The organism is Neobacillus cucumis (assembly GCF_016908975.1).
In the GTDB taxonomy this organism is placed as follows: Bacteria; Bacillota; Bacilli; order Bacillales; family Cytobacillaceae; genus Neobacillus; species Neobacillus cucumis.
Genome location: NZ_JAFBEX010000019.1, coordinates 57,672 through 111,881 on the forward strand (window position 1 = coordinate 57,672; position 54,210 = coordinate 111,881).

58 protein-coding genes and 2 other annotated features (1 of these 60 cut by a window edge) are annotated in these 54,210 nt (G+C 36.0%); of the genes, 22 read left to right on the forward strand and 36 right to left on the reverse strand.

What is annotated here, in order from left to right:
• The 4 genes from JOC76_RS21905 to JOC76_RS30570 all read right to left on the reverse strand — a co-directional run.
• Positions 1-73, reverse strand: the 5' portion of a protein-coding gene (locus tag JOC76_RS21905) for an ABC transporter ATP-binding protein (RefSeq protein WP_205180895.1). Its footprint begins 722 nt before the window's first position; the window shows 73 of its 795 coding nt (coding positions 1-73); the start codon lies at positions 71-73; its stop codon lies off the left edge, out of view.
• Positions 48-1,067 carry an ABC transporter permease gene (locus JOC76_RS21910; RefSeq protein ID WP_205180896.1) on the reverse strand — a complete coding sequence of 340 codons (1,020 nt, stop codon included), beginning with the start codon at positions 1,065-1,067 and terminating at the stop codon, positions 48-50. The genes JOC76_RS21905 and JOC76_RS21910 overlap by 26 nt, the downstream gene beginning before the upstream one ends.
• 125 nt (positions 1,068-1,192) lie before the next feature.
• Positions 1,193-2,191, reverse strand: coding sequence for an ABC transporter substrate-binding protein (locus JOC76_RS21915; RefSeq protein ID WP_205180897.1), 999 nt, complete (start codon positions 2,189-2,191; stop codon positions 1,193-1,195).
• 211 nt (positions 2,192-2,402) lie between these two features.
• Positions 2,403-2,531: a hypothetical protein gene (locus JOC76_RS30570; RefSeq protein WP_275591396.1), complete on the reverse strand. Its 129-nt coding sequence runs from the start codon at positions 2,529-2,531 to the stop codon at positions 2,403-2,405.
• A gap of 261 nt (positions 2,532-2,792) precedes the next feature.
• Between JOC76_RS30570 and JOC76_RS21920 the strand changes: the two genes are divergently transcribed.
• Entirely contained in the window at positions 2,793-3,269 is a 477-nt protein-coding gene (locus JOC76_RS21920) for a hypothetical protein (protein WP_205180898.1), read from the forward strand.
• 34 nt (positions 3,270-3,303) lie between these two features.
• Here JOC76_RS21920 and JOC76_RS21925 read toward each other — a convergent pair whose 3' ends face one another.
• The gene (locus JOC76_RS21925) at positions 3,304-3,822 is read right to left on the reverse strand and encodes an HD domain-containing protein (protein ID WP_205180899.1); all 519 of its coding nucleotides are present in this window, start codon (positions 3,820-3,822) and stop codon (positions 3,304-3,306) included.
• 120 nt (positions 3,823-3,942) lie between these two features.
• Positions 3,943-5,919, reverse strand: coding sequence for a lipoteichoic acid synthase (gene ltaS / locus JOC76_RS21930; RefSeq protein ID WP_205180900.1), 1,977 nt, complete (start codon positions 5,917-5,919; stop codon positions 3,943-3,945).
• A 520-nt stretch (positions 5,920-6,439) separates the two neighbouring features.
• Here ltaS and JOC76_RS21935 point away from each other — a divergent pair.
• Together JOC76_RS21935 and JOC76_RS21940 are read left to right on the forward strand one after the other, a co-directional pair.
• Entirely contained in the window at positions 6,440-6,628 is a 189-nt protein-coding gene (locus tag JOC76_RS21935) for a hypothetical protein (RefSeq protein ID WP_205180901.1), read from the forward strand.
• A 78-nt stretch (positions 6,629-6,706) separates the two neighbouring features.
• Positions 6,707-6,886, forward strand: coding sequence for an H-type small acid-soluble spore protein (locus tag JOC76_RS21940; RefSeq protein WP_205180902.1), 180 nt, complete (start codon positions 6,707-6,709; stop codon positions 6,884-6,886).
• Positions 6,887-6,938: 52 nt separating this feature from the next.
• On the opposite strand, the gene JOC76_RS21945 is transcribed toward JOC76_RS21940, so the two are convergent.
• The gene (locus tag JOC76_RS21945; RefSeq protein ID WP_205180903.1) at positions 6,939-7,100 is read right to left on the reverse strand and encodes a hypothetical protein; all 162 of its coding nucleotides are present in this window, start codon (positions 7,098-7,100) and stop codon (positions 6,939-6,941) included.
• A 93-nt stretch (positions 7,101-7,193) separates the two neighbouring features.
• Positions 7,194-8,351, reverse strand: a complete 1,158-nt coding sequence (locus JOC76_RS21950) for an acyl-CoA dehydrogenase family protein (RefSeq protein ID WP_205180954.1) — start codon at positions 8,349-8,351, stop codon at positions 7,194-7,196.
• A gap of 280 nt (positions 8,352-8,631) precedes the next feature.
• Here JOC76_RS21950 and JOC76_RS21955 point away from each other — a divergent pair, with 280 nt between their 5' ends.
• Together JOC76_RS21955 and JOC76_RS21960 are read left to right on the forward strand one after the other, a co-directional pair.
• Complete coding sequence (locus JOC76_RS21955; protein ID WP_205180904.1) at positions 8,632-10,164, forward strand: nitrate/nitrite transporter; 1,533 nt, start codon at positions 8,632-8,634, stop codon at positions 10,162-10,164.
• Between the two features lie 164 nt (positions 10,165-10,328).
• On the forward strand, positions 10,329-11,630 hold the full coding sequence (locus JOC76_RS21960) for a NarK family nitrate/nitrite MFS transporter (RefSeq protein ID WP_205180905.1): 1,302 nt from the start codon (positions 10,329-10,331) through the stop codon (positions 11,628-11,630).
• 48 nt (positions 11,631-11,678) lie between these two features.
• Here the strand turns inward: JOC76_RS21960 and JOC76_RS21965 are convergent, their stop codons facing one another.
• Together JOC76_RS21965 and JOC76_RS21970 are read right to left on the reverse strand one after the other, a co-directional pair.
• On the reverse strand, positions 11,679-12,554 hold the full coding sequence (locus JOC76_RS21965) for a LysM peptidoglycan-binding and 3D domain-containing protein (protein WP_205180906.1): 876 nt from the start codon (positions 12,552-12,554) through the stop codon (positions 11,679-11,681).
• Positions 12,555-12,828: 274 nt separating this feature from the next.
• The gene (locus JOC76_RS21970) at positions 12,829-14,979 is read right to left on the reverse strand and encodes a PAS domain S-box protein (protein WP_205180907.1); all 2,151 of its coding nucleotides are present in this window, start codon (positions 14,977-14,979) and stop codon (positions 12,829-12,831) included.
• Positions 14,980-15,260: 281 nt separating this feature from the next.
• Between JOC76_RS21970 and yhfH the strand changes: the two genes are divergently transcribed.
• The 3 genes from yhfH (at position 15,261) to JOC76_RS21985 (ending at position 15,972) form a co-directional block, all read left to right on the forward strand.
• Positions 15,261-15,395 (forward strand): protein YhfH, encoded by a 135-nt coding sequence (gene yhfH, locus JOC76_RS21975; RefSeq protein WP_205180908.1) that lies wholly within the window; start codon positions 15,261-15,263, stop codon positions 15,393-15,395.
• A 127-nt stretch (positions 15,396-15,522) separates the two neighbouring features.
• The gene (locus JOC76_RS21980; protein ID WP_205180957.1) at positions 15,523-15,705 is read left to right on the forward strand and encodes a hypothetical protein; all 183 of its coding nucleotides are present in this window, start codon (positions 15,523-15,525) and stop codon (positions 15,703-15,705) included.
• Positions 15,706-15,720: 15 nt separating this feature from the next.
• Positions 15,721-15,972 carry a transcriptional regulator SplA domain-containing protein gene (locus JOC76_RS21985; RefSeq protein ID WP_205180909.1) on the forward strand — a complete coding sequence of 84 codons (252 nt, stop codon included), beginning with the start codon at positions 15,721-15,723 and terminating at the stop codon, positions 15,970-15,972.
• 45 nt (positions 15,973-16,017) lie between these two features.
• Here JOC76_RS21985 and JOC76_RS21990 read toward each other — a convergent pair whose 3' ends face one another.
• Entirely contained in the window at positions 16,018-16,236 is a 219-nt protein-coding gene (locus JOC76_RS21990) for a cold-inducible protein YdjO-related protein (RefSeq protein WP_239557887.1), read from the reverse strand.
• A 56-nt stretch (positions 16,237-16,292) separates the two neighbouring features.
• Between JOC76_RS21990 and JOC76_RS21995 the strand changes: the two genes are divergently transcribed.
• Positions 16,293-16,430, forward strand: a complete 138-nt coding sequence (locus JOC76_RS21995; RefSeq protein ID WP_205180910.1) for a hypothetical protein — start codon at positions 16,293-16,295, stop codon at positions 16,428-16,430.
• A 152-nt stretch (positions 16,431-16,582) separates the two neighbouring features.
• Here the strand turns inward: JOC76_RS21995 and JOC76_RS22000 are convergent, their stop codons facing one another.
• A complete protein-coding gene (locus tag JOC76_RS22000) occupies positions 16,583-17,260 on the reverse strand; it encodes an LrgB family protein (RefSeq protein WP_205180911.1) in 678 nt (225 codons plus the stop codon).
• Positions 17,244-17,636: a CidA/LrgA family protein gene (locus JOC76_RS22005; RefSeq protein WP_205180912.1), complete on the reverse strand. Its 393-nt coding sequence runs from the start codon at positions 17,634-17,636 to the stop codon at positions 17,244-17,246. The genes JOC76_RS22000 and JOC76_RS22005 overlap by 17 nt, the downstream gene beginning before the upstream one ends.
• A gap of 157 nt (positions 17,637-17,793) precedes the next feature.
• On the opposite strand from JOC76_RS22005, the gene JOC76_RS22010 reads away from it, so the two are divergent.
• Entirely contained in the window at positions 17,794-18,396 is a 603-nt protein-coding gene (locus JOC76_RS22010; RefSeq protein ID WP_205180913.1) for an SCO family protein, read from the forward strand.
• A gap of 365 nt (positions 18,397-18,761) precedes the next feature.
• Complete coding sequence (locus tag JOC76_RS22015; RefSeq protein WP_205180914.1) at positions 18,762-20,381, forward strand: ABC-F family ATP-binding cassette domain-containing protein; 1,620 nt, start codon at positions 18,762-18,764, stop codon at positions 20,379-20,381.
• A 319-nt stretch (positions 20,382-20,700) separates the two neighbouring features.
• Here JOC76_RS22015 and JOC76_RS22020 read toward each other — a convergent pair whose 3' ends face one another.
• Positions 20,701-20,841, reverse strand: a complete 141-nt coding sequence (locus tag JOC76_RS22020; protein WP_205180915.1) for a YuzL family protein — start codon at positions 20,839-20,841, stop codon at positions 20,701-20,703.
• A gap of 101 nt (positions 20,842-20,942) precedes the next feature.
• Between JOC76_RS22020 and JOC76_RS22025 the strand changes: the two genes are divergently transcribed.
• On the forward strand, positions 20,943-21,185 hold the full coding sequence (locus tag JOC76_RS22025) for a YkuS family protein (protein ID WP_205180916.1): 243 nt from the start codon (positions 20,943-20,945) through the stop codon (positions 21,183-21,185).
• Between the two features lie 31 nt (positions 21,186-21,216).
• Here the strand turns inward: JOC76_RS22025 and JOC76_RS22030 are convergent, their stop codons facing one another.
• Together JOC76_RS22030 and JOC76_RS22035 are read right to left on the reverse strand one after the other, a co-directional pair.
• A complete protein-coding gene (locus JOC76_RS22030) occupies positions 21,217-21,624 on the reverse strand; it encodes a hypothetical protein (RefSeq protein WP_205180917.1) in 408 nt (135 codons plus the stop codon).
• A 117-nt stretch (positions 21,625-21,741) separates the two neighbouring features.
• Positions 21,742-22,221 carry an Hsp20/alpha crystallin family protein gene (locus JOC76_RS22035; protein WP_205180918.1) on the reverse strand — a complete coding sequence of 160 codons (480 nt, stop codon included), beginning with the start codon at positions 22,219-22,221 and terminating at the stop codon, positions 21,742-21,744.
• Positions 22,222-22,389: 168 nt separating this feature from the next.
• On the opposite strand from JOC76_RS22035, the gene JOC76_RS22040 reads away from it, so the two are divergent.
• Complete coding sequence (locus JOC76_RS22040) at positions 22,390-22,647, forward strand: hypothetical protein (RefSeq protein ID WP_205180919.1); 258 nt, start codon at positions 22,390-22,392, stop codon at positions 22,645-22,647.
• A gap of 211 nt (positions 22,648-22,858) precedes the next feature.
• On the opposite strand, the gene JOC76_RS22045 is transcribed toward JOC76_RS22040, so the two are convergent.
• Both JOC76_RS22045 and mprF read right to left on the reverse strand, forming a co-directional pair.
• The gene (locus JOC76_RS22045; RefSeq protein ID WP_205180920.1) at positions 22,859-24,013 is read right to left on the reverse strand and encodes a D-alanyl-D-alanine carboxypeptidase family protein; all 1,155 of its coding nucleotides are present in this window, start codon (positions 24,011-24,013) and stop codon (positions 22,859-22,861) included.
• A 145-nt stretch (positions 24,014-24,158) separates the two neighbouring features.
• Complete coding sequence (gene mprF / locus JOC76_RS22050) at positions 24,159-26,684, reverse strand: bifunctional lysylphosphatidylglycerol flippase/synthetase MprF (protein WP_239557888.1); 2,526 nt, start codon at positions 26,682-26,684, stop codon at positions 24,159-24,161.
• Positions 26,685-26,934: 250 nt separating this feature from the next.
• Between mprF and JOC76_RS22055 the strand changes: the two genes are divergently transcribed.
• From JOC76_RS22055 to yidC, 5 genes are all read left to right on the forward strand, one after another.
• Positions 26,935-27,381, forward strand: coding sequence for a cupredoxin domain-containing protein (locus JOC76_RS22055; RefSeq protein WP_205180921.1), 447 nt, complete (start codon positions 26,935-26,937; stop codon positions 27,379-27,381).
• Between the two features lie 600 nt (positions 27,382-27,981).
• A complete protein-coding gene (gene pflB / locus JOC76_RS22060; protein ID WP_205180922.1) occupies positions 27,982-30,207 on the forward strand; it encodes a formate C-acetyltransferase in 2,226 nt (741 codons plus the stop codon).
• Between the two features lie 63 nt (positions 30,208-30,270).
• Positions 30,271-31,023 (forward strand): pyruvate formate-lyase-activating protein, encoded by a 753-nt coding sequence (pflA, locus tag JOC76_RS22065; protein ID WP_205180956.1) that lies wholly within the window; start codon positions 30,271-30,273, stop codon positions 31,021-31,023.
• Positions 31,024-31,182: 159 nt separating this feature from the next.
• Positions 31,183-31,500 carry a hypothetical protein gene (locus JOC76_RS22070; RefSeq protein ID WP_205180923.1) on the forward strand — a complete coding sequence of 106 codons (318 nt, stop codon included), beginning with the start codon at positions 31,183-31,185 and terminating at the stop codon, positions 31,498-31,500.
• Between the two features lie 8 nt (positions 31,501-31,508).
• On the forward strand, positions 31,509-32,306 hold the full coding sequence (yidC, locus tag JOC76_RS22075; RefSeq protein ID WP_205180924.1) for a membrane protein insertase YidC: 798 nt from the start codon (positions 31,509-31,511) through the stop codon (positions 32,304-32,306).
• A 45-nt stretch (positions 32,307-32,351) separates the two neighbouring features.
• Here the strand turns inward: yidC and JOC76_RS22080 are convergent, their stop codons facing one another.
• Positions 32,352-32,555, reverse strand: coding sequence for a DUF6501 family protein (locus tag JOC76_RS22080; RefSeq protein WP_205180925.1), 204 nt, complete (start codon positions 32,553-32,555; stop codon positions 32,352-32,354).
• A 245-nt stretch (positions 32,556-32,800) separates the two neighbouring features.
• Here JOC76_RS22080 and sda point away from each other — a divergent pair, with 245 nt between their 5' ends.
• Positions 32,801-32,932 (forward strand): sporulation histidine kinase inhibitor Sda, encoded by a 132-nt coding sequence (sda, locus tag JOC76_RS22085; protein ID WP_372441993.1) that lies wholly within the window; start codon positions 32,801-32,803, stop codon positions 32,930-32,932.
• Between the two features lie 115 nt (positions 32,933-33,047).
• Here the strand turns inward: sda and JOC76_RS22090 are convergent, their stop codons facing one another.
• The 11 genes from JOC76_RS22090 to trpE form a co-directional block, all read right to left on the reverse strand.
• The gene (locus JOC76_RS22090) at positions 33,048-34,451 is read right to left on the reverse strand and encodes a HAMP domain-containing sensor histidine kinase (protein WP_205180927.1); all 1,404 of its coding nucleotides are present in this window, start codon (positions 34,449-34,451) and stop codon (positions 33,048-33,050) included.
• On the reverse strand, positions 34,448-35,125 hold the full coding sequence (locus tag JOC76_RS22095; protein ID WP_205180928.1) for a response regulator transcription factor: 678 nt from the start codon (positions 35,123-35,125) through the stop codon (positions 34,448-34,450). The genes JOC76_RS22090 and JOC76_RS22095 overlap by 4 nt, the downstream gene beginning before the upstream one ends.
• A 28-nt stretch (positions 35,126-35,153) precedes the next feature.
• Complete coding sequence (locus tag JOC76_RS30575; protein ID WP_275591397.1) at positions 35,154-35,282, reverse strand: hypothetical protein; 129 nt, start codon at positions 35,280-35,282, stop codon at positions 35,154-35,156.
• A gap of 200 nt (positions 35,283-35,482) precedes the next feature.
• Entirely contained in the window at positions 35,483-36,550 is a 1,068-nt protein-coding gene (gene mnmH / locus JOC76_RS22100) for a tRNA 2-selenouridine(34) synthase MnmH (RefSeq protein ID WP_205180929.1), read from the reverse strand.
• Between the two features lie 248 nt (positions 36,551-36,798).
• Positions 36,799-37,581, reverse strand: coding sequence for a tryptophan synthase subunit alpha (gene trpA, locus JOC76_RS22105; RefSeq protein ID WP_205180930.1), 783 nt, complete (start codon positions 37,579-37,581; stop codon positions 36,799-36,801).
• A 1-nt stretch (position 37,582) separates the two neighbouring features.
• Complete coding sequence (gene trpB / locus JOC76_RS22110) at positions 37,583-38,782, reverse strand: tryptophan synthase subunit beta (protein ID WP_205180931.1); 1,200 nt, start codon at positions 38,780-38,782, stop codon at positions 37,583-37,585.
• The gene (locus tag JOC76_RS22115) at positions 38,782-39,411 is read right to left on the reverse strand and encodes a phosphoribosylanthranilate isomerase (RefSeq protein ID WP_205180932.1); all 630 of its coding nucleotides are present in this window, start codon (positions 39,409-39,411) and stop codon (positions 38,782-38,784) included. The genes trpB and JOC76_RS22115 overlap by 1 nt, the downstream gene beginning before the upstream one ends.
• Entirely contained in the window at positions 39,408-40,199 is a 792-nt protein-coding gene (gene trpC, locus JOC76_RS22120) for an indole-3-glycerol phosphate synthase TrpC (RefSeq protein WP_205180933.1), read from the reverse strand. Before trpC ends, JOC76_RS22115 begins: the two co-directional genes overlap by 4 nt.
• A complete protein-coding gene (gene trpD, locus JOC76_RS22125; RefSeq protein WP_205180934.1) occupies positions 40,200-41,225 on the reverse strand; it encodes an anthranilate phosphoribosyltransferase in 1,026 nt (341 codons plus the stop codon).
• Complete coding sequence (locus JOC76_RS22130) at positions 41,197-41,808, reverse strand: anthranilate synthase component II (protein WP_205180935.1); 612 nt, start codon at positions 41,806-41,808, stop codon at positions 41,197-41,199. Before JOC76_RS22130 ends, trpD begins: the two co-directional genes overlap by 29 nt.
• On the reverse strand, positions 41,805-43,196 hold the full coding sequence (gene trpE, locus JOC76_RS22135) for an anthranilate synthase component I (protein WP_205180936.1): 1,392 nt from the start codon (positions 43,194-43,196) through the stop codon (positions 41,805-41,807). Before trpE ends, JOC76_RS22130 begins: the two co-directional genes overlap by 4 nt.
• A gap of 59 nt (positions 43,197-43,255) precedes the next feature.
• Positions 43,256-43,502 (reverse strand) — a binding site (T-box leader).
• Positions 43,503-43,538: 36 nt separating this feature from the next.
• Positions 43,539-43,785: a binding site (T-box leader), on the reverse strand.
• A gap of 256 nt (positions 43,786-44,041) precedes the next feature.
• On the opposite strand from trpE, the gene bcbE reads away from it, so the two are divergent.
• Positions 44,042-45,319: a bacillibactin exporter BcbE gene (gene bcbE / locus JOC76_RS22140; protein ID WP_205180937.1), complete on the forward strand. Its 1,278-nt coding sequence runs from the start codon at positions 44,042-44,044 to the stop codon at positions 45,317-45,319.
• A gap of 42 nt (positions 45,320-45,361) precedes the next feature.
• Here the strand turns inward: bcbE and JOC76_RS22145 are convergent, their stop codons facing one another.
• The 4 genes from JOC76_RS22145 to JOC76_RS22160 form a co-directional block, all read right to left on the reverse strand.
• Positions 45,362-46,114 (reverse strand): 4Fe-4S binding protein, encoded by a 753-nt coding sequence (locus tag JOC76_RS22145; RefSeq protein ID WP_205180938.1) that lies wholly within the window; start codon positions 46,112-46,114, stop codon positions 45,362-45,364.
• Positions 46,115-46,290: 176 nt separating this feature from the next.
• Entirely contained in the window at positions 46,291-46,878 is a 588-nt protein-coding gene (locus JOC76_RS22150; protein WP_205180939.1) for a DMSO/selenate family reductase complex B subunit, read from the reverse strand.
• A gap of 13 nt (positions 46,879-46,891) precedes the next feature.
• A complete protein-coding gene (locus tag JOC76_RS22155) occupies positions 46,892-49,291 on the reverse strand; it encodes a DMSO/selenate family reductase complex A subunit (protein ID WP_205180940.1) in 2,400 nt (799 codons plus the stop codon).
• Entirely contained in the window at positions 49,284-49,955 is a 672-nt protein-coding gene (locus JOC76_RS22160) for a TorD/DmsD family molecular chaperone (RefSeq protein WP_205180941.1), read from the reverse strand. Before JOC76_RS22160 ends, JOC76_RS22155 begins: the two co-directional genes overlap by 8 nt.
• A 210-nt stretch (positions 49,956-50,165) precedes the next feature.
• Here JOC76_RS22160 and JOC76_RS22165 point away from each other — a divergent pair, with 210 nt between their 5' ends.
• Entirely contained in the window at positions 50,166-50,480 is a 315-nt protein-coding gene (locus JOC76_RS22165) for a DUF6509 family protein (protein ID WP_205180942.1), read from the forward strand.
• A 35-nt stretch (positions 50,481-50,515) separates the two neighbouring features.
• Here the strand turns inward: JOC76_RS22165 and JOC76_RS22170 are convergent, their stop codons facing one another.
• Positions 50,516-50,719, reverse strand: coding sequence for a cold-shock protein (locus tag JOC76_RS22170; protein ID WP_205180943.1), 204 nt, complete (start codon positions 50,717-50,719; stop codon positions 50,516-50,518).
• Between the two features lie 361 nt (positions 50,720-51,080).
• Positions 51,081-51,971, reverse strand: a complete 891-nt coding sequence (ku, locus tag JOC76_RS22175; protein WP_205180944.1) for a non-homologous end joining protein Ku — start codon at positions 51,969-51,971, stop codon at positions 51,081-51,083.
• 126 nt (positions 51,972-52,097) lie between these two features.
• Between ku and JOC76_RS22180 the strand changes: the two genes are divergently transcribed.
• On the forward strand, positions 52,098-53,939 hold the full coding sequence (locus tag JOC76_RS22180) for a DNA ligase D (RefSeq protein WP_205180945.1): 1,842 nt from the start codon (positions 52,098-52,100) through the stop codon (positions 53,937-53,939).
• The last annotated feature ends 271 nt before the right edge of the window (positions 53,940-54,210 follow it).

Genomic DNA, 54,210 nt, shown 5'->3' on the forward strand with positions numbered 1-54,210 from the left:
CATGGTCAATGGCTATCTTCTCATCAGGTGTACCCTCATTAAAAATCTTATGAATTTGATTTAAGTGCAGCATGATTGTCCCCCTTCCCTTGAGCAAGGTTCATTCGCTCTGCCTTCCTTCGAGCTTTACGTTTTTTCTCTTTTGATGCATCAATGATCTTAGGTGCCGTTAAGGCAATAATTACAATAATAGCGGTAATTAATTTCATATCTCCCGGACTCATAAATTCGGCCCGTAATGCTAACGTGACGACGATTCGGTAGATAATCGATCCCCCAATAACCGCCAGAGTTGTCCTGGCAATCGTTTTGGTTCCAAAGAGTGCCTCACCAATAATAACAGAGGCTAGGCCAATTACGATCATGCCAATTCCCATTCCAACATCTGCGAAACCACCCTGTTGGGCAATAAGTGCCCCTGAAAATGCAACTAAGGCATTGGAAAGACCAAGTCCTAGGACAACCAGAATGTTGGTATTAGCAGAAAGGCTACGAATCATTCTTCTATTGTCACCGGTAGCTCTAATAGCTAGACCAATTTCCGTTTGTAAGAACAGGTCTGTAAGAAACTTAATGACGAAAGTTACAATGATCATAAAAATTAAGATTCCCCATGTTTCCGGAAGGCTGTCACCTAAACCAAGCACTGTTAAAATGTGATTCAGAAAAGAATCAATTCCCCATTTTTCAAATACATCACCTATTTTTGTAAAAGATGTATCTGTATTTAATAAAGGGATATTTGAACGACCCATAATTCGTAAATTAATTGAATATAGCGCTATCATCATTAAAATACCAGATAGTAAATTATTAATTTTTCCAAACGTATGAAGAAGCCCAGTCATACAGCCAGCAGCAAATCCTGCGAATAAGGCGGCAATTGTAGCTGCAAATGGGTTTACTCCATTTGCTATCAGCACTGCCGAAATAGCAGCGCCAGTAACAAAACTCCCATCCACCGTTAAATCTGGGAAATCGAGAATACGAAAGGAAAGATAGACGCCCAGTGCCATAATCGCATAAATGATTCCTGCTTCAAAAGATCCAAAAATGGCTGTAAACATTGAGACCATCCTTTCTTTAAATCCTATTTCGAAAATGATTATTTATTAAGCGATTGTTTATGCTTATGCATGAATCAAGGAGATAACCTCAAAAAGGTTCCCTCCTTGAAAAAAGTAGCTATAGATTATTTTCCGTCGTAAAATTCGCCGAGTTTACTCCACTCATCTTTCACTTTTAAGCCTTGAGCTTCAGCTGCCTTCTTATTAATGACTAATTTTAAGCCTTTTGGAAGCTCTACTGGAATTTCGGATGGTTTCTTTTTGCCTGTTAAAATGTCTGTAGCCATTAATCCTGATTGATAACCTAGGTCAAAGTAACTAAAACCACTAGCGGCTACTGCGCCTTTTTTCATTGAATCAAGTTCACCCACGAAAAGAGGAATTTTCTTGTTATTTGCCACAGCAATAACGGCATCAAGTGCTGTAACAACCGTATTATCAGTAGGAATATAAATCGCATCCACACGTCCTGCTAAAGATTCCGCAGCCTGTTTAACTTCTGATGTATTCGCAACTGAAACATCAACTAGTTTAGCACCTTTTTCTTCTAGTAATTTTTTCACTTGTTTTACTTGGACCTCTGAATTTTGCTCACCGGAATTATAAATAACACCTACTTTTTTAGCCTTCACTTCATCTGTAATAAAACTAATCGTTTTCTTCGTAGCATCCGGATGATTATCGGTTGTCCCTGTAATGTTTTGACCAGGTTTATCAAACGATTTTACTAAACCTGCACCCACTGGGTCTGTTACAGATGTAAAAACAATTGGAATGTCTTTGGTAGCATTTAGAGCAGCCGTTGCACTTGGAGTAGCATTAGCAAAAATCAAATCTACTTTATCCCCGACGAAATTGTTTGCAATTGTTTGTGTATTATTCATATCTGCCTGAGCATTTTGCTCATCATAACTTACTTTTAGTCCTTTATCCTCTAAAGCCTTTTTAAAACCATTAGTTGCAGCATCTAATGATGGATGCGGGGCAAACTGACTAATGCCGACCTTATATTCCTTTTCAGTTCCTGTCTTTTCTGTACTTCCTGAAGACTCCTTACTGCCGCATCCAGCTAACAATAACATTCCCGCTAAGGCGACAGAAACTGCTTTTACCTTTCTTTTCATGAGCAAGCTCCCCCAATTTTCAAATAATTTTTTATATATTAAAAATTATTATTATTCTAGTATCTTTTTTACTTTTATGCAATAGAAAATCCAAAAATATTTTTATATAAAAATATTTTTGAATTTGGTGGTATAAAAAGAAAATGCCTCCTAAATTAATAGGAGGCATTCGCTCATGAATAATAATTTAAATGTTTTCACCGTGTATGAATTACCAATTACGTGTATTTTCAAGTAGTTGATCAATCTCGACTTTTTTCACTTTATTATTATTTTTCTCAGATGTTAGATCTGAAGTAGCTTCTAGCAGTTTATCAATATCTATTAATTTGGTTCCCATCTCTAACCTCCATAGAAGTTTTTTCAATGAATTTCTACTAAACTATTCGAGTACTCTATGGAATTCATGGGGGTTCTTTTCAAAATATTTATTAATTAAATTTCATCCTTTCACAGCATTCTATCTCTCATTTTACCGAAAAAATATTTCAACATATCACCCTTTTTTCACATACTTTCTCTTTTCAACTATATTCAGATTTACCTTTGGGAAAAATATCTGTATGATAGAAGAATATTTGTTTATACAAAGGAGTATTGTATGCTTACATTTAACGAAAAACTAGCCATTATTGAATCTTTTCCGGAATTAGAGAGAAAAGATGTTTCACTAAAACGTGTCAATTTTCAACTGCCAAACAGTATCTCTGATAAAAAAAATATTGTTTATCACCTTCATCCCAATGGGAATGGCTTTGTTTATGCCGGTGATTTAGCTCATTATGACACAGATGAAAAAGGGATGGTAAATATCCGTGACTTTTCAGCCGAACAACTTCAGACAATCCTTACTGAATCAATTAGTGAATTATTGCCAAAAGAGCATACAACAAATGATCAAGCAATTATTGGAGATTTAGACGAAGAGCGCTGGGTTGACGATGAAGGCAATGTTCTCATTTTAATCAATGAAAATGAATCTTGGAATATTTATTTCGGCTTAAATCTAGATGCAACCTTTGATACATACGAGGAAGCCCAAGATTTCTTGCGTGAAGAAAGCTTTAAACAAAAATAATCAGCAAAAGCTGTGCACATGTGCACAGCTTTTACTATTGGTTCATGTATTCTTTGTCAATTAAACTGTCTAAGCGAATAACACTTTCTTTCGCACGGTCATATTCAATCGTGCGATAATGGTGCATCCCACCTTCTTCTTCATCCTTTTCATCAGCCCATTTGACGACCTGCTGTAAGGGAGTCCTTACAATATCATTCGAAGGCAAAAAAGAGTCGGTATGAAAAAGAATGGCAAGCGCTATGGTCTTGGCTTTTATTGGATTTTCCCCGAGGCGGATTAAAAGCTTATGTGCCCGTTCAGCCCCTTTTATCGGATGTATATCATTTTGCTTGTATAGATCATAATCCCATTTACCGTTCTTATACCATGTATAGTGTCCCATATCATGTAGCAGCCCTGCCTTCGCAGCAATATCCACATCAAGCTGGTGTTCTTTACTTAAATGAAAAGCATGATATGCTACCGCAATCGCATGGGCAAGTCCTGAACGGTTTAAGTACTTTTGGGCAATCCGATGTTCAAATATATCCAATAAGCTTACGTCTCTCATGCGATTCCACTCCTAACGTGTTGATAAATGTATTTCAATTATTATATGCTAACATGTCCTAAATGGCTAATAATTTATTTAAAGCCGGAACATAAAAAGAGGAGGACTAGTCCCCCTCTTTTAATTACTTTCAGTTGTTGTGGTTGTGGTTGTTTTTGTTGTGGTTGTTTTTCCCTTAGGTCCTAAGTATTCATAGTCATTAGGATTAATCGCCTTAAACCCTTCTGGCTTATAGAATCTTAATAAGTCTTTATACACAATTTCATCGGACATCTGTAATTCCGCTTTAACCTTTTCATCTATGTTCTTACAAGCAGTATTATCCGTTAATAATTCTGTTGTATCATAAGAGTAGCATTTATCATTAAGCTGAATGCCATCGGTTGAAACAAAGTCACCATTTCTGAATGCCGCCCAATTACGGTGATCTTTAGACAATAAGTCTGAACCAAATTCCATATAATCCTTCGTATCAATACCTAATAGATGTAGTACAGTTGGACGAACATCGACTTCCCCGCCAATTTGATGCTGAACTCCACCTTTTACACCCGGTACATGGATAAATAAAGGTACCCGCTGTAATTTCGCGTTAATAGCCGGCGTGATTTCATCTACACCCAATACTTTTGCCATTGCTTCATTATGGTTTTCTGAAATACCATAATGGTCACCATACATTACAATTACCGTTTTATCATACAATCCATCTGCTTTTAAATCATTAATGAACTGTTCAAGTGCTTGGTCCATATAGTGTGCAGATTGGAAGTATTGGTTAACGACTGAATCACCGTAATCACCAGCAGGAAAATCAGTATCCTGTGGATCCATTTCAAATGGAAAGTGATTTGATAGGGAAATAAATTTTGTATAGAATGGCTGTTTTAAACTTTCAAGCATTGGAATTGATTCTTTAAAAAATGGCTTATCCTTCATTCCATAGTTTTTGGTATTTTCGTCTGACATGTTATAGTATTCTGCATCGTAGAACTGATCATATCCAAAAGCTTTATAGATCACGTTTCTATTCCAGAAAGTTTTATAATTTCCGTGGAAGACTGCTGAACTATATCCTTGTCCTTTTAGGATAGCAGGCATAGCTTGATAAGTATTTTGTGCCTTATTAACAAAAACAGCTCCTTGTGCCATTGGATATAGAGAATTTTCCATTAGGAATTCAGCATCAGATGTTTTCCCCTGCCCTGTTTGGTGGTAGAAATTATTAAAATAGAAAGTATTACCATCATGTGCCAGTGAGTTTAAGAATGGAGTGACCTCTTGTCCGTTGGGCATCTTATAATCAATCATAAAGCTTTGGAATGATTCCATTGAGATATAAAGCACATTCATTCCTTTTGCCTTAGCAAAATAAATTGGATTTGGAGCAGCATAGTTTGCTTTCCGATAGTTCTCTACATCAGTAATATCACTACTGTCTGCAAGTGCCCGCTGACTAGAAGATTTAATATTTTGAATTACATCATAAATAGTAAAATTATAAGCACCAAGGTATTTAACTAAATAATTGCGGTCAAATGAACGTGTTAATAATTGGGGACGGTCCTTTTCTGCTAATCCAAGGTTAAAAAGAAAAGTAGTAATGGCAAACAATAGAACAATTTTAAATGATTTTCTATTCGTTACCGTCACTTTTTTAAACACCGTCAGTGCCAATACAATAAGAATCAACGTATCAAGAAAATAAAAAATGTCCAATGGAGAAATTAAAGAAAGTGCACTATCCCCCAATTGTCCACCATTTGTTTTTGTCTGCATTATTACTGGTACAGTGATAAAGTCATTAAAGAAACGGTAATACGCAATATTCGCATACAATAAAAATGATAAAATGAAATTGATAATAATCATGACAAGCTTTGACCGCTTTTTAAAGAGAAGTGCTAAACCAAGAAAGAATAGCGCTGAACTCAAAGGGTTTATCAACAGCAAAAACTTCTGAAGATTATTATCGATTCCTAAATTAAATTCAATTTGGTAGGCAGCATATGTTTTGATCCAGAATAATAAAACAGCAGTTACAAAGAATGAAATATGGCTATTTTTTATTTTTTTAGGTAGTCTAATTTTTGTCATTACATAATTCTCCTCTCACTTACCATTAAGCACCGGTAAACGAACCTCAATTACTATAACACACTTTCTTAAAAAGAAAAACATAATATATGGCAATTTATGTATGATAATACAAAAACCATATGACATTTTACTTAATTATTACACAAAATTCGACAACACCTATACACAGTCAAATGGTTCTTTTCTTGTCTTATATTTATGTCACTTATTTGTAGGACATGACTGTTTCATTCCTCAAATATATATGACGATAGAAGTGATTGGTTGGTTTCATCCATTTTATTTATTTTATATAAATACATATTCTTTTTTAAGGGCACTATATTTATTTCAACAATCATAAACCTGAACGAACAAGGTTTGCAATATGAATATAGACTTATCTTTAACGAATTGAATGCTGAATAATTATATAATAATTGGTAAGCATAAGTACGATTTAAGGAACAAACCTTTACTTAAGTCGTAACTATTATTAATAGGTGATAACTTTTCAACCAAAAAAAGGAGTGTTCTTATGCCCCGAATAAGGCCGGAGTTTACAAAAAGTCCGTATTTTGTTGATGAACCAGGAAATTGGCATCTAAAAGATGGAGCTCCGAGGCAAATGCAAATAGAGCTGGAAAATTACCTTCAAAGCCTAGAAGATTTAAATGAAGAGGGAACAATTAACGGTAATCAGATTGATATTTATTCAACGCACTAATATATAACGGAGGAAAACGGTTACAATATCTTTGTAAACCTTTCTTAAAACCTAATATTTGAACAGGAGTGAAAAAAAATGGATGTTAACAGAGTTAAGCAAATTTTGTCTTCTTCTGCGGATATTGAAGTTAAATATAATGGTACATCTGTATGGATTGATCAGTTAAATGAGGATGGAAGAACAGCTACTGTTCATCTACGTGGACCCCTTGAGGAACATTCTATAGTAGAAATCAATGAATTAAATGAAGAGTAAAATAAATACCATCTTTTCAATGAAAAGATGGTATTTATTTTTATTAGAAACTTTAAACCATATCTTCGTTTTCTTTTTCAATCTCACCTGGCTGGGGCTGTTCTTTTTGAACAATTCCACCAAGTACTTCCCTATTATATTTACTAGCATCTTTACCAGCTCCAGGTGCAATATTAGCCATTGGCAGCTGCTCTAATTCTTTACCTCTTGGCATACTTCCTCACTCCTTTTCCTTAACATACCCATTAAGTTCTATAATTAACGCGGGTCTTTTCAAGTATTGAGGTTTAACCTTGTGAAAGAGGTATTATTCATTATGGTAGTTAAAAATACTTTCCTTTGCCAAAAGCTCCATCGTCATATCATCCATTGGTGGATTGTGCAATCCTGCCCTTACATCACGATAATATCGTTGAAGTGGATTCTGGATCGATAAGCTTTTTGCTCCTACAATTCTCATTGCCAAGTCTACAATTTCGATAGCAGCATTTGTAATGGTTAATTTAACGGCCCCTAAAGCTGGTAACATTTTTTCCCGCTCCTGTTCCCCAGCCGCATCCCATTGTTTTGCAACAGAATATAAGAAAGACTCCGCTTGCATCAATTTTAATTCCATTTCACCGATTTTTTGCCTTACGTTTGGCAGATCAATAATAGTGCCATTTATACTGTTTGGTGAATAATTCATCGCAAATTTTATCGCATATCTTTGTGCTGCCTTAGAAATTCCCAAATAGCAAGCAGGGATATGAAGGAGCCAGCCATTAGCCTTTCTATTTTTAGCATTAGGTCGTTCAACAAGATATGCTTCAGGAACAATAACATTTTGAAGTATTAAATCATGACTACCTGTTCCTCTTAATGCGATACTATCCCACGTTTCTTCTATTATTATCCCCTTTGTTTCTCTTGGGATCAAAAAATTAGCTATTTCATTGGTTTCATTAATAGTTGCATTGACAATAAAAAAATCCAATACAGGAGCCATCGTTGTAAAGGTTTTCCTTCCATTAATCACCCAGCCTTGACCTTCTTTGAATGCAGTGGTTTCGGGTCTTCCTCCTCGTGTTGGGCTCCCAGTTTTAGGCTCTGTCTGCGCACTATTTATCAAACTACCATTGTTTACCTTTTCACACAAAAACTTAAATATAGAATCATTCCATAAATTTTTCTCATGGAGATTCATGATGATCCCCATATGCCAGCCAATCGAAAGCGCTGTAGCACCGTCACCTTCCGCAATCATTTCTTGAAGGCGGACTAATTCATATAAGGAAATCCCCTGTCCTCCATATTTGGCAGGTATAGTTAATGTAGTATAACCTGTCGTTTTCAAATCATTAATATTTGCAAAAGGAAAGGATCCTTCTATATCGACTTGATGGGCCCTTAATGAAAATGTACGTGAAAGGGATTTCATCAATTTTAGTCTTTCTTCAATCGAATCGATTTGTGAGAAGTTCATTATATTCACTCCAGTCAATTTACCCTATTGTTGATTCTAATTTTATCACATCCTTCCAATAGGAGACGATAAATCAAGCTTATACTACCTTTTTAATATGGAAATGGTAAAAGGTATCTTAAAGGAAAATGTACTATTAAATTTAAAGTATATAATTATATTTCTTTGAAGTGTCGAACCTCACAGTATTCTTTATCATTGTGTTTTATAATCAAAAAGTAATCCAAGGCAGTTCTGACTAATGAAATACGATGACGGAACTCTCAACAGGGGGATGAAAATGAAACTAGCTACAAAACAATTATATATCCAAACTGGAAGTCTGGTCGTAGGGTTTATGATTTGGGTAATTATTTCTTCACTAATGCCATTTATTAAGGAAGATTTTCATTTAACTTCAACTGAAATTGCATGGGCAACAGCTGTTCCTGTTATTCTTGGCTCCATTTTAAGGGTTCCCATAGGTTATTGGACCAACAAATATGGAGCAAGAGTCTTATTTAGTTTAAGTCTTATCATTCTATTCTTACCTATTATGATTATTAGTTACGCTAATACTTTTTCAATGCTGATTATAGGTGGGTTTTTGCTTGGTTTAGGAGGTGCCATTTTTTCAGTGGGTGTTACTTCTTTACCAAAATATTATGATAAAACCAAGCACGGTTTAATTAACGGAATTTATGGAGCCGGAAATATCGGTACAGCCATTACGTCTTTTTTGGCCCCTGTAATCGCTAATACAGTTGGTTGGAGAAATACAGTAAGGGGCTATTTACTATTGGTAATACTATTTGTTATCATAAATCTTTTATTGGGTGACAAAAAAGAAACTAAAATAAATCATACCTTACCAGAGCAAATAAAAGGCGTTTATAAAAAACCTAAACTTTGGATTTTAAGCCTTTTTTATTTTATTACCTTTGGATCATTTGTGGCTTTTACAATTTATTTGCCTTCCTTCTTAGTTACCCAATTTGAATTAGATAAAATTGATGCAGGAATAAGAACAGCTGGATTTATTGCTCTTGCAACCTTTTTTCGACCAGTTGGCGGCTGGTTAAGCGATAAAATGAATCCATTTTTAATTCTTATGGCTGTTTTTTTCAGCTTAACTTTTGCAGGATTTTTATTATCATTTACACCTTCATTACCTATTTACTCGTTTGGATGTTTATTAGTTGCCTTTTTTGCAGGACTGGGTAATGGTACGATTTTCAAGTTAGTACCATTATATTTTTCAAAGCAAGCAGGAATTGTTAATGGGATTGTTTCAGCGATAGGTGGCCTTGGTGGTTTTTTTCCTCCACTTATTCTAACCATCCTCTTTAATTGGACTGGACACTATGCAATTGGCTTTATGTCTTTATCCGAATTTTCTTTAGTAAGTTTTGTAATTGTAATTTGGTTATTTTACCAAGAAAAACTGGAAATTTCTCGAAAAATTGTTAACCATACGATTGATGGTATTTGTATTACAGATGTTAATGGAAGCATACAAAATGTTAACCCTGCCTTTTCAAGAATTACTGGTTATGAATTGCAAGAGGTGATTGGTAAAACCCCTAGTGTTCTTCAATATGGCGAACATGACAACAATTTTTATAAAAATATGTGGGCTAGTTTGCTAAACAATGGGTATTGGGAAGGATTCATTTGGAATAAGCGCAAAAACAATGAAATTTATAAAGAATGGTTAACAATTACCGCCATTAAAGATGATGCCGGAGAAGTTAAAAATTATGTTGGAATCTTTTACGAAGTGAATGAAAAGGACAAAAAAAATAATATATTTACCGGAAATCCTCAAAATTGAGGATTTTTTTATTTAATTTTTACAACTTTTTGTCTAACAGAATGTGTTCACATTTCCTTCACTATTTTTGTGACGTACGTCACAAAAATGAGATTAGCATCTAGCTTATATTTATAACAACAAGAAGCACAAAGCTATTGAAAAACTATTAGGGGGAAAAACACATGGCCCGAATTAATTATTGGAACCCAGAAGACGAAAAATTTTGGAAAGCTGAGGGAAAAAAACACGCCCGTAGGAATTTATGGATCTCCGTCCCATCACTTATGTTGGCCTTTATTGTTTGGCAAATTTGGTCAGTCGTAGCCGTAAGACTCAACGATGTTGGCTTCCATTTTTCAGAGGAACAATTACTAACACTTGCAGCTATTCCTGGACTTGTAGGTGCCACACTTCGTTTTATTTATACTTTTGCAGTAGGATTTTTTGGAGGTAAGAACTGGACAGCTATCTCTACTGCTATCCTTGCCATCCCAGCTGTAGGAATTGGGTTTGCTGTTCAAAACCCAGATACACCGTATTCTGCCATGTTATTACTTGCGGCTCTTTGCGGTCTTGGCGGGGGGAACTTTTCATCATCATCAGCTAATATAAGCTTCTTTTTTCCGAAAAAAGAAAAAGGTACGGCTCTTGGTATTAATGGTGGTTTAGGTAATATGGGGGTATCAGTAGTACAATTTGTTACTCCATTAATAATAACTTCAGGAACTTTTGCTTTAGTTGGCGGTAAACAAGTTTTAGCATCTGGTCAAACATTGTGGTTACAAAATGCAGCCTTTATTTGGGTAATTCCCATTGTCGTTATGACTCTTCTTGCCATCTTTAAAATGGATAACGTTCCAGGGGCAAAGCAATCCCTCGCAGATCAATTTGTTATTGTAAAGCGTAAGCATACTTGGATTATGACTGTTCTATATGTAGCAACATTTGGATCATTTATTGGATACTCTGCGGCATTCCCGCTTCTTTTGAGGTCACAATTCCCAGAGCATCTTTCACTTGCTTTCCTTGGTGCTTTAGTTGCAGCAGCAGCTAGACCTGTTGGAGGCTGGATGGCAGATAAATTAGGTGGAGCAAAAGTGACTGCCTATGTATTGATTGTAATGGGTATTGGAGCAGCTGGAGTTATTTACTTCTTAAATGGAAAACAATTTTATGGCTTCTTATTCTCATTCTTAATTTTGTTCCTAGCATCAGGCATTGGTTCTGGGTCAACATTCCAAATGATTCCTAACATCTTTATTCCAAAAGAAGCTGCACCCGTTATTGGATTCTCAGCTGCCTTCGCAGCATATGGTTCATTCTTTATTCCAAAACTTTTTGGCTGGTCTATTAACGCAACAGGAACATATGTTACGGCTTTCTACTTCTTTATAGGTTTTTATGTCATCTCTTTCGTTCTAAACTGGTTCTTTTATCAAAGAAAAACTTCTGTCGCAAAAACAATGGTCAAACAAGCAAGTTAATATCAAGATTCACCAAAAAAACTGCCTATACTTTAGGCAGTTTTTTTGTTAATCAAGAATTTTTACACTTATCTCTTTTTTGCCAAATTTAAGTGCCTCTTGCTCTGAAGAAATAAATACATCAATTCGGTTGCCTTTTATTGCACCGCCTGTATCTGCGGCAGTTGCCACTCCATATCCTTCAACATATACTTTACTGCCCAGTGGAATAACAGATGGGTCTACAGCAATTACTTTGGCATTTGGATTCGCATTTAAGTCTACACCTGTTGCGGTTGTACCGGAACAGCCTTCACAAGAAGCAGTATAAGCTGTGGCCTTAACAGTAATCTCTTTCGAATTATTATCAGCTGGTTCAGTTGGTTTCGCTGTTGAAACAGGTTTCACAGGCTGAGCAACCGGTGCTGGTTTAGCAGGTTGTACAGTTGGCGCAGGCTTAGGTGACTGGGTTGTCGAATTTGTTTCCGGAGAAGTTACAACCGATTTTACGACAGGCTCTTCTAAATTACTTGCCTCCGTATTTTCCTCGTTGTTTTCTGTTGCCTGAGCATTTTTTACTTGATTCGTTAATTCATCGTATATAATTAGATTTAAGCCTGGATGAATCTGATCTGTATTTAATTTATTCCATTCTTTAATTTGTTTTACACTTACTTGAAACTTTAAAGCAATATCTCCAAGTGTATCATCCTGTTGAACTGTATATTGCTTTTCAGTTGCTATCGTTAATACATCTCCCGGATGAATAAGGTCAGTAGAAAGGTGATTCCAGTTTTGAATATTTTCTACAGATGTATTATGTACTTGTGATAAATCCCAAAGGGTATCCCCGTTTTGAACCGTTATTTCTGCGGCTTGTACATTAGCGCCAACAGTCCCTGAGAGTGCAGCGACTGCTAGAAATGCTTTTATTTTTTTCATCATTCTATTTACCTCCCATGTTCTCACGTTGCTAACTTGTTCTCATCATAACATGATTTTTTCCGAGAAAAAGAACAGTGGGATGTTAATTCATTTACAAGAATGGCAATTATATTACAATAGCATTTCTTTGAAAATAGAATTTTCAGCTAATTACCCTTGAAAAATAGTGCAGTATATTCATCATAGTCGATTTCAATCATTTATAGATTCTCAATTGTTAAAATTTTTAAAAGTAAATTTTTGGAAATAAAAAAAAACGAGAGTTTCCCCTCGTTTAAGCAATTTTAGCTGGTAATAGTATATTAAAGGTAGTCCCCTTATTGGGTTCACTCTCAACAAAGACTTTTCCATTATGACTTTCAATAATTTTAAAACTTACCATTAAACCTAAGCCATTACCATTTTTCTTTGTAGTAAAAAATGGTTCGCCCAGTTTCTTTAATTTTTCTTTCGGGATTCCAACACCTGAATCCTGAATGGAAATTTGAACATTATTATCATGAATGACAATTTTAACCTGCAAATCCCCACCATTTGGCATGGCCTCGATTCCATTTTTAATAAAGTTTAAAAACACTTGCTTTAACCGGTTTTCATCGCATTCAATTTGAATAATCTCTTTATCACAATCGAATAATAATCGAACATTCTTTTTTCTTGCTTCAAATTCAAGCAGAGAAACAACATTTCGAATAACTGGAACCACATTCTTTTCCTCTAATTCAACCGCTTTTGGTTTTGCTAATACCATAAAGTCCTCGACAATTGTATTGACCCGCTCAATCTCATCCAATATGATATTTAAAAATTCCATCCGCTCTGGATCTTTTTCATCTAACTGTAAGAATTCCGCATAACCTTTCATTGAAGTAAGCGGATTTCGTATTTCATGAGCAACTCCTGCTGCCAGTTGTCCTACCGCGGCAAGTTTATCTTGGCGATGTAGAACTTCCTCTGTTTTCTTTCGTTCTGTAATATCGTTTCGGATGGCTAAATATTGATATGGCCTTCCGTGTTCATTTAAAAATGGAACAATTGTAGTATCTACCCAATAATAAGTTCCGTCCTTCGCTTTATTCCTTAACTCGCCCTTCCAAACATGACCAGATCCTATTGTTTTCCATAAGTTCTTGAAGAATTCCTTAGAATGATAGCCAGAATTAAGTATCCGATGATCCTTACCAATTATTTCATCACGATCATATTTAGAAATTTCACAGAACTTATCATTTACACTAGTGATTTTCCCCTGGGCATCGGTAAAAGCAACTATAGAAGATTGGTCTAAGGCAAATTTTATATCCACATTTTCTTTAATTGTTTCTTTAAGATGCTCTTCTGCCTTCTTACGGTTAGAAATATCAGAACGAATTGCGATATATTGGAGAGGTTTTCCCTTTCTATCTAAAAATGGAACAATGGTCGTGTCAACCCAATAAAACGATCCATCCTTCGCTCTATTCCGAATCTCCCCGCGCCAAATTTTACCTTTCTGTATCGTTTTCCATAAATCACGAAAAAACTCTTTTGAATGATATCCGGAATTGAGGATTCGGTGGTTCTTGCCAATAATTTCTTCTTTTCTATATTTTGAAATTTCCTCAAATTTATCATTAACAAATGTGATAATCCCCTTTGGATCTGTAATGGCAACAATCGTTGAGGCATCCAGGGCTGCTGTAATATCCTTTAAGTTTGTATCCGTTGCGGCTAATTGTTTACTTATTAACATACTCGAAATAATCAGTCCGCCAATGATTAACACTGACACAAACAATACCAAAAATATAAAGAAGGCGTTGTCAGTCTGATTTTCTGTTACAGCCCCACTTGTGGTAATGGCTGCTCTTTTTAGTAGAAAATGTCCTTCTGCTATTGCTCCTGTTATAATTAAGGCACTTATTGGCTTTAACCATACTTGATTCCCTTGCGAATAACTTGAAGAAAAAAGAATCCATAATGAAAATAAAAAGGAGCCGAAAATTAATAATCCTGAAAAGATTAAGAGACCTATACGGTAATTAATGATTACATTCATGGCATATAAACCAATTACCTGTATGGCAATAACAGCAAGAGTTAAGAATAGGCTGCCAATTAGCAAATGATAAATTTTTATGGTTTTGCCAAAGAACCAGAGAAAAGCCATTCCTGTAAAAGCAATCCCAATAAACATAGACAAAATCGTTAAAGGAATATGATAGTTGGCAAACCGGTTAGTATTCGTCGAAATTAGAGCCATAAAATTCATTACCCATATTCCAACCCCCATGGATAATGTTCCACCTAAAAACAGCATTCTTTTACCCTGATTGGCAGTCCTAATTAAAGTAAACATATCCAAAGCTGTATATGATGACATAATCGTTAAACCGATGGCGATTATAATAAAATATGGATGAAAGGTTCCTAATATTGAACTCATTAACCCACATCCCCCCAATATCTACAATATATTTCTACTATGATTGTAAAGTAAATTAAAACGTTATGGAAGTACTAATTTCAGGCATAGTTTTATTTTAACCCCATTCCTTATCCTCAGTAAAAAGAATTACATAGATGGAAAATCCGTGATATTTGGCTTATTTTATTTTAAATATAAAAAATTTTCAAAAAAGTCTACACAAAAGGATATTTTTTGTTTATACTGTACTATAACAAGTAAATAAAACATAAACTGTATTAATAAAGGAGGAGTTTTAAATGTTAATGAGTCCAGTTGAATTTTTCCGCAGTCTACCAAAGAAAGAGTGCCCAGAATGTGGCCAACATATGGAGGAACAAGCAGAAAGCTACTTAATGGAATGTGATCGCTGTTTAGCAAAAAGAGAAGAATAATTACAGGGAACTCTCCAAGAAATTGGAGAGTTTTTTTATTCCTAAGTAAAATATTCCGTTTTGGTGAGAATTAGGTAGGCATAAACCATTTTCTTCAGGTAAAACTTTAAGACAAGGAGATGATGATTTGGCTGAGAAAAAGGATTATTTAACACCTGCTGATGAACAACAAATGACAATTAATAATGGAGCTGTTTTTCCTAATAAAAAAAACGTACCCGGAGATTCAGTCAATAAACATAAAATGATTGAAGAAGCAAACACCATTATTACTGGAGACGAAATCCGCCAACAAAATGAGAATCTATAAGGAATGGTAAACAAAATGAGTTATTTTAATTTAGAGAATGCAAAACCTGGTGATGAGGTTTATGTTATTTACCGCAACCCACATGTTCCTTCTGTTGCAAATGTAAAAGCAGCTGAAATTGTACAACATCCTAAGGACCCAAATTCATTAGCATTATTTCTCAATGACACCTTTCATGTAATTGAGGATGATGATGCTTTGTTTACATCTTCGGAATCTGCACATATGGCATATGAGGAACATTTCTTTGATTTTGGTGAAGAATAAAAGACTGTCCACTTTTTAGTGACAGTCTTTCTATAGAAAATTGATTTAGATTTTTGGGAGCTCTCTTATTTCTTGCAACATCTGATTGCCACACATTGGACAAAGCAGGTCATCAGCGACAAAATCCTTTCTCATCCATCCAATACATGCATCGTCCGAGCATGAGTAAACCTCAGTGTCAACGAGTATGGTTTCAATTTCTTCTTCTTTAGCCCTTTTACCGTAAAAAATGGGAACCGCCTCCTTTTTTACTAGTATGTACAAAAATGTCAGTTTTCATTGCTTTAAAATAATTCTTCTAAATAGGAGTGTTAAATAGAATGTCTTCTTCCCAGAAACGGTTTACCAAAGTCGGAACCGATATTGAAGAAGTAAAGCGATTAAATAGTCAATCTGGCTTAAGTTATAATGAAATTAAAATTCTTCTAGCTCAACAATATTTAAAACAAAAAAAATAAAGTTAGGGCTTCTTTGAGGCATTTAAAGTATCAGCAGCTGTACGAATAAAAATAACCAGATGTTTCAAAAAGTGTTAGTCTTTTGAGACAATCTGGTTTATATTCTTCACTTTAAAAATCATCATTGAAGACATTAGTTTGACCTTTACCGTTCAGATAATGAAATTAATTATATAAGGAATAATAAATGAGGTTAAAACTGCTGCAATACCCATCGCTGCCCCGGAAACGGCACCTTGAATCTCTCCCTCTTTCACAGCCTCTGAGGTCCCAATTCCATGGGAAATAGTACCCATAGCCAGACCTTGAGCAAAAGGATGATCAATCTTAAACCATTTACAAAGTTTGGCTCCAAACATGGCCCCCACCATTCCTGTAATGATTACATATGCCGCAATTAATGAAATATTTCCATGAATAATCCCACCTATCTCGATTGCAACCGGTACAGTAACAGACTTTACACTAAAGCCAAGAAGATAAAATTTTGATAGATGCAGAGATTTTGCCATAATAAGTGCTGCCGTAATGGTTGAAACACTGCCAATGAATATACCTGAAATTGCAGCTATGAAGTTTTTTAGGAATAATTCTCGATTTTTATAAATTGGCACTGCCAAAGAAACGGTAGCGGGACCGAGCAAATAGGTCATGATTGTTTTGGCCGGTGTATAGTCCTGATAAGATACCTTCGAAACACCCAGAATCATGATAATGATGACCGTACTTAAGAAAACTGGACTTGTTAAGGGAGTAGGATATTTTTTAGTGAGAAAACGTGAAAAACAATAGACTGAAACAGTAAGAACGATACTATAAAACGTGATCATGATATTTCACTTTTTCCTTTTCACTTTTCACAATGACAATTTGGGTTATCTTACCTGCTGCTATGATTCCAATAAACGCGCTGACAAAAAGGATGCTAAGTAAAATCCAGCCATTTACTTTAACGATATTTCCTAATGTCATCAAGCCAACAGAAATCGGAATAAAAAAGAAGCCAAGATGCCTTAATAGCCATCCTGCCGCCCACTCAATTTGTTCTACCTTAATTACTCCAGACCAGAGCAAGAACAATAACATCACAATCCCAAGAACATTCCCTGGAATTTGTAGGTGCAAGTATTTTACTGTAAAACTTCCTATCAGAAAGATGACTATTAGTATGGACAGTTGGAACAAAAATTTAGCTGATTTTTTCATAATAATCTATCATCTCCACCATTAATATTCAGATTTTTCCAACCATTCACAATACAGTATATAGGATTAGTCGCAATTCCGCATCCACTTTATTTCACAAAATATCCATATCTTTTTTAAAAAAACTTAATTATCTTAAATGTAGGAGGGGATCGTTTTGAAAAGGATTTACATTATTTGTAGTCTGGCTGTATTTTTGGGAATTGCTGGGGGAATCTCTTTTTTCCTTATTCGTGACGCCAATGCAGCAGTTCCAGCAAGCACTACTTTCATTACTCAGAGTGGGGACAGCTATCAGTTCGGGAAGGATCATACAAAGTTAAAACTAATTGAATTCATTTATACCCATTGTCCTGATGTCTGTCCAACTACTACTCAAAAAATGGTTGAATTAAAACAAGATCTATTGAAAAAAGGAGTCTATGGTAAAACAATAGAATTTGTTACGATTACAATCGATCCTTTTCGCGATACACCTGAGATTTTAAACGAATATAAACAAGGTTTTGGAATAAAAAATGATGATAACTGGATTTTTTTAACCGGGGAAAAACAAGAAATAAAGAACAACCAAAAACAGCTTCTTAAAATTGCAAATGCCTTACAATTTCAATTCAAAGATCCTGGGAATGGCCAATTCATTCATTCCACCTTTACCTATCTAATAAGTGAAGACAATAAATTTATTGCCAAGTTCCCTATGGGTAAAGAGTTTAATAAACAGGATGTATACGATAAAATAATGGAAAAAATAGAGTAATAAAAAAAGCGGTTAGTCCACTTGGATTAATCGCTTTTGCTGTTTAAACTTCAATGAAAGGTGAAGGAAATTATTTAATTTGCTGCAATATCAGTAGATAATTAGACTTTGGTTTGGTTAGACTCGCTTTAATACCAGCTTTTTTTAGTTTGTTCACGAGTTCAGTAAGCTGTTTTTTTGCCATACTTCTCACCCTCTTTAAAACTTCTTAATCCAATTCTACAACAAATTTATGAATAAAGTGTGAAATTGGAAAAATTTTTTTAGAAAATTTTTCTTTTAACTAAAATCGATTTGAAAGAATTCGCTCTTCTTCTAGAATAATGATATAATTAGTAGATATTTTTGTTTGGAGGATTACTACTATGATTACTGTAAGTAACGTAAGTTTAAGATATGGTGACCGAAAATTATTTGAAGATGTAAATATTAAATTTACACCTGGAAATTGTTACGGATTAATCGGGGCAAATGGGGCCGGTAAATCAACATTCCTAAAAATTTTATCAGGTGAAATTGAAGCACAAACAGGTACTGTTCAATTAGGACCAAATGAGCGTATGGCAGTGTTAAAACAGAACCACTTTGAATATGAAGAATATGAGGTTCTGAAAACCGTTATAATGGGTCATGCAAGACTCTATGAGGTTATGCAGGAGAAAGACGCGATTTATATGAAGGAAAATTTCACTGATGAAGATGGCATGAAAGCTGCCGAACTAGAAGGTGAATTTGCTGAACTAAACGGCTGGGAAGCTGAGCCTGAAGCAGCTATTCTTTTAAAAGGCCTTGGTATCGGTGAGGATCTTCATTATAAGAAAATGGCTGAATTAACCGGTTCTGAGAAGGTTAAGGTATTGCTAGCACAGGCATTGTTTGGCAGACCAGATGTCCTCCTTTTGGATGAGCCGACAAACCACTTGGATATCAAAGCCATTCAATGGCTAGAAGATTTCCTCATTAATTTTGAAAATACCGTAATTGTCGTATCCCATGACCGTCACTTCTTAAATAAGGTTTGTACACATATTGCGGACTTGGATTTTAGTAAAATCCAAATTTATGTTGGAAACTATGATTTCTGGTATGAATCTAGTCAATTAGCCTCAAGAATGGCTTCAGATGCAAACAAGAAAAAAGAAGAAAAAATTAAAGAACTTCAAAACTTTATCGCACGTTTTAGTGCAAATGCTTCTAAATCAAAGCAAGCAACATCTCGTAAAAAGTTATTAGATAAGATTACTCTCGACGATATTAAGCCATCTTCTCGCCGTTATCCATTTGTTGGATTTACACCTGAACGTGAAATTGGAAATGATTTACTAAGGGTTGAAGGGTTAACCAAAACCATCGATGGTGTTAAAGTTTTAGATAATGTAAGCTTCTTTATGAACAAAGGAGATAAAATCGCGCTGGTTGGGACAAATGAAGTCGCTAAAACTACATTCTTCAAAATATTAATGGGTGAAATGGAAGCAGACAGCGGTACATTTAAGTGGGGAATCACTACTTCTCAGGCTTATTTTCCAAAGGATAACTCCGAGTATTTTGAAAACAGCGATTTAACCCTTGTGGATTGGCTTCGTCAATTCTCACCAAAAGACGATAGTGAAAGCTTCTTAAGGGGATTTTTAGGAAGAATGTTATTTTCTGGTGAAGAAGTGTTGAAAAAAGCAAGTGTCCTGTCTGGTGGAGAAAAGGTTCGCTGTATGCTCTCTAAAATGATGCTCAATGGAGCCAATGTTCTTCTCTTAGATGAACCAACAAACCATTTAGACTTAGAATCCATCACGGCATTAAATAATGGATTAATTAATTTCAAAGGTTCTATGCTGTTTTCATCACATGACCATCAGTTTATTCAAACGATCGCTAATCGAATCTTTGAATTTACTCCAAAAGGCCTTGTTGATAAACAAATGACCTATGATGAGTATCTAGAAAATGATGAAATTCAAAAGCAAGTAGCGGAAATGTATCAATAAGCTGAGAGAGGATGTCAAACAATGACATCCTCTTTTTTTAAAAAATAAGAAAGAATAAATTTCGACTTTGAGAATTGTCCAGCTCCAGGCGCCATCGGCTCGAGGTCATAAGCATATTCAGTTGCGGCTCCTTGGGACTCAAGTCATAAGCCACCCCCTGAAGAAGGCAAAAAACGCCTTCTTGCAGGGTCCGTCTTATGCCTTCGTCCCAGAACAGTCGCCTCCACATTTAGATTAATCCGTCCAAAAGGTTAAAGAACAACCTTTCGGCCGGCTCGTCTTGTGCTTGTCGCCGAAATCTAAGCGCCTTGCGCTTTTCTTAATATCGTTTTTGTTTTTTTCTAGATGACGGTACTTCGATTGAACCCGTTTCTGTTTTGGTCGTACCTTGACCTTCAACTTGCGGGGAACTAAGGCCGATGGTGGACGGATCGGCTTTACCTTTTCTGCCTCTCGACATATCATACACCTCCCCTATTATCCTTTGGACAAAGAAGTCTGCTTATACGGAATATTTTCCAAAGCATAAGGCAAAATAATGTTGAGGAGGAGGTGTTTTGTATGGCAAAAGTTGGAGTAGAACAATCTCTTACAAATATTCAACAAGTTTTAAGGGAAAAAGGATATGACGTGGTTGAATTAAAGCAGGAGTCAGATGCACAAAACTGTGATTGCTGTGTGGTTACAGGTCTGGATTCAAACGTGATGGGAATGTCTGATACTATTACAAAGGGCTCTGTAATTGATGCAAATGGAATGTCTGCTGATGAAGTATGTCGTCAAGTAGAGAGCAGACTACAATAATTTTTCTAAAAGACTAAAGTAGTTTTACACTTTAGTCTTTTTTTGCTTTAATATTAACCTTAGGCTTTTGATTTGGTTCTTTATTTTTACGAGCGTTATGGTTCAGGTCCTTTTTTTCTTCTTGATCTATATTCGGTATAAATTCACTTCCGTAAGTTGCCCCAATATTTAATTTTCCTTTTAGCTCTTTGATTCCAAGCTGTCCAAAATTATTATTTAATTCATATTTATCTAAAATAATTTTTTCAATATTAATTTTTTCTATTATAATTGGCGGATCTTTAGTTTTTACTTCACTTTCTTTTAACCAATTTTGTTGGGAGGTTTGGAGTGATTTCTTCAACTCCTCTATATTCATTTCTAATGAAATCAATTTATTCTTTAATTCCTTTTCATAATCATTTTTCTTGAATATAAGGAATAAATCTTTAAATGACATATTTACAAACTCCCTCTATGTTTACCCTTTCTTCTATTTATATGGGATAAATCGAATAACATGTCCAAGAATATTTAGCGTAGCATAAAAATGAATCTTGTATTTATTTCTTTCATCCTACTCAATCGGAATAATTTCACCCTTTTCTACTTTTCTCTGATAACTGACAAACAATAAGCCATTCCAAAATTTTGCACTTAATTGATTAGGACTGACAGTATCAGGTAAAGGGATTTGCCGCTGAAAATCACCATTAAACCTTTCAGAATGACGTATGGTTAATTGTGGATTAACGGGGTTCACTTTGCCTTTGATGGTTAAAATGTTTCCACTTAGCCCTAATTCCATATTCTCTTTGGTTACCCCAGGGAGTTCAATCACCACAACCACTTCTTCTTCCCCTTCTAAAATATCAATTAAAGGAAATGACTTAGGTTTTTCCGCACGTCCTATTTGTCCATCTCCTGTAGATGAATGAATAGGTTGTTCATTCATAAATTGTTTGGCAAATTCCTGGTCAAAAATATTATTCCAAAAGTCACCGCCATGCATATTTTTTGCAATATCCATCCATTGTTTTAATTTTTCCATATCCATCCTGAACACCCCCTTTTCAAAAGAATTTGTTATTTTACTTTATTTATATTTTTATAATCCTACTTTCATCATACAAATCATATTCAATAATCAAATCAACTATTACGGCTTGCTTCATAAACCTCTTTAAAGAGCATATAATGATTAACAGGTGAAGGAGGAGATCAAATGACTGTGCCAGTTCCTTTTATTAATATAAATATATTCATGATTAAAATTAATTCCTTTGAAAATGCTTCAGCAGTAAATATAGGTCAAAATCTGTTAGCAGAGTGGCATAACTCTGATAAGAAAAATCAAGGATTTGGTCAAAATTTTGGTGATCAAAGCGATTTTGTTGCGACAAGAAGTTTTGTAGATGATAAAGACCAAATAGACTCCCCTGCCACATTCGAATCTCATCCATATACAATCAATGATCTATAAACTGATAATAAGAAAAGCGCAAGCGCCTTGGTCAGCCCCGACAAGCATAAGACACTCCCAAAAAGAAGGCGCTTTTTGCCTTCATTTTGGGAGTGGCTGTAGACCATCGAGGGGCTAGGCGCTGAAGCTAGACAATTCTCAAAGTCGAAATTTCTTATCATTAAAAATAAGCCATGGGAGGTTTTTACTCCTCCCATGACCTTCTCTATAGTTAATATTCTCTTGACCGCTTCTTCCTGACTGCAATGGTGGCACCAATAAGAATAACCAATAAACCTAATACTATATTAATTTGAAACACCAACTGCTGAGGATTGTCCTTTTTAGTTATTTTAACACTTTTGACCTTTGTCTTTGGCGGTTCTTTATATTTTAATTGCACAGTCTGAACTAATTGTCCCTTATTATCTTGGACTGAAAGAAGACCATTGCTTGCCACATTTTTTATACAGCCATCATTCCGTTCAGTAATCAGCGTATCTTTCTCTGGGTAAAACTCTTTATGAGCAGTTTTAAAAATTTCTCCCTGCTTGATTGTTACATGTTGAAAATTTTTAAAACCATAGTTAAATAATTGAGCAGTGTCATTATATTTATCAATTTGCAAGTTCGATTTCAAAACAACAGCAGTCAGCCTAATCTTACCGTTGTCCGCCGTTGTCGATAAGGTTTGTTTCGTTTCACTTGTATAACCCGTTTTACCCCCCGTGATCCCCGGATATGGAATTTCTCCTTTAAGCATTTTATGATGGGTTACAAGATTCGTTTGCCATGCCTGTCCTTTCCAGGGAAGTACCTTAGTGCCAAAGATTTTAGCAAAAATAGGATTCTTAATCGCATAATTTGTTATTAGGGCCATATCCATTGCAGTAGTATAATGATTTGGATCAAACAAACCGTTTGGATTGGTAAAATGAGTATGTGTAACGCCAACTTTTGTTCTCAAATAGATATTTAGGTTTTCAGCAAACTTTTGAACCGATCCATCCGTATATTCTGCAATCGCAACAGCCGCATCGTTCCCTGAATTTATAAGCATTCCTTGAATCAGCTGGATTAAAGGCATTTTCTCCCCTTCATTTAAATAAACACGAGTTCCATCTTGCCTGACAGCGTTGCCACTAACCGTTACCATACTATTCAAATTGCCTTTTTCGATTGCATAGATGGCCGTAGCAATTTTGGTTATACTTGCTGGATACATTTTTTCATTTGGATTTTTGACGTAAAGTACAGCTCCTGTATCAGAATCTAAAAGTGCTGCACCTTCACTTTTAAGAGGTAAGGCTTCTGATTGAGCATTAACATGTAATTGATTAGTAATAAGAAATAAAATACTTATGATAACTGGTAGAATCTTTTTCAATAGAAAACACCCTTACTATTTAACATAGAGTCCTCCTTGATTTTACCAGATTATTAGTGAAAATAAAGTATTATTTGAAAATAATTCCCCAAAAAGCAGTAAGTTAGACCTAAAAAAAACGGCGAGGACCCTCAGCCGTTTCACATTATGCTCTTTTTTTGGAAATTAATAAGGTAATCTGGGCCATAACGAATGGCAACGATGATTTTCTTCTGTATGCCAAGTATTTAGGTTCCCATAGATATGTATATTTTTCGTTAAATTTACGAATGTCAGGAAAATAATCAATAAAGTGACCATGTAAAAAGATTTGAGCTGCAATTTTTTCACTCAAAAATGAAAATCGGGATAGACCCACGTTTGATAAGGGTGCCATGCCCATATTAAATCGTTGATAGCCTTTTTCAATTGCCCAATCAAAGCTGGTTAAGAAGAGGAAATCTATTACACTGTTCTGTACTGACGGTTTTACCCTTATTAGGTCAACTGAGACCGTTTTAAAGTTATCATATACATACATGATACTCATAAACCCGATTATTGAGCCCTTTTCATCTCTGACAATGGCAATGGGAGCTTTATTTAAATAATTTTCATCAAAGAACCCGAGTGAAAAACCTTTTTCATTTCGCCCCTGTAGCCAGTCATCTGAAATCAGCCGAATCTCTTCTATTAATTCATTAGAATAGGGTGGATAAAGGATTTCAGAACTATAGTGTTGAGTTACAAATTGACTTTTCCATTCAGTGAAATCGCTCTTCTTTTCTTCAATTTGAAAGACCCTAAGGTCAATAAATGCTTCCTCACCCAATTTAAAAAAAGCAAATCCATGTCCGTGTAAGTATGGTAGCAACCGGTCACTGACCTGATAGAAAACAGGTGTAAATCCATGTAAATCAGCAATTTCTTGGAATTCTTCAATAGCACTGGAGAACCCCTGATTGTCACCAATAGGATCTCCCAACACAATTAGTTTATCTGCATATTTTTGGAATGAAATAAGAACATTTTTCTTTTTATTCCAAAAAATATATTTATCATGTAGAAAAATCAAATGGGATGATACATTGCCTTCATAAACAGATAAATGCTTCATGATATCTTGTTCGTGGTCAATTGATCTCTCTAGTTTCCATTTTTTCGGTCGGCTAATCAAATAACCGATAAAAAGAATACTAAAAGCAATAATTAATCCAATAATTGCACTTGAAAATAAATCTCGATAATCGACAATAACATATGGTAAAAGCCTTTTCGGAATGGTAATTCTAGCATGTGGCAAATTAAAGTAACCGATTATTATATACATTAAGGTAACAATTAGAATGATAGTTACATCAAAGATTGTTTTTCCCCAAGTCAGCACATAGCTCTCTCGATAAAATTGACCTTTTGCTGTTCTTAACAGAAGGGCAACAATAATCAGAAAGGATGCCTCTTCATAATCAATACCCTTAAATATGGAAAATAATGCAGCAAGAATCAATGCAAGCATAGTTAAATCATAGGTTCTTTTTACACTGTACTCAATTCCCCTAGAAAGACCTAATAATAAAAACCCTGCTGCAACTGAGAGCTGATGTGAGACATTAATAATTGGAAATGACAATAGTTCTTGGGCTATTCTTAACCTTGACATGATGCCTGGGACACTAGCAGATAACAACAGGATTAATCCTGAAAGAAATACGAGTACCGTTAAAATAATGTGACTTATCCCTTGAACAATGGCCTTAGGAAGATTATTCCATAATTGATTCCATCTTTGCCAATATAATCGTACGAAAAAAACTAAGCTAACTAAAAAGGGAATAAAATAATAACCAATTCTGTAGAACAGAAGTAGGACCAACACTTTTTCTTCAGGATAATGTAAATCCTGCATCCCCCAGAGAAACACTAAATCGAAAGAGCCTAAACCCCCCGGAATCATACTGATAATTCCTGCACAGGCAGCCCCAATATAAACAGGAAATAAATCAAAGAATGAGATATGAAACCCTAGAATTATCGTTAAAATAAATATGCTTGCAAACACCGCAAACCATTCAATCACCGAAACCATAACTAACTGAATCATCGTTTTTAACATTCCGATGTGATTTTTATCTTTACTTGTCTGAAATACATGTATAGTTAAAAAAATGGGTAAATACAGTCCAACCCCCAAAACTGCAAAATAAAGCCATCTAGTATGTAAATACAGAGGGTAATTACTGTAATGAATAGTTACTATCCAGCTAAGGAATGAAATCCCCGTTAAGTAAAATAATGAAACCGTAGCTATAACCCCAAGTAATTTCCTTTTATCTTGTTCAAACTTATGGAAGAAATAAGTCCTTAGCATGGCTCCAACAAGCCCGCCAAAACCTATTAAATTGGAAAATGAATTAGCAATAAATGATTGTTCAGTCAACTCTCGCCTTGAAACCTTAATCTTTAAAATCTTAGCAAGTATGACGTCATAAAATACCATCGGCAATACTGCCGCAAAAGTTATACCAAAGATTATTAATATTTGCAAAAAATGGAGTTGGCCGATTTCATTTTTTAATAAACCCACATTTATATTACCCGTGAATTTTTTCATCTCGGTAATAGCAAAAATCAACAAACACACTGGAAAAATAAATTTCATTACTTTGAGCACTTTTTCTTTCGTAATCCCCAACCAAATTACCACCCATTTTTTAATTCCTGATATAAATATAAACTCTTCACATTGAAAAACAAAGAATTATCTTTTATTTTAAGAATACTTATTTTTATCTTAGTCAGATATTTTAAGGTTCAATCTCTTTATATACTAGACAAATGGTTAATATTGAGTTATTTCTTCAAAAAAATAATAAAATCAGACAAGTTTTCTAGCCTTCATAGCATAAATATTTTAGTAGGACAAATTATTTGGGGGTATTAGAATGAAATTTTTAGTTTTTAAAAAAGAAACCCTTCTTTTTTTCATGGCAGTTGCCATTATTTTAGCCAGTGTTTCTGCATGGTTTATGTTAAAAGCTGGAGATATTACTGTTTTTAATCAACAAGATAAAATACGTCAAATTCACATGGTTACAGGTGAATTTAAATCCACAATGAAAGATGGAAAAGAAATTGAGGCATATCGCTGGGACCCAGGGACTATCATCCTGAAAAAGGGAGAAAAAGTAAATTTAATTATTAGTGGAATAAATGGTGCTGAACATCCATTTTACATTGAAGGTACCTCAATTAAAGGAACAGTAAAAAAAGGAGAAGATACTTTTGTTCCACTTCAATTTCAAAAAGAAGGAACATATCGATTAATTTGTGAAATGCATCCTGATCGAGCTCACAATGGTCCAATGATTGCCTATATTGTTGTTAATTAAAAGCAAAAAATTTCTTTTTCTTCTCAGGCTGTCGAAACCTCGACAGCCTCTTATTTTATTCAATTACTATTATAATTCATCGCTTTAATTCGTTATATATTAATAGTGTATATTGGCTTTTCAACAAGGCTGTTGATTGGCGCTCCAGGCACGAGCGGTTCGCGGGAGTGCCGGGGAGCCTCCCTCGTCGCTTCGCTCCTGCGCGGTCTCCCCTGCCCCTTACTCCCGCAGGAGTCTACGTGCCTTCCGTGCCAATCAACAGAGTGTTTTCAATAAGGTAAACTAATTTAAAAGACGTTATTTTCAATTATTAAAGTGAGCTGTTTCATGGGTTTTCACTATTAAGATGTTGATTTTGCTGTTTACTTTCTATATAACAGTTATAAAATTTTATCCATTATTTATAATACAGTTTTAAGATTTCAATTATCAATGTTCATAGAAAATTCATAAACACTACCTTCAAAACCATTATTTTCAACGGTTCACAATATCTTAACAATTCCCATGATATTTATTGTTTTTCACCTGTTATACTTATCTCATGAATCAAATAACTTTCTGTTATATATTCTTTACTAATATACGAGGTGAAAAACAATGGAACAATGGCAAGGATTTATTAAAGGTACTTGGTCCAAAGAAGTAAACGTTCGTGACTTTATTTTAAGAAACTACAAACAATATGAAGGAGATGACTCCTTTCTAGCTGGTGGAACAGATGCTACCAACAAACTTTGGGAACAAGTAATGCTATTGACAAAGCAAGAACGTGAAAATGGCGGTGTCCTTGATATGGACACTGAAACAGTATCTACCATTACATCACATGGTCCTGGCTATTTAGACGAAGAACTCGAAAAAGTCGTTGGTGTTCAAACTGATAAGCCTTTTAATCGTTCACTTCAGCCTTTCGGCGGTATTCGGATGGCAAAACAAGCTTGTGCTTCTTATGGCTATGAATTAAATCCAGAAATCGAAAAGATCTTTACTGAATTCCGCAAAACTCATAACCAAGGCGTTTTTGATGCTTATACAGATGAAATGGCGCTTGCTCGTAAAGCTGCTATTATCACAGGTCTTCCTGACGCATATGGCCGTGGACGTATTATTGGTGACTATCGTCGTCTTGCATTATATGGTGTGGATTTCCTAATTAAACAAAAACAAGTAGATAAAAAGAATACTAGCAGCGTGATGACTGCAGAAAATATCCAACTTCGTGAAGAACTTGCAGAACAAATCCGTGCATTAAATGAATTAAAAGAACTAGGAAAAAGTTATGGATTTGACTTATCTCGCCCTGCTCAAAATGCGCAAGAAGCATTCCAATGGTTATACCTTGGCTACTTAGCTGCAATTAAAGAGCAAAACGGTGCTGCAATGAGCCTTGGCCGTACTTCAACATTCTTAGATATTTATATTGAAAGAGATTTAGAAAATGGTACATTAACTGAGACTGAAGCTCAAGAAATCGTTGATCATTTTATTATGAAGCTTCGTTTAGTAAAATTTGCACGCACACCTGATTATAATGAATTATTTAGTGGTGACCCTACATGGGTAACAGAATCTATCGGAGGAATGGCACAAGATGGACGTTCACTTGTAACGAAAAACTCATTCCGTTTCCTTCATTCATTAGATAATTTAGGACCTGCTCCTGAACCAAACTTAACTGTATTATGGTCTTCACAGCTACCTGAAAACTTCAAAAGATATTGTGCGAACATGTCAATCAAAACAAGTTCTATCCAATATGAAAATGATGACATTATGCGCCCTGAATACGGTGATGATTATGGTATTGCTTGTTGTGTATCTGCAATGGAAATCGGCAAGCAAATGCAATTCTTTGGTGCTCGTGCGAACCTTGCAAAAGCTCTTCTCTACTCCATTAACGGCGGAGTTGATGAAAAGTTAAAAATCCAAGTAGGACCAAAATATCGTCCAATTACTTCTGATGTTCTTGATTACAATGAGGTTATGGAACGTTTTGACCAAATGATGGAATGGCTTGCTGGTCTTTACATTAATACCTTGAATGTTATTCATTACATGCATGATAAATATAGCTACGAAAGAATCGAAATGGCTCTACATGATACTAAGATTCTTCGTACAATGGCAACAGGGATCGCTGGTCTAAGTGTTGTAGCGGATTCATTAAGCGCTATTAAATATGGTGAAGTAAAAGTTATTCGTGATGAAAACGGCTTAGCTGTTGACTTTAAAACTTCTGGGGAATTCCCTAAATACGGCAATAACGATGACCGCGTTGACAGCATTGCTGTATCAGTAGTTGAAACATTTATGAAAAAATTACGTAAGCATGTAACATATCGTGATTCACTTCATACTTTATCTGTTTTAACAATTACTTCAAACGTAGTTTACGGTAAGAAAACAGGTAACACACCAGATGGTCGTCGTGCTGGAGAACCATTTGCACCAGGTGCAAACCCGATGCACGGTCGTGATACAAAAGGAACATTAGCTTCCCTGTCATCAGTAGCGAAAATTCCATATGCATATGCAATGGATGGAATTTCAAACACATTCTCAATCGTACCTAAGGCATTAGGAAAAGAAGAAGAAAACCGAGTTACTAACCTTGTATCGATTTTAGATGGTTACTCCATTAAAAACGGACACCACCTAAACGTTAACGTCTTTAATCGTGAAACATTAATCGATGCAATGGAACATCCAGAATTATATCCACAATTAACCATTCGTGTTTCTGGATATGCTGTAAACTTTATTAAGTTAACTAAAGAACAACAGCTCGATGTTATTAACCGTACATTCCACGAGTCATTATAAGTTCAATAAATCTGGAGCTCCCTCCTTTCTAGGGGCTCCTGCTTAAAAATAAGGGGGATCATCATCATGATGGGAAATATTCATTCTATAGAAACATTAGGAACAGTAGACGGACCAGGGATTCGTTATGTAATTTTCACCCAAGGATGTTTATTGCGCTGCCAGTTTTGCCATAACGCAGACACTTGGGAAATCGGCTCCGGTAAACAAATGACTGTTTCTGAAATCATGGATGATCTCTTCAGTTATCTTCCTTTCATACAAGCTTCAGGAGGCGGTATTACGGTTAGTGGTGGTGAACCATTATTACAAATTCCCTTTCTGACAGAATTATTTAAAGAGTGTAAAAAGAAAGGGATTCACACTACTATTGACTCCTCCGGAGGTTGTTTTTCCCACTCTAAGCTCTTTATTGAACAATTAGGAGATCTATTAAAATATACAGATTTAGTGTTACTTGATTTAAAACATATTAATCGAAAAAAACATATTCAACTCACAGGTATGGCTAATGACCACATTTTGGAATTTGCTAAGTTTTTATCCGATCGTAAGCTGCCTATTTGGGTACGCCACGTACTTGTTCCATCCATTACTGACGATCCAGAGGACTTACAGAAACTAGGAGAGTTCATTGGAACACTTGAAAATGTCCAAAAGATCGAGATTCTTCCCTACCACAAACTTGGAGTTTACAAATGGGAAGCACTTGGACATGAATACCCTTTAAAACACGTTGAACCGCCAACTGAAGAAAAAGTGGAATTTGCTTATCAGATGTTGACGGCACATTGGGAAACACCATTAAAACACTGATTCATAAAGATCAGTGTTTTTCTTACTATATTTTGACTTGTTTTACTTTTAAACTATTAACAATGTCTTCATATTATTGGATTTTGACATGTATTAAATTGATTCTTTTCGATTTCTCCTATATACTCATATCATTGGTATTAAGTGAGGTGATAATTTTTGTTTCAATTGCTGATTGACCTTTCAGATATAAATGCCCTAAATGCACTTTATGTTAGTATTTTTCTTGGGATCACATTAAAGTTCTTATGGGCTTGGGGTGTAGAATATTCATTTTTCGGTTCCCTTGCTGAAACGGCAAATACAAAAATTATTCACCCGTTAGTATTTTACCGTAAACAAAATGGTATGAATGGCAGCTTTATTCTGAAAAGAATTGTTAAATATATTCGTAGAAAAGATTGCTCTCAAGAAGATTCGGACGAACCCAATTCCTCTCCTCAACTACTAACACTTAAATTCAAAGACATTTTTTAGGAGGAAGTATGAAAAAGAAACACTCTTCACTTATACTTGCAGCAATTTTCATTTTGACATCATTATTATTATCGGCTTGTTCATCACAAGCATCACAAACTCAAACTACTAATAAAACAGGGTTTTTTCAAACATATTTTGTTCACCCGTTTTCAACGATTATCCATTCAACCGCTGATTTTTTTAATGGCAACTATGGAATAGCGATAATTGTTGTTACATTAGTAATCAGACTTGTATTAATGCCATTAATGTTAAGACAATATAAAAATCAAATGGTTATGAAAGAAAAAATGGATGTTTTAAAACCTGAAATGGATGCCATCCAGAAGAAAATGAAGACCGAAAAGGATGCAAAGAAGAAGCAGGAGCTTCAAGCTGAAATGATGGGTTTGTATAAAAAGCATGGTGTTAATCCTATGAATATGGGTTGTTTACCAATTCTCATTCAAATGCCTATTTTAACTGCCTTCTATTATGCCATTCGTGGATCATCAGAAATTGCTACACATCAATTTTTATGGTTCAGTTTAGGCAAGCCAGATATTGTCATTACCATTATTGCTGGTGTTGTATATTACTTCCAATTCAAAGTTTCACAATCAAGTATGCCAACCGCGCAGCAGCAACAAATGAAAATGATGGGCTTGATGTCACCACTCATGATTGTTATGTTTTCCTTCAATGCCCCAGCAGCCCTCCCACTTTACTGGGTTGTCGGTGGAGCATTTTTAACACTTCAAACATTTATAGGCAGAAAACTTTATCAAACTAAACAACCTGCGGCTCCAGCTCATCAAAAATAACAGAAAAAAAAGAAGCATTGTACAAATGCTTCTTTTTTTACCTCCTTAGGCATCTTGAAAATATTCTTTATAAAATCCGCCCACTTTACCAGTATTATCAATAATGTAATAAAACTCTTCTGTTTCATTTTTTACATCATAAACTTTCCCAGTTGTTAAAGCATTATGAACAAGATATTTCTTTGCATCGGTATGAACACACTTTACTTTTTTTATGGTTTCCCGATTCTTCCATGTTAAATGAATCATTGTTGCACCGTCCTTTAATCATTGTCCAAGTTCTAGTATAATTATTTCGCTTCATGTGTGCAACACACATTACTTCCTATAAGGAATAAATATCATACTTGATTTTTCCCAGTCTTTAATTTTATTGTGAACCTTTTTCTACATTTAATAAATTTTAGTTCTCAAAATACCGATAAACTATTACAATAGTAAAAACTGAATATTCAATCCGTTTTCAGGAGGAGGGCATTCAAAAATTGAAAATAATGAGTAACGAGCAGTTAATTGTTTCGTATCGGAATGCATTAAAGTCTGGAGAAAAGGAATGGATTAAACTCTTAAAAGATGAAATCAAGCGCAGAGGACTTAGACCGCTAAAAAATGCAATTGAGAAATAAATTTAAATATAAAACCGCTGAACATATTCAGCGGTTTTAATCGTCTTTAAACAAAACTCAAGATATTCCTATTCTGGTTGGATACAGTTCAAACACACATCCAATAACTTAGTTTTTATAAGCTAGTTAATGGCAAAACAATTCGAACTTTAGTTCCGACTCCTTCTTGACTCTCAATCGAGATCGTTCCATTATATTTTCCTATCAGCCTTTGGGCAATCGACAAACCTAGTCCAGTTCCTCCATTCTCTCGACTCCGAGCCTTATCAACTCGATAAAAACGATTAAATACTTTTGCTAAATGTTCATTCGGAATGCCAATTCCACTATCAACTACAGAAATAATGATGTCCTCGCCTGCTTGCTTTGCATTAATCCAAATCGTTTTATTATTGGTTGAGTATTGAATGGCATTATCTAATAAAATAATCATGATTTGCTCAATATGCTGCCTAGAAATAGGAATTTTAGGGATTTTAATCTCCACCTCTAAAAAAAGATTAAAATCAGGGTGGATGATTTCTAGATTTTTCACCAATTGATGCAGTGTTTCCGAAATATCAGTAATTTCTTCATTTTTTAATCTGGGATGCTCCGCTCTTGTAACATGTAACAAGTCATTAATTAATTTTTTTAATCTCGTGACTTCTTGGAGTGAAGCCTCAAGCGATTCATCCAAGATAGCAGGGTCCTTTTTCCCCCATCGATTTAATAAGGATAAATGGCCTTCTAATATCGACACAGGCGTCCTAAGTTCGTGAGAGGCATCTTCAACAAAATGTTTTTGAAGTAAGAATGACTTTTCAATTTCATCCATCATTTCATTAAAAACAGTGGTCAAGGCAGTTAATTCATCTCTTTGCTTATACACGTTTATTCTTTCTCGGAAACCGTTTTCCTTGATCTGCTTCATTGCATTAGCTAGGTCCCTTACAGGTGTTAACAGTTGTTTAGCAAGTAAAAACCCACTGATGGCACTTAATAAAATGGCAGCAACACCAAATATGGTCATTACCCCAAAAAGATTCCCCATCATTCTACGATAGTTATTTAATTGTCGTACAATTTCTACCGTGCCAGTAAAATTTTCTCCCTTTATAGGAGCTCTTGCTACAAAAGCTTCATTTCCTTCAATTGAAACTTTTTCGGTAACATTAGTTTTTGAGGGCTCTGCCTCTAAAACGGGGAAATCACCGTTTTTATCCGAAACAAGAATATTTCCATCTTTGTCATAAACTCTAATTAATTGATCTTTATCATTCATTTTCCTTAAAAACGCATGGCTTTTTTTTAAATTGACCGGATTCAGATACTTTGACTTTACATTGTAAAATGTTGTTATATCACTCATTGTTCGATTGATGGCGATTTCTTCACGGTTCATCATCCATTTTGAAACCGTATGATACTCTAAGAAACTAAATAAAAAGAATGTTAAAAAAATAGCTGTTGAACAGCTTAATACTAATTTTGTCTGCCAGTGAAGGCGATTAAAACGGCTGGTAAATTTCTTAATCATCGCATGACATATCCAATACCCCGAACCGTATGAATATAATGCCCTTCATTTTGGTCGTCGATTTTGTTTCTTAAGTATCGTACATATACATCCACCACATTCGTTTCCACGCCCGTGCTATAGCCCCAAACCTTATTTAAGAGTACTTCTCTCGATAACACGATGTTTATATTGCTCATAAAAGTAACTAATAAATCATACTCCCTCTTGGTAAGGCTAATGACTACATCTCTTTTTTTGACAACACATGATTCCAATTCTACTACAAGCTCTTTAAAAGTAAGGATTGTCACCTCATTCGATTGAAGTGCCTCAACTCTTCTAAATAGCGATCTCAATCTTGCCAATAATTCTTCAATCGCAAACGGTTTGATGATATAATCATCTGCCCCGCTATCAAGTCCAGAAACACGATCTAGAACACTGTCACGAGCAGTAATCATAATAATCGGAATGGTTTTATTGAATTGCCTTATCCTTCGGCAGACTTCCATGCCGTTTAATTCCGGGAGTAGTAAATCAAGTAGAATTGCATCCCAACTCCCGGCGAGCGCTAATTGTAAGCCTATTCGCCCATCAGTGGCAACCGTTGTCTCATAGCCTTCATGCTGCATTTCAAGCTCTATAAATCTAGCCAAGCTCTTTTCATCTTCAATAATAAGTAATTTGGACATACTCCCACGCTCACATATGTTTTTCTATTTATTTTAACTGATGTTTATCTCGAATAACATCAATGACTGCATGAATAATTTCAATCGATTGGTACGATACGAGAGAAAGTGCAGTTAACGAAAAGAAGCCAACCATGATTAATCGAAACCAAAACATGTTGTATTCCTCCTAATCGAACTTTTTTCAGTAACTATAAAGTTATTATTCTGATTTAGCGTAGAATAATTGAGGGATTATCATTATCCTAACTCTCGTTATGGAAACTGTCATGAGAAAAAGATTAAAATCACCTTAGAAATTTTGGTAAATAAGTAAGCACACGCCTGAGAGGTCGTGTGCTTTGTTCATCATTTAAGTTATACATGGTTAAATAAAGGAGGAATTGATAATTCCATAAGCTTTGTGACAATCCTCTCAGCAGCGTCAACAGGGTTATCAGCAAAGACATCAATAAATTCACCCGTGTAGTCTTGTCTAGCATGGTCGTAACGAGGATCATAATAGTGAACTAGTAAAGTCAAAATCATTTCTTGATAATTTTTTTGATTAAGCACCTCAGTTAGTGTTTTCCTAATTTCAGTATCCTTCACCCATTTTAAAACCTTTTCAATACCTAACGTAATTTTTTCTTCATACCATGATTCCTGTTCATAAGGCAACACATATTCAGAAACAAGATGCTTTACTCGTTGTTCAAGAGGTGAATGGATGTACATATTCAATCCTTTAAATTTAACGTCCATCAATTCTTCAGGCTGAACTGCTTTGCCTATTCTTTTGCTTTCTGCCTCAACAATGCAATAATCGCTCCCTTGAATTTCCGTTAGTCCTTTAAATAAAAGTGAATCAAATGTCTTCTGGTTATGGCCTTCCCCAAGCCCAATTGTACCAAAGATTGAGCCTCGATGAGCTGCCATTTCTTCCAAATCAAGTACAGGGTAGCCCTTTTTCTTTAATATTTTTAATACCTCCGTTTTTCCAACACCTGTCATCCCATGGATCACGATGGCTTTTTTTGGAACCATTGATGGAATTTCTTCAAGGATATGGTGTCGATAGGCTTTATACCCTCCTTCCAGCCTCCATGCATAAATACCTGCAAATTCTAAGAAAGTAACGACCGCTTTACTGCGCATTCCACCACGCCAGCAATGAATAATTAACTCGCCGTCTGTTTGATGGGATTTAATGGTTTTTAAAAGGGCAGGAATCTTAGGAGAGACGAATTCCATCGCCTTCCATTTAGCCGCTGCCTGTCCCTCATGCTTATAAATCGTACCAATGACCTGACGTTCTTCATTTGTAAATAAAGGAACATTAATGGCACTAGGAATGGCTCCATCCGCAAACTCAATCGGTGAGCGAATATCAATGACGATTGGATCCTTGAGATTTAAAAGCTCTTCAACTGTTATGTCCTTCATATCTATCTGCTCCTAGCAAAAAAAGATCTTTTAATAATTTCTATACAAAACAAACAAAACTTCCACTTCTGGAAGTTTCAACAAGACGCAACATCATAAAAATAGGTTTTTTATTATGATTATATACTTATTATAAAGAAGTTAATCCTTGCTATCAAGAAATTCAAAATCCAACCAACCCAAGAATTAACACTTACACTTCTCATAAGAAAAGGTCTACCTCTAAATAGAAGTGGACCTTTTTGTTTTTAGACTTTTGATTCCTGATTTAAAGCTGACATTAACTCTTCCATTTCGCTAAGACGCCCTTGCTCAAAAAGGTCAACAATCTTGCTTCCTACAATAACTCCATCGCAATACTTGGTGATTTCATCAATTTGCTCTTTAGTTGAAATCCCGAATCCAGCCATGACCGGAATCGCACTAACATCTTTTACAGAAGATAAAAATTGCGTTAATTCTGCATCGTACTCATTCCTAACTCCAGTGATTCCTTTAACCGTAACTGTATATAAGAATCCTCTTCCTTTGCTTGAGATCTTCTTAATTCGTTCAAGTGGTGTGGTCAAGGTTACTAAACGAATTAATTCCACATTCGCAGCTTCCAACTCGGGTACAATGATATCCTCCTCCTCAATCGGCAGGTCAGGAATAATGCAGCCGTCTACCCCCGCATTCTGTATGTCACGGGCAAACTCAGAAATCCCGTAAGAATAAATAGGATTTAAATAGGTCATGAGAACAATCGGGATTGAGACTACCTGTCTAGCCTTTTCAATCTCCTTGATAATCCCTCTTAATGTAGTCCCATTCTCAAGGGCACGTAGACCCGCCGCTTGAATGGTCGGTCCGTCTGCGACAGGATCAGAAAAAGGTACGCCCACCTCAATAGCAGTGGCACCGAACTTTTCAAGTACGGTAAGTCTCTCGACTAAATTTTCAAGGCCTCCATCACCGGCCATGATGTAAGGAATAAAGGCTTTTTTATTTTTCTGTTTTATTGCCGAAAACGATTGTTCAAATCGATTCATGTTACTTCCTCCCTTCGAGTCTTGCTTTTACAGCATCTACATCTTTATCGCCACGTCCGGATAAGCAAATCACAATATTTTCATTCTCTTGCATTTCAGCTGCAAGTTTAATTGCATAGGCAACCGCATGCGAGCTTTCAAGAGCAGGAATAATACCTTCTAGTTTGGATAATAGCTGAAAGGCATCTAGAGCCTCTTGATCTGTAATTGAAACATAATCAGCTCTTCCACTGTCCTTTAAGTAACTGTGTTCAGGTCCTACCCCAGGATAATCCAGCCCTGCTGAAATAGAATGGGCCTCCTGAACTTGCCCGTCCTCATTCTGTAATAAATACATCAAAGAACCATGTAAGACACCGGGGCTCCCTTTGGTTAAGGATGCGGCATGAAAATTAGTTTCGACACCCTGGCCAGCTGCTTCGACACCAACTAATCGAACCCCTTCGTCCTCGATAAATGGATAAAACATACCAATTGAATTACTACCTCCTCCGATACATGCAACAACTGCATCAGGAAGGGTGCCCTCTATGGCTAAGAATTGTTCCTTTGTCTCCTTACCAATCACACATTGGAAATCTCTGACCATCATTGGGAATGGATGCGGACCCATAGCGGATCCTAATAAGTAGTGTGTATCATCAACATTCGTTACCCAATATCTCAAAGCTTCGTTTACCGCATCCTTTAATGTGGCGCTGCCTGATGATACGCCTACAACCTTTGCACCTAGAAGCTCCATACGAAAGACATTCAATGCCTGCCTTTTTATATCTTCCTCACCCATAAAAATGATACAATCCAGATTTAATAACGCACAAACAGTCGCCGTTGCCACACCATGCTGCCCAGCTCCTGTTTCGGCTACAATTCTCCTTTTCCCCATCCGAACAGCAAGCAGCGCTTGACCAATGGCATTGTTAATCTTATGAGCGCCAGTATGGTTTAAATCTTCTCTTTTTAAATAAATTTTTGCGCCGCCAGCATGTTTCGTTAAATTGTCAGCAAAATATAATGGCGTTTCTCTACCAACATAATCTTTTAACAATCTAGCAATCTCTGCATGAAAAGCAGGATCTTTTTTGGCCTCTTCATAGGCATCATTTAATTCAATTACCGCCTTCATCAATGTCTCTGGTACAAATCTTCCTCCAAATATGCCAAAATGGCCTTTTTCATTCGGCAATGTATAGGTGCTCATTATCGTTTTCCCCCTACTTGTAAAGTTTTCACCTTTTCAATAAATGCTTTTATTTTAGAAATATCTTTCATTCCATTAGTCTCAACACCCGAGCTTACATCGACCATAAAAGGATTAATGATTTGTACAGCTTCTTTTACGTTATCTAGATGTAACCCCCCAGCGAGAATGACCTTTTTCCCTACTAAGTAAGAAGTGTTTACCTGCTTCCAATCAAAGACGTGCCCATTTCCTCCCCGATATTTTCCTTTTGGACCATCGATTAAAATATATTCGGCAGGATATTGACCAAGGTCGGTTAATGCATCGTTACCCTCAAAACTGACAGCTTTAACAACTGGGACCGTAAGACCCCGAGAAAATGAAGCTGGTTCTTCTCCGTGCAATTGAATATGGGTTAAACCAACAATGGATGCAATCCTTTCAATTTCTTCCTTTGCTTCATTAACAAAGACACCAATTTTCATTACATCTGCTGGTAATACTGAAACAATTTCTTTTGCTTTTTCAGGTGTTACTTTTCGTTTACTTGCTGCAAACACAAATCCTATGGCGTCTGCGCCATATTCCGCAGCTTTAAGGGCAGTCTCACTGTCCATAATTCCACATATCTTTACTTTTACGTTCATTTTTTAACACCCTCTTGTAGTGGAAGGCGGAGATTAAGAAAAGATTCTTCTATATCCTGGCTGACCATAAAAGCCTCACCTACTAAAATTCCATTAGCACCGGCATTTCGAACTCTCTCAGCATCTTGCTCCGTATGAATACCACTTTCACTAATGAGATAAGCATCTGATTTTTTCACTATCTCAGCTAACTGTTCAGTTACTTCGAGTGAAACAGTAAATGTTTTTAGATCACGATTATTCACACCAATGAGTTTTGCGCCTGTTTTAAGTGCTATTTCTAATTCATTTTGGTTATGGACCTCGACCAATACCTCTAAGCCTTTTTTCTTTGCATATTGAAACAATTCGTGTAACTGCCTTTCCTCTAACGCAGCAACAATTAATAAAATAATGTTAGCGCCATGAGCGGCTGCAACATCAATTTGCAACGGGCTGATAATAAAATCCTTACATAAAATCGGAAGATTAACCGCTTCTCGAACTGACTTTAAATCGGAGAAAGAACCTTTAAAAAAGGTCGAATCGGTCAATACAGAAATGGCAGATGCCCCGGATTTTTCGTAAATAGCGGCTTGCACAGCGGGCTCTACGCCATTATTGATTAAGCCTTTAGATGGTGAAGCTCGTTTATATTCCGCAATGATTGAGATTTCATTGGCTGTTTGTAGTTTTTCTATCAATGATCTTTTAGGATATTTAAATTCTTGAATGATTTCTTTACTTTCTTGAAGGAGTAAAACCTCCTTTTTTTTCTGTTCAATTATTCGGTCCAGAATAGTTTCCACTTAAATCGCCTCTTTCTCGCCTATTCGTGATTTTTCAATAAGGGCGGTTAATTTTGCATATGCCGCTCCTGAATCAATGATTTCCTTGGCAACTTCAATACCTTCGACTAGGGAGTTGGCTTTCCCAGCAGTATAAATACCGATTCCTGCATTTAATACTACTGTATCACGTGGAGCACCTTTTTCCCCTTTTAGCACTTTCAAAAGGATTTCCCCATTTTCTTGCGAGTCCCCGCCCTTGATCTGGCTATTATCATATTGTGGGAGATTAACATCTTCAGGAGTAAATATATGGTTAGTAATTTTTCCATCTTCTAAAAGGGTATAATGATTTTCTCCCTGCAATGAAGCTTCATCCATAAATCCTGCACCATTTATAACAACTGCCCTTTTACGTCCTAGCTTTTTGAGTACTTCGGCAAATACATTTAATAAATCCCTGCGACTAACCCCTAACAATTGATAATCCAGCTCGATTGGGTTTGTTAATGGACCAATATAATTAAAGACCGTCGGAATCTTCAATGCTTTACGTACTATCATTACTTTTTTTAATTTTGGATGAACGTGTGGAGCGAATAAAAAGGCAATCCCAATTTCGTGTAGGATTTCCTCGGTTCGCTCGGATGATAAATTTAGATTTACTCCGAGGTACTCAAGGACATCTGCACTTCCAGTCTTACTAGAGATACTTCTATTGCCATGCTTAGCGACCGGAATTCCTGCACCAGCAATAACAAAGGCTGATGTAGTACTGACATTAAAGCTTGATGAACCGTCTCCGCCAGTTCCACAGTTATCCAGAACATTCGGAAACTTCTGATTAAACTTTAAGGTATTGCCTTTCATCGCCCTGACGATTCCTGCAATTTCATCAACTGTTTCACCTTTTGATTTTAAACCCATTAAAAAGGCAGCAATCTCTGATTCGGAAACTTCTTCTCCTAAGATAAAATCAACCGCTTCTTCCATTTGCTGTTCAGATAAAGACTGTTTTTCAGCTAATTGAAGTAGGTAATGTTTCATTTGATCTCATCCTCTCAATTTCATTTAAAAAGTTTTTTAACATTTGTTTTCCATCTGGAGTTCCAATCGATTCTGGGTGAAATTGCAGCCCGTAAACAGGATATTCTCTATGCTTTATGGCCATTATTTCATCATCATCATTGGAATGAGCCATACACTCTAACTCCGCTGAGAGATTACTTTCTTCTAAAGTCAACGAATGATATCGCATAACTTCTAATGGATTATTGAGGTTAGCAAAAACTTCCTTACCTTGATGTCGTATAAGGGATGTTTTCCCATGCTTAATGAAATGAGCCCTTCTTACTTCACTACCAAAAGCAGCGCCAATTGCTTGATGACCAAGACAAATTCCTAAAATAGGGATCGTCTTGTGGAAGGTTTGAATCAATTCTATACAGATTCCGGCATCCTCTGGACGGCCAGGTCCTGGAGATAAAATAATTGCTTTCGGATTCAACTCTTTGATTTGTTCCATACTTAACTGGTTATTACGATAAACGACCACATCTTCACCAAGTTCTCCAAGGTATTGGTAAAGGTTAAAAGTAAATGAGTCAAAATTATCAATTAATAAAATCATTTTTCACCCTCCAAAAAGGATCTCAACTTGTTTAGTGTTTCTTCATATTCAGACTCAGGATTGGAATCATATACAATCCCTGCTCCAGCTTGTATAATGGCTTCCCCATCTTTGATAATCATGGTACGGATGGCTAAGGCAAAATCCATATTCCCGTTAACGGAAACATATCCAACAGCACCAGAATAAAGACCTCGCTTTGATTTCTCTAATTCATTAATAATTTCCATTGCACGTACCTTTGGTGCCCCAGAAACGGTCCCTGCAGGCAAACAGGCTGCTAAGGCATCTAATGCTGTTTTCTCCTGATGCAGTTTACCGCTCACCTCTGAAACTAAGTGAATTACATGACGAAATTTTTCCACCGACATATATTTCTCAATTTGAACCGATCCAAACTCACAGACCTTTCCGAGATCATTTCTACCAAGATCCACAAGCATTCGATGTTCCGCAAGCTCTTTTTCATCGTTAACTAATTCCTGTTCAATTCGCTCATCTTCTTCTGCTGTTTTCCCTCTCTTTTTGGTGCCGGCAATTGGGTTTGAGATGACCGTGTTGTTACGTGTTTGGATCAAGCTTTCAGGTGAAGAACCAATAACGGTATATTCATCAAAATCAATATAAAACATATATGGTGTCGGATTTGTGCTTCGATGCTTACGATATAGAGAAAGTGGTGTACCTTCAAAGGCTGATTTCATTCTTCTTGATAGCACTACTTGAAAAATATCTCCGGCAAGGATATGCTCCTTTGCGGTTTCGACACTTTTTATAAATGCTTCTTTTGTGGTTTCTGATTCAAAACCGCTAAATGAAAAGGGCTCTTCCTCTTGATAATAATTTGGCTTTTTTAACTCTTCTATCCGTTGTATTAAGCGCTTTTCGATTTCCTCTAAATCACTTTTGCCAGATAGTGGAATTCCACAAATCTTTACTTTTTCTTGTAGATGATCAAAAACGATCACTTCTTCAAAAAACATGAGATGCACATCCGGCATTTCCAATCCATTCGGATATTCGCCACCGATAACTTCGAACTGTCTAATAATGTCGTATCCTACATACCCCACTGCTCCCCCTATAAATGGAAAATCATATTTTTCCAATTGATCCTGTAAAGGCAACAATTGTTTCATCACTTCTAAAGGGTTTCCTATCAAAACTCTTTTTTCACCATCACGATAAGTGATTTCATTATGTTCTCCTTTAGAAATCAGCTCAAAGGCAGGGTCAGCGCCAATAAATGAATATCTTCCCGAATCATTATATTTATGAGAACTTTCAAGAAGAAATTTTTTTGTTCCGCTAATTTTTTGAAGGATCGAGATTGGTGTTAACGTATCCCCTTTTATCTCATGTATTAAACATTCATTTGCAGTCTTCATGTCACAACCCCTTTTCAAAATAAAAAATCGTCCTCTATACGCACAAATAAATTACGCGTATAGAGGACGATTTTTAAACCGTGGTACCACCTCTCTTTAAAGCAGATAACTGCTTCCTCTTTCGGATACAGAATACACAGTATTCGATATCCTATCCTTTTAACGGGGGAATCCGGGCATCCCTACTAAGGTTCAAGACACCTCTCACAAGTCCATTCTACAAATTCATTCATATCGGGCTTCCACCTTCCCCGACTCTCTGGAAAGAATTCTAATTTGTGTACTACTCTTGCTCAACGAGTTGTAAAGTATTTATTTAAAAACAAAAAGGGTCCCCCATCCTAAAAGGACGGAAGACCCGTGGTGCCACCTTCATTAGCTAAAATTAGCTCACTCAACCGATATCGAAGCAGAAATGCTTGAATACCTGTCTCTTGTAACGATGAGATCTTCGCCAAAGCCTACTGCCTAAAAGGGTTCGGTTTGGAGGCTCGGAAGTCCATTCGCTTAAACGTCTACACTGATTTTCACCAACCATCAGCTCTCTTAAGAATCCGTATAAGTTACTACTCTTCGTCAATGCCCTTCATGATTTGCTTTATTGATTAGTATCTTATCTAATTTTACTACTTAAGTCAAGAGATTGTTTTTTTAAAATTCACAATTAATTATTTTATATACATTTCTCATTGACATTGATTGATTTTATTTGTTCACTTCCATTTAAAGGATACCTTAAGTCTGTTTTTTTTGAAAGAAAAAAGCCAATATTAACTTTAGTAAGCAAACATGTCTCTTCGGCGTAGATAGTTGAGAGCAAAAAATGAAGGCGGGATAGAAGATTCATGGAACATATTGAACGATTAAGCCAAAACCAAAAGGCAGCAAAAAAGAAACAATCGACGGCTGACCAAAAAAAGCAAAGTGAAATTTCCAAACAAAAATGGGCAATCGTTTCGCTGTCTTCCATTCCTTTAGTCATGACTTTAGGAAATTCAATGTTGATTCCAGTATTACCTTCTATGGAGAAGGAATTATCCATCACTTCCTTTCAAACAAGTATGATTATTACGGTTTATTCCATTGTTGCCATTTTCTTAATTCCTGTTGCCGGATACATATCCGACCATATCGGCAGAAAAAAGGTTATAATCCCAAGTCTGCTGATTGCAGCGGTTGGCGGGCTGATTTCTTGGTGGGCTGCATGGAAGCTAACGGATGCCTATTGGCTTATTTTAGTCGGTCGAGCCCTTCAGGGTGTAGGAGCTGCCGGGGCCATGCCCATTGTACTGCCTTTAGTAGGCGACATGTTTAAAAGCGAAGATGATGTTAGCAGCTGTTTAGGTCTAATTGAAACGTCTAATACTTTTGGGAAAGTTTTAAGCCCTATACTCGGAGCCTTTCTTGCAGGATTTATCTGGTTTTTACCATTTTTTTCAATCCCTGTTTTTTGTGTCATTTCAGTTATTTTAATGATATTTCTTGTAAAATGTCCTAAGAGTAATCAAGAACCAATTCCATTCAAACAATTTTTTACGAATGTTAAAAAAACTTTTACTGAAAAAGGACGTTGGCTGTATGCCATCTTTTTTATTGGCGGTATACTGATGCTTGTCTTGTTTGGTATTTTGTTTTACCTATCGGAAATCTTTGAGAAAGAATATGGGATTAAGGATCTAAAAAAAGGAGTCTTTTTAGCATTGCCTCTTGGAGCATTGTGTTTAGCCTCTTTTATAAGTGGGAAGATTATAAAGAAAAATAAAGTCTTAATGAAATGGATTACCCTAATTAGTATTATTGCTGCTGCCCTTTCAATTGCCGCATTATGGTTTTCGATAAAACTTTGGTACATGCTTGCGATGTTTCTCATTACGGGTGTAGGCATTGGGTTAAGTCTTCCTTGTCTGGACGCATTAATTACAGAAGGTATTGAAAAAGAAGAACGTGGTACCATATCATCCATCTACAGTTCAATGCGGTTTATCGGGGTTGCCGCTGGCCCACCGTTAATAGCCGTTTTATTGGAATATGCCAGTCATTGGATTTTTATTGTCCTAAGCAGTTTAAGTCTTCTTGCTGCAATTATTACTATGATTGCGGTCAAACCTAAAGCTACAAGTTGAAAAGTGCTGAGAAAACCTCAGCACTTTTTGTTATTTTTTCGTTTATTGATAAGGACTTAACCATTCTGGATCCCTATCATGACATATGGGGCACTTCTGTATATTTGGATCGAATGTTGAGAACATTTTTCCGCAGGTTTGGCAGTTTTTTGTATGAAATGGGTGTTGTGCTATATATTTTTTATTTATTTTTAGTTCAATTTTCAAGGCATTCTCCGGACAAATATCCCTACAATCATAACAATTTACGCACTTTTCATTTTCAACTTGTAAAAAACCTTCATGTAAAATAAACACTTTTTGTGAACAGAAAGAAAAACACATTTGACAAAATGTACACTTTTCTTGTTCTAAACGCACTTGAAAGAATTGATAATCAGGAAAATAGCGCGTTATATTCCATTTCTTTGCTTCCATTTTCCAAGTTGCGGGGGTCATGTTTTTGGCCAACTGATAGCCCTCTTTACGTAAAGAAGAAAAAAAAGCCCTCCTTGTTAATTCCTTTTCTTCTCTGTTTTCATTTAATTTAATCGTGTTTTCATCAAGTTTCACCAGGATATCATTGGCATTATTAATAACTTTTATCCACTTTTGATTATCAAGGGTTGATTCTGACCTAACAGTGGTCACCCCCCTTTTTTTGTAAATCAGTAATTCCTTTATCAAAGGAGTATAGGAGTCATTATAGACAAGACTGTCCTTATCGAATTCCCTTGACTCTAAAATCCCCTGTATAGCAGAAAGCGGACATGCAATCAAGCAATCTCCGCAAGAATTGCAATGTTGTAAATCCATTTTAATCGATTCTGATGTAATATGAATTGCTTCCATGGGACAGCTATCCGCACAAACACTGCAGGTCGAGCGGGTGTGTCTCTTTCTAGAACAAGCATCAGTTATCCTAGCATCTACATGCATGCTTTCTAGCCAATTTACTAATAGAGACATATAACACCTTCCAAAAGTTATTGTTAGCTGTGTGCCAGCCTTGCATGTCTATGCGGTGTAATAACTAGGTTTGGGTGTGTGACCGAGTCACTTGGCATCCCTTTTATTTGGGCAATATCCCCATATTTTATTCGAAGTTCTTCTATTGGACCAAATTCAATCGCCCGCATTGGACATGCTCCCACACAAGCAGGTTCTTCACCTTTTTCCTGTAAATCCATACAAAAGTCGCATTTATTTGATTTAAACATCTTTTTATTGTATTGTGGTGAACCATACGGACAAGCTTTGATACATAACTGCGTACCTTGGCATACATCCTGGTCAATTGTCACCACACCTTTTTTTTTAATCTTAGTTATTGCTCCCGTAGGACAGCTTTGAATACAAGCTGCGTCCTCACAATGATTACATGAAATAGAAAAATAAAATGCTTTTATATTAGGAACAAATCCCTTTGTTGACTGTTGCACAAAGGTTCCTTCTTCGTATGGGTAAACTCTACGGAAATTTATGCCAACATCCAGGTTGTTTTTATCCTTACATGCCACAGTGCATGCCTTACAACTCGTACATAAACTTTGATTTATATAAAAACCCAACTGTTCCACGATTCCTCACTCCCTAAACTTTTTTGACTTCAACAAGGTTTGACAACTGAGGATTAGCTTTTGCTAATGCAGTAGGTTTCTGTGATGTGAGCACATTCACTGATCCTCTTTTGTCGAGACCATTTTTGTCAGGAGTATACCAAGCACCTTGAGGAATTCCAGCAACTCCAGGAATAATTCTTGGTGTAACCTTTACATCTATTTCTATTAATCCCCGATCATTAAAGACCTGTACTCGGTCCCCATTTTTAATTCCTCGTTTTTCGGCATCCCTAGGATTGATCCACATTTCTTGCTTAGCTGCCTCCTCCAGCCATTCTTGGTTGTCATAGGTGGAGTGGCATCTTCGTTTATAATGCCAGCTGATGAGCTGAAGCGGATATTTTCTTATAAGCGGATCTTCCGGTCCCTCCCAAGATGAAATATACTTAGCGATGGCTGGTATTTCATCATGCTGGTTCATATCCCATAAAGCTTTAGAGAACAATTCAATTTTACCGGAAGGCGTTTCAAATGGATTCTTTTCTATGTCATCTATTTGCTTTTTAAAACCAACCAGCGGTTCATCGTATTTAAAATGATAAACCCCTTTTTGACGAAACTCTTCGAATGTAGGGAAGTTAGGATTCAGTTCCTTTTTCGTTCTAACAACACTTTCTTTTACAAGATCTAAAATAGATTTCCCTTCAGTGAATTGCTTTTTCATTCCTAACTTATCAGCAATTTTAGCGAAAACCTCATATTCATTTCGACACTGATAAAGTGGTTCAATGGTTTTATCGCCAAAAACTACATAATCGCCAAAACACCACGGCACCCCTATATCATAACGCTCAAAAAAGGTAGTACCAGGCAATAAAATATCAGCATATTTTGCACTTGGAGTCATAAAAAGATCACTAACAACAATAAATTCCACTTTACTCTCGTCTTCAAGTAGTTTACTTGTTTTATTAATATCCGCGTGCTGATTGATAAGCATGTTACCTGCCATATTAAAAATCATTTTAATATTGGTCTTTAACTGATGGGTTCCTTGAAGTCCATCTGCTTCGGTCATTTCTGTACCTTTTTCTACTGCTTTTGTCCATAGGAAACATGGAATGGATGCCTTAACAGGGTTTTCATAAGAAAATGGATAAATAATATCACTGCGGCTCCAATATCCAGTACCACCTGCCCAGCCCCCTAGCTTACCAACATTACCTGTTAAACATGCTAACTGTGCCCCACCGCGCATATATTGCTCCCCATAGGCTTGACGCTGTGCTGCCCAGCCTTGAATTAATGCAGCGGGTTTTGTTTTAGCATATTCACGAGCTATTTCGCGAATTTTACTTGCAGGTACCCCACAAATCTTTTCCGCCCATTCTGGGGTCTTAGGGATACCGTCTTTCTCCCCTAGCAAATAACCTTTTACTGATTCATTTTTCGGCACGCCAGCAGGCATATGATTCTTGTCAAACCCAAGACAATATTTATCAAGGAATGCTTGATCGTGGAGGCCTTCTGTAATGATCACATAGCCCATGGCATCCATCATTGCTGTATCAGTTGTTGGAAGAATCGGAATCCATTCATCAGCAAAGGCAATCGCCGTATCAGTATATCTTGGATCTATAACGACAATCTTTGCACCATTTTTCTTTGCCTGCATTAAATATTCTCGATACGGTGTAGAAAAAATCATTTCAGAAGGGTTTTGCCCCCATAAAATGATATATTTTGAATGTAAAAGAGAATCAAAACTACTCCCTGAATTATTTGTTCCGTATGTATATGGTGTAGCAACATTACCTGCCCCTGAGCTGTAGTCATTTCGCGAATTTAAAAATCCACCCGTTAAAGCAAGAAGTTTTTTTGCTGCGTTCTTTCCACCATGCAACCCCCAGCTTTGTCCCGATGCATAATTTACATATCTTGATTCAGGACCATATGTATCACCAATTCTTTTTACTTGAGATGCAATTGTCTCAATTGCTTCATCCCAAGAAATTTTTTCAAATTTTCCTTCTCCCCGTTTACCGACACGTTTCATAGGAAATTTTAAACGATCTGGATGGTAAAGCATATTGCGATAGTTTCTGCCTCTCACACATGCCCTAAATGGTGGAGTTGATAGGTCTCCCCCCTCCTGGGTATCAGTAGTTACTCTGAGAACGACCCCATCTTTTACATGCGCTTTAATTACGCAACGACCTCCACAATTATTAATGCTGCAGGTTGAGATAATCGTTTCAGGACTTTCTTCTTTCGCACTAACAGGCTTGGTTTCTTCCTTGCGACTTACAAGCATTTTTGTGCCAATTCCACCTGCAATCACTGGTATTCCAATTGCTCCGGACCATTTTAAAAAGGTTCGTCTTTGCATTTTATTAAATAACAAGTTCTTTAAATGGTTATTTTCAGACATTTACTAATGCCTCCTTTACTTCCAATAAAGATGTCAAATCAAAGTTTAAAAAGTCTTCAAGGAGCATGGCAGCTCCAAGATATAGACGGCTATTCGTATACTCAATCACTCTTTTACAAAAATCAGGTATCCAAATGGTTAAATGCTCTGTAAGAAAATCTATTTGAATCGAAATCAGTTCCTGAATCTTTACTGTATCTGAAGCCGACAAGGTTAAATCTAATAGATAAATCATAAATTCTAATTCAAGTAATAAATGATCGTCAGGTTCATTACTTTCCCGTATAAATTGAAGCCCAAATTGGTGATAGAGCGCTCTTATTTGGAGGGTCCATTCTTCAAAAAGAAGACGCTCCTTGCTTCTAAAATAAGACTCCCATGGAGGGGCTACTATTGTTCCTGGACCTATAAAAAGTCGAAGGTATTCCTCTTTTTCCATGTAAACTTTCTCTTTCGAGTTTAATTGTTCAAAAAAGGATGCTAGAATTCTCCCGCCTTCATGAAACTCTTTTAAATCACCAAAATTTGCTAGACGCCCTAAATGAAACAAAGATTCTTCATCGTTTGGTTCCAAAAATAAACTATAAAGAATTTGATAAAAGTTTTTTCTAGATAATAAATATGGTTGTAATTGGGGATAAATTCCATTATCTGTTGTCGCCATTACCGCTCCTCCTTTATGAAATATTTATACCAACTTCCTTGATTTGTAAGCTTTATAAATTAATCTTACATGAATCGAGTAAGATTGACTTAACTTTGTGTAATTATTCACATTTATTTCAAAATCCTTAAAAATATAGCAACCTAAATCACTTCTTTGGGGTTATAACGCAAAATGTGTATAATAAAGAGAGTTAAAAAACTGCAAAGGATGATCTGCTTGAATATTACAGGCCATGAAGTTGAAAAATTAGAAGACCCTTTTGGTCTACTTTCCGGAGAGCGTTATGAGTTTTTTTTAGAGCTTGAGGTCGATGAGGAAGATGAATTATTTTCAGAAAAAGGAATCGGCTTAAAGTGTATATATGTACGTGATGGAAACCAAGAAAAAATTACTAGCTATCACTTTTTCGAACATGGGACAGAAAAGGTACTAGACTTTGAATTAGAAGATGATGAAGAAGAGTTAGTCCTTACATACTGTAAGAAGTATGCGGTTGAAGAAGTAGAAGAAGGCATTGAATAAGAAAGCAGGGAGCAATTTTCTCCCTGCTTTTTTGGTTACATTAAATTTTTACTATGATTATGAATGACTTGCAACTCTTTGGTTGTTTGCCTCATTTCACTCTTGCAAATAGGGCAATGGGGAATTTCACTGCTTTTAAAATTGTCCCGAATCCAACACTTACAAGTTTCAGAAGTACAGACCCAAATCTTAGTTTCTTCTAATTTTATTTCTTCTTCATTTTTTCTTCCAAAAGCCAAAATGATCACTCCTACTCCTTAATAATAGTTATAACTTTTTTACCCTTACTCACGTGAAGTCCCTATTATACTAGTAAAACTATATATAAAAAGGTGATGCTTACTGAAGTTTTGCATCACCTCTTTATTTTTGTCATGATCATTTTTAAATAAAAAAGACGTAAACCCACACGATAGGTAAAAACATTTTCCCATTTTCGTGTAGTTACGGCTACTTAAACGGATTATTACAAAATATAATACATATAAATATTATCACATTTTCCATTTTGAGTCAATTTCGAAACAGTGTTTATAACAAATCAAGACCAAGTGTTAGAACTTGATCTTGATTCCTTTTATTTTCTATTTTCTCTTATGCCTAGGCTTCTTTTTTCACTTTGGATGGTGCCTTTTTTCTTGGTGCTGAAGTTGCTTTTTTAGGTTTCGGAAGGTCAGCAGTTGATGTTTTTAGAGCTGATGTTGCAGCTGGTTTGGCAGGTTTTGTACGATCAATCGACGCCTGAAGAGCTGCCATTAGATCTGTCACATTCGATGCCACTTCTTTAGTGGCAGCCGTTACTGTTTCTTGACCAGTTCGTTTAGACTCGATTAATTCTAAAAGTGCATTTCGATATTCATCCGTATATTTCTCGGGCTCAAATGTAGTAGTTAATTGATCAATCAGTAAAATGGCCGTTTCTAATTCTCTATCGGTTACTTTGTCCTCCGCTGGAACATTTGGAACATCTTCAGCTTTACGAACTTCGTCTGGATAATGGATTGTTTCCATGACCAAGGTATTTTTATAAACTCGGATTACACCGAGTTGTTCCTTAGAACGAATAATAATTTTCGCTAATCCAACTTTTTCGGACTCTTGCAGGGCCTTCCTTAATAAAGAATAGGCCTTACTCCCCCCTTCATTGGGAGACATGTAATAAGTCCGGTCAAAGTAAATGGGGTCTATCTCGTTAATTTTTACAAAATCAATAATCTCGACTGCTTTTTCTTCATTTTCTTTACGAAGCTTTTCTAATTCTTCATTATCAAGGACCACGAATTTTCCTTTTGTATACTCATATGCCTTGACAATATCTTCTGGTTTTACTTCTTCTTCACAAACTGTACAGATTTTCTCGTATTTAATGGGTGCATGGCATTTATTATGCAGGGTTCGGAGCTTGATATCCTTATCTTCAGTTGCTGTATGGAGCTTGATGGGGATGTTTACGAGCCCAAAACTAATGCTGCCTTTCCACATGGTATGCATGGGCATTCTCCATTCTTTTTATTTTTATTTTGTGGTGATTTCCTATCCTCACTCCTAAAAAGATTTGGAAAAGGATGAAGTAGTATTTTTTGAAGCACCATAAGAAAAAAGAAAGGATTATGAACGATGAGACCCATGCTGCCAAGCTTAACTTTTGATCTTCCCGTACGGCCTGATTGGCAGTACGAGGTTAAATATGATGGATTCCGTGCAATGCTCTCCTGGGATAACACTGGAATAAAACTAATGAGCAGAAATGGTAATAATTTATTGCCGCAATTTCCGGAAATAAAAGAATTCCTTTTGCGTTATGAAGTTCAATTCCAACCCTATTTACCTCTTCAATTAGATGGTGAGCTGGTTTATTTGGAAAACACACATAAAGCCAATTTTTCTGCCATTCAGGTTCGTGGCAGGCTTAAGTCAGAAAAAAAAATATCTGAGCAAGCCACTCGGTTCCCTTGCCGTCTAATGGTTTTTGACTTATTGATGTTAAAAGGGAAAGGATTCTTTATTAATCCCTTTTATAAGAGAAAACAGGTATTAAAAAAATTATTTTTGGGAGTTGGCTTCCAAACGGAAGCTAATCCGTATAATAATCAACTGCTTCAATATGTAAAAGCATATGATGATTTTGATGAGTTATGGGAAAAAGTTGTCCTATATGACGGAGAGGGTATTATTGCCAAAAATAAAAATAGTTTGTGGGAGGAAGGTAAACGTACACCGCAATGGTTAAAATACAAAAATTGGAAGTTTGTCAACTGCTTTATTACCTCCTTTGAAAAAACAAACGGTTATTTTTATTTAGGTGTTTATCAAGATAAACAAATTTCCCCAATTGGACAAGTATTATTTGGCTTTAAACCGGAAGAAAAGGATGCCTTAAAGCAAACAATTAAACAAAACAGGATTAAAGAGGATGATGAATTTGTTCATGTTGAACCAGCTATTTGTCTTGAGGTAAAATACTTAGAACTCTATGACAACCAACTGCGCGAACCTCATTTTGACCGGTTTCGGTTTGATTTAGAACCTGCTGATTGTACATATGATCGCTTTATGTTTGCGCAGAAAAACCTGCCTCAAGATTTGGAAATTACGCATCCAGAAAAACCATTGTGGGATAAACTCGCCATTTCGAAATCTGATTATATTCTTTACTTACGGGAAGTCTCTCCCTATATGCTCCCATTTTTAAAAGATCGCCTCTTAACAGTGATTCGCTATCCTCACGGAATGTTTGGCGAAGCGTTTTATCAAAAAAATTGTCCTGATTATGCCCCGGAATTTGTACAAACAAAAGAAGCTGATGGAATTAATTATATATTGTGCAATAACCTAAAAACACTTGTTTGGCTTGGGAATCAACTGGCGATTGAATTCCATATACCCTTTCAAACCGTTAACAGCAATGGACCGAGTGAGATAGTCTTTGACTTAGATCCACCTTCAAAGGATGCCTTTTCATTAGCCATCAAAGCAGCCATTTTGATAAAAGAAGTACTGGATCAATTAAATCTAATTGGTTTTATTAAAACTTCAGGTAACAAAGGGCTGCAAATTTACCTCCCTTTACCGGAAAATGTATACTCATATGATGACACACGATTATTCACCAGCTTTATAGCAGAATATTTAATTTCGAAGGATCCAGATTCATTTACAATTGAACGAATGAAAAAGAATCGCGGAAACAGGTTATATGTTGATTATGTACAGCATTCTGAAAGGAAAACCATTGTGGCTCCATACTCGATGAGAGGAAATGAACATGGTGGTGTGGCAACACCGCTTTATTGGGAAGAAGTAAGCGAAAAACTTCAACTAGTCTCTTTTAATATGAAGAATGCTCTTACCCGGATTCGCAGTCAGGGTGATCCATTTATGGATTATTTTCAAACAAAGCAAATTCAACCATTCACTCCGGTTCTTGAGTTCTTAAAAAAATCGGGTAAAAAAGGATAAGGCATATCGCCTTATCCTCGGATTGTCGAGAAATGGTATTTTTCTTGGCAACTTTTTTATTTTGTCAGTATCAAATCCCTAATTTATTGTTTGCCCTTTCAATTGGGCCTGTTGATTTCCGCTCCGGGCACTCGCTTTCCGCGGGGAGGTCCTGGAGCCTCCTCGGCGCTTAGGCGGAGGCCACTGAAAAAGTCCACATTTTAAGCAGTTGAAAGGTAGATTTTATCGACCTTTCAACTGCTTTTTTGTTTTATAATAAAATTATTAAATT

Coding starts and splice junctions, on each gene's coding strand:
- JOC76_RS21910 (WP_205180896.1), bottom strand. CDS start 1,067: ATGTTTACAGCCATTTTTGGATCTTTTGAAGCAGGAATCATTTATGCG.
- JOC76_RS21915 (WP_205180897.1), bottom strand. CDS start 2,191: ATGAAAAGAAAGGTAAAAGCAGTTTCTGTCGCCTTAGCGGGAATGTTA.
- JOC76_RS30570 (WP_275591396.1), bottom strand. CDS start 2,531: ATGGGAACCAAATTAATAGATATTGATAAACTGCTAGAAGCTACTTCA.
- JOC76_RS21920 (WP_205180898.1), top strand. CDS start 2,793: ATGCTTACATTTAACGAAAAACTAGCCATTATTGAATCTTTTCCGGAA.
- JOC76_RS21925 (WP_205180899.1), bottom strand. CDS start 3,822: ATGAGAGACGTAAGCTTATTGGATATATTTGAACATCGGATTGCCCAA.
- ltaS (WP_205180900.1), bottom strand. CDS start 5,919: ATGACAAAAATTAGACTACCTAAAAAAATAAAAAATAGCCATATTTCA.
- JOC76_RS21935 (WP_205180901.1), top strand. CDS start 6,440: ATGCCCCGAATAAGGCCGGAGTTTACAAAAAGTCCGTATTTTGTTGAT.
- JOC76_RS21940 (WP_205180902.1), top strand. CDS start 6,707: ATGGATGTTAACAGAGTTAAGCAAATTTTGTCTTCTTCTGCGGATATT.
- JOC76_RS21945 (WP_205180903.1), bottom strand. CDS start 7,100: ATGCCAAGAGGTAAAGAATTAGAGCAGCTGCCAATGGCTAATATTGCA.
- JOC76_RS21950 (WP_205180954.1), bottom strand. CDS start 8,351: ATGAACTTCTCACAAATCGATTCGATTGAAGAAAGACTAAAATTGATG.
- JOC76_RS21955 (WP_205180904.1), top strand. CDS start 8,632: ATGAAACTAGCTACAAAACAATTATATATCCAAACTGGAAGTCTGGTC.
- JOC76_RS21960 (WP_205180905.1), top strand. CDS start 10,329: ATGGCCCGAATTAATTATTGGAACCCAGAAGACGAAAAATTTTGGAAA.
- JOC76_RS21965 (WP_205180906.1), bottom strand. CDS start 12,554: ATGATGAAAAAAATAAAAGCATTTCTAGCAGTCGCTGCACTCTCAGGG.
- JOC76_RS21970 (WP_205180907.1), bottom strand. CDS start 14,979: ATGAGTTCAATATTAGGAACCTTTCATCCATATTTTATTATAATCGCC.
- yhfH (WP_205180908.1), top strand. CDS start 15,261: ATGTTAATGAGTCCAGTTGAATTTTTCCGCAGTCTACCAAAGAAAGAG.
- JOC76_RS21985 (WP_205180909.1), top strand. CDS start 15,721: ATGAGTTATTTTAATTTAGAGAATGCAAAACCTGGTGATGAGGTTTAT.
- JOC76_RS21995 (WP_205180910.1), top strand. CDS start 16,293: ATGTCTTCTTCCCAGAAACGGTTTACCAAAGTCGGAACCGATATTGAA.
- JOC76_RS22000 (WP_205180911.1), bottom strand. CDS start 17,260: ATGATCACGTTTTATAGTATCGTTCTTACTGTTTCAGTCTATTGTTTT.
- JOC76_RS22005 (WP_205180912.1), bottom strand. CDS start 17,636: ATGAAAAAATCAGCTAAATTTTTGTTCCAACTGTCCATACTAATAGTC.
- JOC76_RS22015 (WP_205180914.1), top strand. CDS start 18,762: ATGATTACTGTAAGTAACGTAAGTTTAAGATATGGTGACCGAAAATTA.
- JOC76_RS22020 (WP_205180915.1), bottom strand. CDS start 20,841: ATGTCGAGAGGCAGAAAAGGTAAAGCCGATCCGTCCACCATCGGCCTT.
- JOC76_RS22025 (WP_205180916.1), top strand. CDS start 20,943: ATGGCAAAAGTTGGAGTAGAACAATCTCTTACAAATATTCAACAAGTT.
- JOC76_RS22030 (WP_205180917.1), bottom strand. CDS start 21,624: ATGTCATTTAAAGATTTATTCCTTATATTCAAGAAAAATGATTATGAA.
- JOC76_RS22035 (WP_205180918.1), bottom strand. CDS start 22,221: ATGGATATGGAAAAATTAAAACAATGGATGGATATTGCAAAAAATATG.
- JOC76_RS22040 (WP_205180919.1), top strand. CDS start 22,390: ATGACTGTGCCAGTTCCTTTTATTAATATAAATATATTCATGATTAAA.
- JOC76_RS22055 (WP_205180921.1), top strand. CDS start 26,935: ATGAAATTTTTAGTTTTTAAAAAAGAAACCCTTCTTTTTTTCATGGCA.
- pflB (WP_205180922.1), top strand. CDS start 27,982: ATGGAACAATGGCAAGGATTTATTAAAGGTACTTGGTCCAAAGAAGTA.
- yidC (WP_205180924.1), top strand. CDS start 31,509: ATGAAAAAGAAACACTCTTCACTTATACTTGCAGCAATTTTCATTTTG.
- JOC76_RS22080 (WP_205180925.1), bottom strand. CDS start 32,555: ATGATTCATTTAACATGGAAGAATCGGGAAACCATAAAAAAAGTAAAG.
- sda (WP_372441993.1), top strand. CDS start 32,801: ATGAGTAACGAGCAGTTAATTGTTTCGTATCGGAATGCATTAAAGTCT.
- JOC76_RS22090 (WP_205180927.1), bottom strand. CDS start 34,451: ATGATTAAGAAATTTACCAGCCGTTTTAATCGCCTTCACTGGCAGACA.
- JOC76_RS22095 (WP_205180928.1), bottom strand. CDS start 35,125: ATGTCCAAATTACTTATTATTGAAGATGAAAAGAGCTTGGCTAGATTT.
- JOC76_RS30575 (WP_275591397.1), bottom strand. CDS start 35,282: ATGTTTTGGTTTCGATTAATCATGGTTGGCTTCTTTTCGTTAACTGCA.
- mnmH (WP_205180929.1), bottom strand. CDS start 36,550: ATGAAGGACATAACAGTTGAAGAGCTTTTAAATCTCAAGGATCCAATC.
- trpA (WP_205180930.1), bottom strand. CDS start 37,581: ATGAATCGATTTGAACAATCGTTTTCGGCAATAAAACAGAAAAATAAA.
- trpB (WP_205180931.1), bottom strand. CDS start 38,782: ATGAGCACCTATACATTGCCGAATGAAAAAGGCCATTTTGGCATATTT.
- JOC76_RS22115 (WP_205180932.1), bottom strand. CDS start 39,411: ATGAACGTAAAAGTAAAGATATGTGGAATTATGGACAGTGAGACTGCC.
- trpD (WP_205180934.1), bottom strand. CDS start 41,225: ATGAAACATTACCTACTTCAATTAGCTGAAAAACAGTCTTTATCTGAA.
- JOC76_RS22130 (WP_205180935.1), bottom strand. CDS start 41,808: ATGATTTTATTAATTGATAATTTTGACTCATTTACTTTTAACCTTTAC.
- trpE (WP_205180936.1), bottom strand. CDS start 43,196: ATGAAGACTGCAAATGAATGTTTAATACATGAGATAAAAGGGGATACG.
- bcbE (WP_205180937.1), top strand. CDS start 44,042: ATGGAACATATTGAACGATTAAGCCAAAACCAAAAGGCAGCAAAAAAG.
- JOC76_RS22145 (WP_205180938.1), bottom strand. CDS start 46,114: ATGGATTTACAACATTGCAATTCTTGCGGAGATTGCTTGATTGCATGT.
- JOC76_RS22155 (WP_205180940.1), bottom strand. CDS start 49,291: ATGTCTGAAAATAACCATTTAAAGAACTTGTTATTTAATAAAATGCAA.
- JOC76_RS22160 (WP_205180941.1), bottom strand. CDS start 49,955: ATGGCGACAACAGATAATGGAATTTATCCCCAATTACAACCATATTTA.
- JOC76_RS22165 (WP_205180942.1), top strand. CDS start 50,166: ATGATCTGCTTGAATATTACAGGCCATGAAGTTGAAAAATTAGAAGAC.
- ku (WP_205180944.1), bottom strand. CDS start 51,971: ATGCATACCATGTGGAAAGGCAGCATTAGTTTTGGGCTCGTAAACATC.
- JOC76_RS22180 (WP_205180945.1), top strand. CDS start 52,098: ATGAGACCCATGCTGCCAAGCTTAACTTTTGATCTTCCCGTACGGCCT.